This window comes from Sulfoacidibacillus thermotolerans (assembly GCF_003144315.1).
GTDB lineage: Bacteria > Bacillota > Bacilli > Alicyclobacillales > SLC66 > Sulfoacidibacillus > Sulfoacidibacillus thermotolerans.
Map to the genome: position 1 here is coordinate 1 of NZ_MPDK01000013.1, position 57,671 is coordinate 57,671.

At 47.0% G+C, this 57,671-nt stretch carries 57 protein-coding genes and 2 tRNA genes (1 of these 59 running past the window's edge); 18 read left to right on the plus strand and 41 right to left on the minus strand.

The features are described from left to right. From eno to rpoN, 7 genes are all read right to left on the minus strand, one after another. Nucleotides 1-1,156, minus strand: a 1,156-nt coding sequence (eno, locus tag BM613_RS08635; RefSeq protein WP_109430779.1) for a phosphopyruvate hydratase, incomplete at its 3' end; no start/stop codon positions are given. A gap of 11 nt (nt 1,157-1,167) precedes the next feature. Continuing rightward, a complete protein-coding gene (gene gpmI, locus BM613_RS08640) occupies nt 1,168-2,715 on the minus strand; it encodes a 2,3-bisphosphoglycerate-independent phosphoglycerate mutase (RefSeq protein ID WP_109430780.1) in 1,548 nt (515 codons plus the stop codon). A gap of 33 nt (nt 2,716-2,748) precedes the next feature. Then, nucleotides 2,749-3,537: a triose-phosphate isomerase gene (tpiA, locus tag BM613_RS08645; protein WP_109430781.1), complete on the minus strand. Its 789-nt coding sequence runs from the start codon at nt 3,535-3,537 to the stop codon at nt 2,749-2,751. Between the two features lie 21 nt (nt 3,538-3,558). Continuing rightward, nucleotides 3,559-4,740 (minus strand): phosphoglycerate kinase, encoded by a 1,182-nt coding sequence (locus BM613_RS08650; protein ID WP_109430782.1) that lies wholly within the window; start codon nt 4,738-4,740, stop codon nt 3,559-3,561. Nucleotide 4,741: 1 nt separating this feature from the next. Further along, nucleotides 4,742-5,755, minus strand: a complete 1,014-nt coding sequence (gene gap / locus BM613_RS08655; RefSeq protein WP_109430783.1) for a type I glyceraldehyde-3-phosphate dehydrogenase — start codon at nt 5,753-5,755, stop codon at nt 4,742-4,744. 77 nt (nt 5,756-5,832) lie between these two features. Beyond that, entirely contained in the window at nt 5,833-6,879 is a 1,047-nt protein-coding gene (locus tag BM613_RS08660) for a sugar-binding transcriptional regulator (protein WP_109430843.1), read from the minus strand. A gap of 144 nt (nt 6,880-7,023) precedes the next feature. Then, complete coding sequence (gene rpoN, locus BM613_RS08665) at nt 7,024-8,376, minus strand: RNA polymerase factor sigma-54 (protein WP_181362994.1); 1,353 nt, start codon at nt 8,374-8,376, stop codon at nt 7,024-7,026. Between the two features lie 210 nt (nt 8,377-8,586). Here rpoN and BM613_RS08670 point away from each other — a divergent pair, with 210 nt between their 5' ends. Then, the gene (locus BM613_RS08670; protein ID WP_109430785.1) at nt 8,587-9,423 is read left to right on the plus strand and encodes a pyrroline-5-carboxylate reductase dimerization domain-containing protein; all 837 of its coding nucleotides are present in this window, start codon (nt 8,587-8,589) and stop codon (nt 9,421-9,423) included. A 52-nt stretch (nt 9,424-9,475) separates the two neighbouring features. Here the strand turns inward: BM613_RS08670 and BM613_RS08675 are convergent, their stop codons facing one another. Continuing rightward, nucleotides 9,476-10,288: a L,D-transpeptidase gene (locus BM613_RS08675; protein ID WP_109430786.1), complete on the minus strand. Its 813-nt coding sequence runs from the start codon at nt 10,286-10,288 to the stop codon at nt 9,476-9,478. 60 nt (nt 10,289-10,348) lie between these two features. Further along, complete coding sequence (gene thiD / locus BM613_RS08680) at nt 10,349-11,167, minus strand: bifunctional hydroxymethylpyrimidine kinase/phosphomethylpyrimidine kinase (RefSeq protein WP_109430844.1); 819 nt, start codon at nt 11,165-11,167, stop codon at nt 10,349-10,351. A gap of 205 nt (nt 11,168-11,372) precedes the next feature. Between thiD and BM613_RS08685 the strand changes: the two genes are divergently transcribed. From BM613_RS08685 to BM613_RS08695, 3 genes are all read left to right on the plus strand, one after another. Beyond that, a tRNA-Arg gene (locus BM613_RS08685) sits at nt 11,373-11,447 on the plus strand. A gap of 205 nt (nt 11,448-11,652) precedes the next feature. Beyond that, nucleotides 11,653-12,132 (plus strand): hypothetical protein, encoded by a 480-nt coding sequence (locus BM613_RS08690; RefSeq protein WP_109430787.1) that lies wholly within the window; start codon nt 11,653-11,655, stop codon nt 12,130-12,132. Nucleotides 12,133-12,248: 116 nt separating this feature from the next. After that, nucleotides 12,249-12,320 (plus strand) — tRNA-Lys (locus BM613_RS08695). A 480-nt stretch (nt 12,321-12,800) separates the two neighbouring features. Here BM613_RS08695 and BM613_RS08700 read toward each other — a convergent pair. From BM613_RS08700 to BM613_RS08710, 3 genes are all read right to left on the minus strand, one after another. After that, nucleotides 12,801-13,247, minus strand: a complete 447-nt coding sequence (locus BM613_RS08700) for an MgtC/SapB family protein (protein WP_109430788.1) — start codon at nt 13,245-13,247, stop codon at nt 12,801-12,803. Nucleotides 13,248-13,290: 43 nt separating this feature from the next. Continuing rightward, nucleotides 13,291-13,977, minus strand: a complete 687-nt coding sequence (locus tag BM613_RS08705) for a FadR/GntR family transcriptional regulator (protein WP_109430789.1) — start codon at nt 13,975-13,977, stop codon at nt 13,291-13,293. 279 nt (nt 13,978-14,256) lie between these two features. Next, on the minus strand, nt 14,257-14,727 hold the full coding sequence (locus tag BM613_RS08710; protein ID WP_109430790.1) for an HAD family hydrolase: 471 nt from the start codon (nt 14,725-14,727) through the stop codon (nt 14,257-14,259). A gap of 249 nt (nt 14,728-14,976) precedes the next feature. On the opposite strand from BM613_RS08710, the gene BM613_RS08715 reads away from it, so the two are divergent. The 4 genes from BM613_RS08715 (at nt 14,977) to bshB2 (ending at nt 18,360) form a co-directional block, all read left to right on the plus strand. Continuing rightward, a complete protein-coding gene (locus tag BM613_RS08715) occupies nt 14,977-16,086 on the plus strand; it encodes a substrate-binding domain-containing protein (protein WP_109430791.1) in 1,110 nt (369 codons plus the stop codon). Between the two features lie 20 nt (nt 16,087-16,106). Then, nucleotides 16,107-17,141, plus strand: coding sequence for an extracellular solute-binding protein (locus BM613_RS08720; protein WP_109430792.1), 1,035 nt, complete (start codon nt 16,107-16,109; stop codon nt 17,139-17,141). 114 nt (nt 17,142-17,255) lie between these two features. Next, the gene (locus BM613_RS08725; RefSeq protein WP_109430793.1) at nt 17,256-17,606 is read left to right on the plus strand and encodes a YojF family protein; all 351 of its coding nucleotides are present in this window, start codon (nt 17,256-17,258) and stop codon (nt 17,604-17,606) included. Nucleotides 17,607-17,697: 91 nt separating this feature from the next. Further along, entirely contained in the window at nt 17,698-18,360 is a 663-nt protein-coding gene (gene bshB2 / locus BM613_RS08730) for a bacillithiol biosynthesis deacetylase BshB2 (protein WP_109430794.1), read from the plus strand. A 104-nt stretch (nt 18,361-18,464) separates the two neighbouring features. Here bshB2 and BM613_RS08735 read toward each other — a convergent pair whose 3' ends face one another. From BM613_RS08735 to BM613_RS08745, 3 genes are all read right to left on the minus strand, one after another. Next, a complete protein-coding gene (locus BM613_RS08735) occupies nt 18,465-18,869 on the minus strand; it encodes a DUF5684 domain-containing protein (RefSeq protein WP_109430795.1) in 405 nt (134 codons plus the stop codon). 65 nt (nt 18,870-18,934) lie between these two features. Continuing rightward, a complete protein-coding gene (locus BM613_RS08740; protein ID WP_109430796.1) occupies nt 18,935-19,681 on the minus strand; it encodes an NAD-dependent protein deacylase in 747 nt (248 codons plus the stop codon). A gap of 47 nt (nt 19,682-19,728) precedes the next feature. Beyond that, entirely contained in the window at nt 19,729-22,137 is a 2,409-nt protein-coding gene (locus BM613_RS08745) for a GNAT family N-acetyltransferase (RefSeq protein WP_109430797.1), read from the minus strand. A gap of 133 nt (nt 22,138-22,270) precedes the next feature. Here BM613_RS08745 and BM613_RS08750 point away from each other — a divergent pair, with 133 nt between their 5' ends. The 7 genes from BM613_RS08750 to BM613_RS08780 all read left to right on the plus strand — a co-directional run bounded on the left by BM613_RS08750 (nt 22,271) and on the right by BM613_RS08780 (nt 28,993). Beyond that, nucleotides 22,271-22,807, plus strand: a complete 537-nt coding sequence (locus tag BM613_RS08750; protein ID WP_109430798.1) for a phosphatidylglycerophosphatase A family protein — start codon at nt 22,271-22,273, stop codon at nt 22,805-22,807. 148 nt (nt 22,808-22,955) lie between these two features. Beyond that, the gene (locus tag BM613_RS08755; RefSeq protein WP_181362995.1) at nt 22,956-23,759 is read left to right on the plus strand and encodes a G1 family glutamic endopeptidase; all 804 of its coding nucleotides are present in this window, start codon (nt 22,956-22,958) and stop codon (nt 23,757-23,759) included. Between the two features lie 183 nt (nt 23,760-23,942). After that, the gene (locus tag BM613_RS08760) at nt 23,943-24,320 is read left to right on the plus strand and encodes a hypothetical protein (RefSeq protein ID WP_181362996.1); all 378 of its coding nucleotides are present in this window, start codon (nt 23,943-23,945) and stop codon (nt 24,318-24,320) included. Nucleotides 24,321-24,365: 45 nt separating this feature from the next. Beyond that, nucleotides 24,366-24,905, plus strand: a complete 540-nt coding sequence (locus BM613_RS08765; RefSeq protein WP_109430801.1) for a hypothetical protein — start codon at nt 24,366-24,368, stop codon at nt 24,903-24,905. A gap of 68 nt (nt 24,906-24,973) precedes the next feature. Then, nucleotides 24,974-25,705: a sulfite exporter TauE/SafE family protein gene (locus BM613_RS08770; protein WP_245926321.1), complete on the plus strand. Its 732-nt coding sequence runs from the start codon at nt 24,974-24,976 to the stop codon at nt 25,703-25,705. 80 nt (nt 25,706-25,785) lie between these two features. After that, on the plus strand, nt 25,786-28,134 hold the full coding sequence (locus BM613_RS08775; RefSeq protein WP_181362997.1) for a heavy metal translocating P-type ATPase: 2,349 nt from the start codon (nt 25,786-25,788) through the stop codon (nt 28,132-28,134). Nucleotides 28,135-28,186: 52 nt separating this feature from the next. Next, complete coding sequence (locus BM613_RS08780; protein WP_109430803.1) at nt 28,187-28,993, plus strand: cytochrome c oxidase assembly protein; 807 nt, start codon at nt 28,187-28,189, stop codon at nt 28,991-28,993. Here the strand turns inward: BM613_RS08780 and BM613_RS08785 are convergent. From BM613_RS08785 to sor, 12 genes are all read right to left on the minus strand, one after another. Next, complete coding sequence (locus BM613_RS08785) at nt 28,990-30,789, minus strand: redoxin domain-containing protein (RefSeq protein ID WP_181362998.1); 1,800 nt, start codon at nt 30,787-30,789, stop codon at nt 28,990-28,992. The two genes, BM613_RS08780 and BM613_RS08785, sit on opposite strands and share 4 nt — an antisense overlap. Continuing rightward, nucleotides 30,773-31,873: a hypothetical protein gene (locus tag BM613_RS08790; protein WP_109430805.1), complete on the minus strand. Its 1,101-nt coding sequence runs from the start codon at nt 31,871-31,873 to the stop codon at nt 30,773-30,775. Before BM613_RS08790 ends, BM613_RS08785 begins: the two co-directional genes overlap by 17 nt. Nucleotides 31,874-31,943: 70 nt before the next feature. Then, entirely contained in the window at nt 31,944-32,744 is an 801-nt protein-coding gene (locus tag BM613_RS08795; RefSeq protein ID WP_109430806.1) for a cytochrome c oxidase assembly protein, read from the minus strand. After that, the gene (locus BM613_RS08800) at nt 32,741-33,364 is read right to left on the minus strand and encodes a hypothetical protein (protein ID WP_109430807.1); all 624 of its coding nucleotides are present in this window, start codon (nt 33,362-33,364) and stop codon (nt 32,741-32,743) included. The genes BM613_RS08795 and BM613_RS08800 overlap by 4 nt, the downstream gene beginning before the upstream one ends. Then, on the minus strand, nt 33,348-33,743 hold the full coding sequence (locus tag BM613_RS08805; RefSeq protein WP_109430808.1) for a hypothetical protein: 396 nt from the start codon (nt 33,741-33,743) through the stop codon (nt 33,348-33,350). Before BM613_RS08805 ends, BM613_RS08800 begins: the two co-directional genes overlap by 17 nt. A 100-nt stretch (nt 33,744-33,843) precedes the next feature. Beyond that, nucleotides 33,844-34,044, minus strand: coding sequence for a hypothetical protein (locus BM613_RS08810; protein WP_109430809.1), 201 nt, complete (start codon nt 34,042-34,044; stop codon nt 33,844-33,846). Nucleotides 34,045-34,068: 24 nt separating this feature from the next. Continuing rightward, on the minus strand, nt 34,069-34,647 hold the full coding sequence (locus BM613_RS08815) for a cytochrome c oxidase subunit 3 (protein WP_109430810.1): 579 nt from the start codon (nt 34,645-34,647) through the stop codon (nt 34,069-34,071). A 23-nt stretch (nt 34,648-34,670) separates the two neighbouring features. Further along, the gene (locus tag BM613_RS08820) at nt 34,671-36,542 is read right to left on the minus strand and encodes a cytochrome c oxidase subunit I (RefSeq protein WP_219930664.1); all 1,872 of its coding nucleotides are present in this window, start codon (nt 36,540-36,542) and stop codon (nt 34,671-34,673) included. A gap of 15 nt (nt 36,543-36,557) precedes the next feature. Then, nucleotides 36,558-37,361 carry a cytochrome c oxidase subunit II gene (locus BM613_RS08825; RefSeq protein WP_109430812.1) on the minus strand — a complete coding sequence of 268 codons (804 nt, stop codon included), beginning with the start codon at nt 37,359-37,361 and terminating at the stop codon, nt 36,558-36,560. Nucleotides 37,362-37,422: 61 nt separating this feature from the next. Then, nucleotides 37,423-38,073 carry a cupredoxin domain-containing protein gene (locus tag BM613_RS08830; RefSeq protein ID WP_109430813.1) on the minus strand — a complete coding sequence of 217 codons (651 nt, stop codon included), beginning with the start codon at nt 38,071-38,073 and terminating at the stop codon, nt 37,423-37,425. Nucleotides 38,074-38,113: 40 nt separating this feature from the next. After that, nucleotides 38,114-38,644: a sulfocyanin-like copper-binding protein gene (locus tag BM613_RS08835; protein WP_109430814.1), complete on the minus strand. Its 531-nt coding sequence runs from the start codon at nt 38,642-38,644 to the stop codon at nt 38,114-38,116. Between the two features lie 339 nt (nt 38,645-38,983). Then, nucleotides 38,984-39,943, minus strand: a complete 960-nt coding sequence (sor, locus tag BM613_RS08840; protein ID WP_109430815.1) for a sulfur oxygenase/reductase — start codon at nt 39,941-39,943, stop codon at nt 38,984-38,986. 297 nt (nt 39,944-40,240) lie between these two features. Here sor and BM613_RS08845 point away from each other — a divergent pair, with 297 nt between their 5' ends. Further along, nucleotides 40,241-41,047: an enoyl-CoA hydratase/isomerase family protein gene (locus BM613_RS08845; RefSeq protein ID WP_181362999.1), complete on the plus strand. Its 807-nt coding sequence runs from the start codon at nt 40,241-40,243 to the stop codon at nt 41,045-41,047. A gap of 27 nt (nt 41,048-41,074) precedes the next feature. On the opposite strand, the gene BM613_RS08850 is transcribed toward BM613_RS08845, so the two are convergent. After that, nucleotides 41,075-41,977, minus strand: coding sequence for a DMT family transporter (locus BM613_RS08850; RefSeq protein ID WP_109430817.1), 903 nt, complete (start codon nt 41,975-41,977; stop codon nt 41,075-41,077). Nucleotides 41,978-42,093: 116 nt separating this feature from the next. On the opposite strand from BM613_RS08850, the gene BM613_RS08855 reads away from it, so the two are divergent. Further along, on the plus strand, nt 42,094-42,384 hold the full coding sequence (locus BM613_RS08855; protein ID WP_109430818.1) for a hypothetical protein: 291 nt from the start codon (nt 42,094-42,096) through the stop codon (nt 42,382-42,384). Here BM613_RS08855 and menC read toward each other — a convergent pair whose 3' ends face one another. After that, nucleotides 42,385-43,494 carry an o-succinylbenzoate synthase gene (gene menC, locus BM613_RS08860; RefSeq protein WP_109430819.1) on the minus strand — a complete coding sequence of 370 codons (1,110 nt, stop codon included), beginning with the start codon at nt 43,492-43,494 and terminating at the stop codon, nt 42,385-42,387. It abuts the gene before it with no gap. Then, nucleotides 43,491-44,294 (minus strand): hypothetical protein, encoded by an 804-nt coding sequence (locus BM613_RS08865; protein ID WP_109430820.1) that lies wholly within the window; start codon nt 44,292-44,294, stop codon nt 43,491-43,493. The genes menC and BM613_RS08865 overlap by 4 nt, the downstream gene beginning before the upstream one ends. A 112-nt stretch (nt 44,295-44,406) precedes the next feature. Between BM613_RS08865 and BM613_RS08870 the strand changes: the two genes are divergently transcribed. Continuing rightward, a complete protein-coding gene (locus BM613_RS08870; protein ID WP_109430821.1) occupies nt 44,407-44,865 on the plus strand; it encodes a YgaP-like transmembrane domain in 459 nt (152 codons plus the stop codon). A 64-nt stretch (nt 44,866-44,929) separates the two neighbouring features. Here BM613_RS08870 and BM613_RS08875 read toward each other — a convergent pair whose 3' ends face one another. From BM613_RS08875 to BM613_RS08920, 11 genes are all read right to left on the minus strand, one after another. Further along, entirely contained in the window at nt 44,930-45,307 is a 378-nt protein-coding gene (locus BM613_RS08875; protein ID WP_109430822.1) for an ArsR/SmtB family transcription factor, read from the minus strand. Beyond that, nucleotides 45,297-45,869: an NADH-quinone oxidoreductase subunit B family protein gene (locus tag BM613_RS08880; protein ID WP_109430823.1), complete on the minus strand. Its 573-nt coding sequence runs from the start codon at nt 45,867-45,869 to the stop codon at nt 45,297-45,299. Before BM613_RS08880 ends, BM613_RS08875 begins: the two co-directional genes overlap by 11 nt. 13 nt (nt 45,870-45,882) lie before the next feature. Further along, entirely contained in the window at nt 45,883-47,409 is a 1,527-nt protein-coding gene (locus BM613_RS08885; RefSeq protein ID WP_109430824.1) for a hydrogenase large subunit, read from the minus strand. Next, entirely contained in the window at nt 47,409-48,881 is a 1,473-nt protein-coding gene (locus BM613_RS08890) for a proton-conducting transporter transmembrane domain-containing protein (RefSeq protein ID WP_109430825.1), read from the minus strand. The genes BM613_RS08885 and BM613_RS08890 overlap by 1 nt, the downstream gene beginning before the upstream one ends. 6 nt (nt 48,882-48,887) lie before the next feature. Next, the gene (locus BM613_RS08895; protein WP_109430826.1) at nt 48,888-49,526 is read right to left on the minus strand and encodes a hydrogenase; all 639 of its coding nucleotides are present in this window, start codon (nt 49,524-49,526) and stop codon (nt 48,888-48,890) included. A 49-nt stretch (nt 49,527-49,575) separates the two neighbouring features. Then, nucleotides 49,576-50,505 carry a respiratory chain complex I subunit 1 family protein gene (locus tag BM613_RS08900; protein ID WP_181363000.1) on the minus strand — a complete coding sequence of 310 codons (930 nt, stop codon included), beginning with the start codon at nt 50,503-50,505 and terminating at the stop codon, nt 49,576-49,578. A gap of 11 nt (nt 50,506-50,516) precedes the next feature. Beyond that, on the minus strand, nt 50,517-52,376 hold the full coding sequence (locus BM613_RS08905; protein ID WP_181363001.1) for a proton-conducting transporter transmembrane domain-containing protein: 1,860 nt from the start codon (nt 52,374-52,376) through the stop codon (nt 50,517-50,519). A 152-nt stretch (nt 52,377-52,528) separates the two neighbouring features. Beyond that, entirely contained in the window at nt 52,529-53,953 is a 1,425-nt protein-coding gene (locus BM613_RS08910) for an amidase (RefSeq protein ID WP_109430829.1), read from the minus strand. A gap of 25 nt (nt 53,954-53,978) precedes the next feature. Further along, a complete protein-coding gene (locus BM613_RS15050) occupies nt 53,979-54,209 on the minus strand; it encodes a hypothetical protein (protein ID WP_181363002.1) in 231 nt (76 codons plus the stop codon). A 29-nt stretch (nt 54,210-54,238) separates the two neighbouring features. Further along, a complete protein-coding gene (locus BM613_RS08915) occupies nt 54,239-56,035 on the minus strand; it encodes an ABC transporter ATP-binding protein (RefSeq protein ID WP_109430846.1) in 1,797 nt (598 codons plus the stop codon). Further along, nucleotides 56,035-57,671 carry the 3' portion of an ABC transporter transmembrane domain-containing protein gene (locus tag BM613_RS08920; protein WP_109430830.1) on the minus strand. Its footprint extends 121 nt past the window's final position, so only the last 1,637 of its 1,758 coding nucleotides appear in the window; its start codon lies beyond the right edge, outside the window; it ends in the stop codon at nt 56,035-56,037. Before BM613_RS08920 ends, BM613_RS08915 begins: the two co-directional genes overlap by 1 nt.

The window sequence follows — 57,671 nt, forward strand, 5'->3', positions numbered from 1 at the left end:
GTCCGGCGTTCGTCGCGACTGCTAGATCAGCAATCGTCGAGTCTTCTGTCTCGCCCGAACGATGTGAAATAATCGCTGTATAACCTGCGCGTTTTGCCATTTCAATGGCGTCAAACGTCTCGGTCAATGTGCCAATTTGATTGACTTTCACAAGAATCGAATTTCCTATTCCCTGCTCGATCCCGCGCGCTAAGCGCTTGGTATTGGTCACAAACAAATCATCCCCGACAAGTTGCACTTTTTGACCCAGAACTTGCGTCAACTTCGCCCAATGATCCCAGTCGTCTTCTGCCAATCCATCCTCAATCGAGATGATCGGATAATTTGCAACTAAATGCTCATAGTAAGCAATCAATTCATCTGCCGTGCGGACGACTTGCTCCCCAGAAAAATAGTAAGCTCCTTCTTTGTACATTTCAGTAGAGGCCACATCAATCGCGAGACGCACATCCTTCCCAGGTTGATAGCCCGCCTTAGACACAGCTTCTAAAATCACTTGCAAAGCCTCTTCATTGGAACGCAAATTGGGTGCAAATCCACCCTCATCACCAACTGAGGTCGCTAATCCTTGTTTGCTAAGAACACTCTTTAACTGATGGAAGATCTCTGCGCCCATGCGTAGTCCTTCATGAAAGTTTGCTGCACCAACTGGCATAATCATGAATTCTTGAATGTCAACATTGTTGTCCGCGTGTTTTCCGCCATTTAAAATATTCATCATAGGAACGGGCAACTGTTTTGCATTCATTCCACCCAAATATTGATAGAGTGGCAACTGCAGTGCAGCGGCGGCCGCACGCGCCACAGCGAGTGAAACGCCAAGAATCGCATTTGCACCTAAATTCCCTTTGTTTTCTGTCCCATCAAGTTCAATCATGAGTTGATCAATGCTAAGTTGATCACAAGCATCAAGTCCAATTAATTCGGGGCCGATCACTTCTTCGACATTGGCGACGGCCTTTGTCACACCTTTTCCAAGATATCGAGTTCCGTCTCCATCGCGCAACTCAACAGCCTCGTGCGCACCTGTAGAAGCGCCCGAGGGCACAATTGCACGGCCTACATGTCCACTCTCTACTACCACTTCGACTTCTACTGTTGGATTACCGCGTGAATCTAAAACCTCTAACGCCCGAATATCGTCAATTTCCGTCATGCGAAAACCTCCTATTCCAAATTCGAGGAGATGATGGATGTCCCCGTCATCTCTTGGGGTTTGGGTATCCCGAGCAGATGCAGCATAGTCGGTGCCACGTCTGCAAGAATCCCGTTTGTCCGAAGACTTACATCAGGGAGGGTCACAATGCAGGGCACAGGATTCGTGGTATGTGTCGTACATGGCAGACCGGACGCTTCATCGATCATCACCTCGGCATTGCCATGATCTGCAATGATGATGGCCGCCCCTCCCACAGCAATGAGCGTATCAACCACCTTACCAAGACACTCATCTACAGCCTCACACGCCTTGATTGCCGCTTCCATGACCCCTGTATGCCCCACCATGTCAGGATTGGCAAAATTTAAAATCATTACATCGAGCCCACCCTTGGCAATGCGTTGCACAGCGGCATCCGCCACTTCGTATGCACTCATCTCCGGCTTCAAATCATATGTGGCGACTTTGGGCGAGGGAATCAAGATGCGCTCCTCTCCATCGAATTGCGCTTCTCGTCCACCACTAAAAAATGACGTCACATGAGGAAACTTCTCTGTTTCCGCAATCCGCAGCTGCGTCATATGCTGTTGTGCAAGCACTTCACCGAGCGTGTTGTCAAGATTGGTCGGCTTATATGCGACATAGCCATTTACCGATTCACTAAAAAAAGTCATGCAGACATAATAGGGATGTGGCCAGTGAGACCCGCGATCAAACCCCCGAAAATCTTCATTCGTGAACGCTTGCGAGATTTGCACAGCGCGATCCGGACGAAAATTGAACATCACAACCGCATCATGTTCCTCAATCAATCCTACAGGATGATCCTGATCATCTACTACGACAAGGGGAAGAACGAATTCATCCGTCACAGACTGTTGATAACTCGCTTCAAGTCCTTGCAATGGATCACGCACAGGTTGTCCTTCTCCATAAACCATTGCCCGATATGCTTTTTCTGTCCGCTCCCACCGTCGATCGCGATCCATCGCATAATAGCGTCCGATTAACGTGGCGATTTGTCCAATTCCTGTCGCATGGCATTTGTCGATTAGATCTTTGACATACTGCACAGCCGTATAAGGCAGCACATCGCGTCCGTCGAGAACGGCGTGGATATACACCTTTTCGATATTCGCTGCACGCGCCATATCAAGGAGCGCATACAGATGTTCAATGTGACTGTGTACTCCGCCATCCGACAACAAGCCGTAAAAATGTAACTTTGATCCGTGCCTGCGCACATGTTCAACGGCACCTTGTAACACAGGATTCTTTGCGAATTCACCCTCGCGAATGGACTTACTGATGCGCGTCAAATCTTGATAAACAATTCGCCCTGCCCCGAGGTTCAAATGCCCCACTTCAGAATTGCCCATCTGCCCATCCGGTAACCCTACCGATTCACCACTCGCACCAAGTGTAGTAAAAGGAAAAATCGTGCGATAACGATCAAAATTTGGCGTGCGCGCAGCCAGCACAGCATTCCCTTTAGTTTGTGGAATCCATCCAAAGCCATCCAAAATAATCAGTGCGAGCGGTTTTGGCGTTTTCATTGCATTCATCTCCTCTTCCATTCAAAAACGGCATCACGAAGTGATCGTCGCCACTTGCTGCACTAATGCAGCAAATGAGGCAGGCTGTAGACTCGCACCCCCGACAAGTGCCCCGTCGATATTTGGTTGCTCCACATAGCTCACGATATTTTCCGGTTTTACGCTCCCGCCATAAAGGACGCGCACTTGCGAAGCTGCATCAGAGCCAAGCGAAGCGGTCACCAAACTGCGAATCCATGCAGCTACTTCTTCAGCGTCTTTGGCTTCGGAGGATCTTCCTGAGCCAATCGCCCAGATAGGTTCATACGCAATCACGAGAGCTGTGGCATCGAGTTCCTTTGCACTCTGCGACTTCAAAGCTTGTAATACCGGGCCTAATTGCCGACTCACCACAGACCGCGTAGCACCCGCCTCACGTTCTTCGAGCGTTTCTCCCACACAGACAATCGGAGTAAGCATTTGATCCAGTGCAGTCATCGCCTTTCTTGCTACTGCATCATCTGATTCAGCAAAATATTGGCGACGCTCAGAATGTCCAAGAATCACATATTCACACTGCAACTCTTTTAACATCGGTGCAGAGACTTCTCCTGTAAATGCACCTTCAGCCATTTCATGCATATTCTGTGCACCAAGCTTCACATGCATTTGCGCCAATTGATCGTGCAAACCAAATAGCGCAGTAAAAGGCGCACAAATGAGCGACTCATGACGTGTATTCAAAAGAAGATCGGCAAATTCTGTAAGTTGCTCTGAAAACGACCGCGCTTCCCGCAATGTTTTATACATTTTCCAATTGCCTGCAACTAACTTGGTCCGCATCTACATGCGCCCCGCCTTTCTCTATCGAGATTGCAACGCGGCAACCCCAGGGAGTGTTTTACCTTCTAGAAACTCCAGCGAAGCTCCACCACCTGTGGAAATATGCGTCATCCGCTCGGCGAGCCCTGCCTTTTCTACCGCAGCAACTGAATCTCCGCCGCCTATGATCGTCGTCCCTTGTACTTCTGCCATCGCTTGTGCAACCGCATTCGTCCCCGCCGCAAAACGTTCCATTTCAAATACACCCATAGGCCCGTTCCAAATGACTGTTTTTGCAGTAATCACCGCTTTTGCATACAACTGACTAGTCTTGGGACCGATATCAAGCGCCATCTCGTCCGCTTTTACATCGTCAATCTCCCCGATGCGTGCAGGCGCGTCAGGAGCAAATGCCGTGGCGAGTACGAGATCAACAGGCAACAAAAGCTCCTTGCCCATCGTCCGTGCCTGATCAATCAGTTCCCGTGCAACCTGGATTCGATCAGATTCTACCAAAGACTTGCCAAGTGCATATCCTTGTGCCGCAAGAAATGTGTTCGCCATCCCTCCGCCAATCAACAAACGATCAACCTTAGCGAGCAGATTTTCAATCACAGCGATTTTATCACTCACTTTTGCACCGCCGATAATCGCCGCAAACGGCCGCTCTGGATGTGCAAGTGCCGCACCCATCACCGAAAGTTCACGCTCCATCAAGAGCCCTGCGACGCCAGGTAAAAAATGCGCGATCCCCTCCGTTGTCGCATGCGCACGATGCGCAGCTCCAAATGCGTCATTCACATAGAGATCAGCGAGTTTCGCAAATTCCGCTGCGAGCTCACGATCATTCTTTTCTTCTCCTGAATGAAAACGTACATTTTCCAACAAAAGTACGTCGCCTTCACGCAGTTTCATCACATTTGCAAGAGCCCCTGCACCAACACTATCCTCGCTAAAAAACACTGGTCCACCCAACAATTCTTCTAAACGTTTTGCAATAGGGCGCAAAGATAAACCGGGAACGACCTGACCTTTTGGTCGCCCCAAGTGACTTGCCAAAATAATGCGCGCACCTTTTTGGCGCAGTTCTTGAATGGTGGGTAAGGCAGCACGAATGCGCGTGTCATCCGTAATCTTTTCCCCATCAAGCGGAACGTTAAAATCTACACGCACAAAAACGCGTTTACCTCGGACCTCGATATCGCGTAATGTTTTTTTCTCCATCCTACAACCCGCGCTCCGCTACATATGCCGCAAGGTCGACGACACGATTTGAATAACCCCACTCATTGTCATACCAAGAAACAACTTTCACCATTGTCCCTTCAATAACCATCGTAGATAAACCATCGACGATTGACGAATACGCATTGCCATTAAAATCACGTGAAACGAGCGGTTCATCCGTATAATCAAGGAATCCTTTAAGTGGGCCTTCTTTTGCAGCTGCACGCAGTGCCTGATTTACTTCCTCCACCGTAACAGACTTTTGCAGTTCCGCGTTCAAATCGACGACAGAGACGTTTGGTGTTGGAACACGCATGGAAAATCCGTTTAGCTTGCCCTTTAATTCCGGTAAGACGAGCGAAACTGCTTTTGCCGCCCCTGTAGTGGTCGGGATAATCGACAGTGCTGCGGCGCGTGCCCGTCGCAGATCACTATGTGGCAAATCGAGAATGCGCTGGTCATTCGTATACGAATGGACAGTAGTCATAAGCCCATGAATAATGCCGAATTGCTCATGCAAAACTTTTGCAATCGGCGCCAGACAGTTTGTTGTGCAAGAAGCGTTTGAGATCACATGATGACTCGCTGCGTCGTACTTTTCGTGATTGACCCCCATGACAATGGTGATATCCTCATTTTTCGCAGGCGCTGAGATGATTACCTTCTTAGCTCCTCCTTGCGCGATGTGTGCCAGCGCCTTTTCTTTATCTGTAAACAGGCCTGTCGACTCTACAACAATCTCTACCCCTGCATCTGCCCATTTCAAATCCCCCGGATTGCGCTCAGCAAATACTTTAACACGGCGCCCATCGACAAGAAGATCAGAACCATCTGCACTTACATCATGCGGGAAGATCCCATGCACTGAATCGTATTTCAATAACATCGCGAGTGTTTCGGCGTTTGTCAGATCATTGACCGCCACAACCTCTACATCATTACGCGAAAACGCCGCACGAAACACATTGCGCCCAATTCGCCCAAATCCATTAATACCCACTTTCACTGCCATTCCAATCGCTCCTTAGATTTTGTATTGTTTCACAGAAAGTATAAAGCGAATAAAACGTGCGCCTTCTCACATGCACCTTAGGACAACTGTGTCTGTTCAAGAATCGCCCGCGCAGCCCCCTCATCAGTGACCAGCGCATCCATCGCATACGCTCTTGCCGCCGCCCGAATCGCCGCTCCCTTAGCACGACCGCCAGCCACCGCAATGACAGTCCCAATATCCGCAAGATCATCAAGCCTCATGCCGACAGTGTTCATCATATATACGCTGTGGCCATGCGCATCAAAATAATAGCCAAACGCTTCAGCGACAGCGCCGCTTGCCTGCAATTTTGCAATCGTGTCGTCATCCAACTGGCGTCTGAGTGCCATCGTAAGCGCATCACCAATGCCATGAACCACAATATCTGCAGTTCGTATGCGCTCTGCCATCTCTGAAATTGCAGGCTCCTTTGACAATCGCTCCACTGTGGGCTTACTCAAAGACTCTGGTACATGAAACATGCGATATGTACCGCCGAGTTTTTCAGCAAGTTGCGAGGCGATCGTATTTGCTAATAGCTCTACGCGCTCGCCAAGCCCACCACGTGCCGGGAGAAACTCTACATTTTGTGGAGTCATCGATTTTGGCATCATATCTGCCAAGGCAGCCATGGTCGATCCTCCAGTAACGGCCACAGTACACGGCGGATGAATATACCCTTGCAAAATTTGCGCCGCGGCATGACCAATGTCACGCATTACCGCTTCATCTTGTTCACTGTCCCCAAGAACAACTGTCACCCGTGGAATGCCAAGCGCGTTTGATAGACGCTGTTCTAGTTCGCGACGGCCATCCAGCTTCCGGATCACTTTATCAAGATCAGCCAACAACGCCTCCCCCACATCTGTGACGGACATTCCCATAGGCCCCACGTCGATGAGCCCTTGCTCTTTAAACAATTCCACATCTGCGCGCAAGATTCGCTCAGTGGTGCCAAGCACTTGCGCTAAACTGCGACGCCCAATCGGCTGATGCAAAAAAATTCGCTGCAAAACGCGATAGCGAGAGCGCAGCTTAAGAGCTAACTCGGGCACGAGGCGCTGACTTGCTTGCAGTAAATCCAAGTGAATCGCTCCCCACATGTGTTCCAGCAAGCATGCACCTGCATATAAGAGACTTGCAGGCCTCTATCTGTCCCGCATAGATCAAAAATCGTCCCGCGATATATTGTACTATATTTCGCAAGCAAGGGAAACAAGAGAAAAACGCAGCAATGGAAGTTTACCTCAACTTCCCGCCGCCATATCCGACTCCACTTGGCGCCGTTGTGCAGAGTTTGGGATGTTCAATTCCTCCCGATATTTTGCAATGGTGCGGCGCGAAACTCGAATGCCACTTTGCTTCAACTGATCTGCAAGTTGTTGATCCGTAAACGGTTCGCTACGATTTTCACGGTCGATGAGAAATTTCAGTTGCGCCTTTACACTCGCCGCCGACACCCCCTCTTCCTGTCCACTAGAAATGAGACGCGCTGAAAAAAAGTGCTTTAGTTCAAAGATGCCACGTGGTGTCTGTGCGTATTTTCCGGAAACCGCGCGACTCACAGTCGATTCGTGCAGACCGAGTTCATCTGCTACCATTTTTAAAGTAAGCGGTTTCAACATTGCATCCCCGAATTCAAAATAATCGCGTTGATAGTGTACGATCATTTCAGCGACACGCTGCACTGTGCGCTTGCGCGCCTCAATGCCACGGACAAACGCTTGAGCAAGCCCCGTCTGACGCGCCACATAATCCCGCAGTTCACTTCCACGCTTCTGGTTTAGAAATTCTGTATATTCTTCGCTTAGGCGCAACTGAGGAAGCGCTAAATCATTTGCTGTCACGACATAGTCTGTTCCAAGCTTGGTCACAATGACATCTGGATAAATATACTGCACATCATCCGCCGCATACTGCCAACCTGGACGCGGATCGAGCGATTGAATCAGACGGATTGCTTGTTGACATTGCGTCTCTGAACAGTGATACTTTTGCGCGAGCTTGACATGTGAACCTGTGGCGCGCAATTGCGTTAAGTCATCTGTCAGCATCCGCTTCGCTAATTCAAACAATGGTCGCTGTGCCCGTTCACATTGTCCCATGCGTGCGTTTAATTGCAAGAGCAAGCATTCCTGTAAACTACGCGCCCCTACCCCGTGGGGTTCAAACCCTTGCAAAATCCACAGTGCATACAGCACCTCGCTTTTTGGAACACGCAAATGTGCCGCTATTTCTTCCTCGGAAATGCTTAAATATCCTCGTTCATCGAGACAATCGATCAAATAATCGACGAGTCTACGCTGGCGTTCACAGATGTGTTGCATCGCCAACTGCTCACGCAGCACTGCATCAAGTTTTGAACGATGCGCGACCGCGTACACCGCCGCATCACTTTGCCGACCAAGTCCCCGCAAACGCGCTCGCTCTTGTCGCTCTCGCTTTGGCCATTCGAGCAGCGGATTATCCGTGATCGCTTGCGTTGCCAGTTCCCAGAGTTCATGCGTCGACATCTGCAAAATCGCTATCGCTTGTTGGAGCGTCTGCGTGAGTGCCAGACGCTGTACTTGCTGTTGTACCAATCGATACCCCTGTTGCACTTGCATCGCCTCCACAAGAATCTCGGATCGCCGCAAATTTCCATAAGCAAGTTTTAGGCCAACTACTCTATGATTTATTATATTTCACACGATGTTTTAAAAACAGGGATGTTCAGAAGTTTTTTCATGCAAATTGCAAGAAGTCAAACTCGGCATACGATCTCTGCCTACCTAAATACGCATTTCTGTGCATAGGATAGAAGTACAGGAATGTCAGAAAACGAAAAAGGGGGCGTCATCGTGCACATTGGCATCATCGGAACAGGTCACATGGGGGGAATGCTTGCAACTGCATTTTGTGAAGCAGGAACTGCGCATCTGTTCATCCACAATCGAACCAAAAGGAAAGCACAACGCCTAGAAGATCAATTCCCTATGAGCATCACACTGTGCGATGATTCAGAAAGCGTGGTTGAACAAGCGGATGTCACTTTCCTTTGCACCAATGCAAAGGATTTGCCAAGCGTTCTCACCTCAATTCGCACCAAGGTACAACCACATCAATACATCATTTCAATCAATAGTCACTACACGCTGCGCGACCTAGAAGCACAGTTGCCTTGCAAAGTAGCCAAAGTCATTCCAAGCATCACCCAAACTGTACGGTCAGGTATTCTTCTTTTTATGCCAGGAAACCGATTAACTCACGAGGATGAAGAACAACTACTTGCACTACTTCGTCGCATCGGTGAACCTCATCTGATCGAAGAGACGCAAACACGCGTCTACTCCGACCTGACAAGTTGCGGCCCAGCCTTCATAGCCTATTGGCTTTTACAATTTACTGACGCCGCCAAACAGCATGGAGTTCCCGAACCCATTGCACAGCACTTGCTCGCAGCGATGGCAGAAGGGGTAGGGCGTCTTATCACAGAAAAGCAAATGACACTACAAGAGATTATCACTCGAGTCGCTGTCCCAGGTGGAATCACAGAAGCTGGCCTCCATGTACTTGAAGCGACAGAGAAAAACCTTTTTATACGCGTTCTTGAAGCCACCCAAAGAAAACAAGAAAACTTAACACACAGTGCAGATGACACACGCTAAACCACTTTACAATTCGCCGATTCACCCCTAAGTCCTTTTGCTTCTCATCGAACTACCTCGCCGTTGTCTCTGTCACGGCGTTTTTCATGGTCGCTTGTTCAGCTAAGCGCTGTACAGAACTGGGATTATAAAGCGTGCGCCCGAGCAATTGCACGGGTCCTTGTTCGACGACGACCTCTGTATGATAGGGAATGTGTTCATAAAACCATTTGGCATCAGGAATCGTCAAATGGAAGCAACCTTCTGAAGCGGGATGACCCAATTTTGCAGCGACATGGAGAAGAACTTGCTGGTCTTGATTCATCGGTACACTGTGAAATAAAAAGATGCCATGTCCATGCCAAGAAACCCAGTATTTTGCACCCATTTGGTACTGATCTGCATAAAACCAGGTGCCCCTCTCCGCTTGGATATGATACACACCAAGTGGTGTACTTGAATCAGGCGCTTTATCAATCCCTGAGGAGGTAATCATTGTATAGAGCAGATGATTTCCATGGAAAATATATACCAGTTGCTGATCAATGCTTACATCAATCCAAACACGCTCATTGGGTGAGAGTACAGGATATGCACCATCTGAAGGACGATAAGGATTGTAGCGTAAATAGACACCGTCCATTACGATGGGATCTGGCTTGGGTGCGTTGTCCGTCGTAGGTTTTAACTGCTCCTTACCTCGCGTTTTCTGTTCGTGAGTAGACTGTAAAGCAGATGAACTTTGCGCGAAAACCAAATGTCCGCCTAGCTTGTCCACGATTGTGGTATACCCATTTTGTAAAGTAGTAAATGCGCTCGTTTGATGCGTGAGCAAGACCCCTGCGCCAAGCAACACGACAACACCGCCAAAAATTCTCTTCCACATCAAATGAAAACCCCCTGCACACGCAAAAGTCTCTTATTTAAATCTCATGGTCTGCGGTTCTTACGGCCGCACATGTCCAAAAAATGTCGCTGAATCGCTGATTTTTTGCTCCATATAGGCCCAGTGATTTGTCGGCCCATGCCCTTCCCCTAGCGGAATTGCACCTGCAATCGCTGCACTGATAAACTGCTTGGCACTGTGCACCGCAGCAAAAAAGTCTTGTCCTCGCGCCAGCCATGCAGTCAGCGCAGAAGAAAACGTACATCCTGTCCCATGTGTATTTTTAGTCTCTACTCGAACACTGTGTAATTCCTCAAACTCGATCCCATCATAAATCACATCAATTGACTCTGGTCCGGGCATATGGCCTCCTTTAATCACCACACGCTGCGCCCCCAGATCACAAATGCGCTTCGCAGCTTCCCGCATCTCCTCAATCGACAGAATCCGCCGCCCCGTCAACACTTCTGCTTCTGGAATATTGGGCGTTACCACATAAGCGATGGGCAATAGCTGTTCACGCAAAGCTGACTCCGCATTTGGCGCAAGCAAACGCGCGCCACCCTTTGCGATCATTACAGGATCAACAATTAGTTTTTCAATCCGATAGTGTTTGACTGCCATGACCACCGTTTCAATGATCTCTGGCTGTGATAACATTCCTGTCTTTACCGCATCCACGCCAATATCCGTCACAATCGAATCGATTTGCTGACGCACAAAGTCTGGAGGCAAGTTATAAATCCCTTGCACGCCAAGCGTGTTTTGCGCCGTTACAGCTGTCAGTGCACTAACTCCAAAAACCCCTAGCATCTGAAATGTTTTCAAATCCGCTTGGATTCCTGCACCACCGCCTGAATCTGATCCAGCGATAGTCATCGCACGCGGCAATTGCTGTATATAAGCACACACGTTTCATCACACCCATTCAATTCAGGTCACATAACCAGAGAACGAACAACTGCTAAAAGCACCGTACCACGCGATGCGCTGTCGCACAAGTACTATTCCACATAACAGAGACACGACAACGAAATGCCTTGCATGAAGCCTTTTCAGCATGTATAATATGAAAGTCTCTTATGCGCCCGTGGTCCAATGGATAGGACGTAGGCCTCCGGAGCCTGAGGTAGGGGTTCGATTCCCTTCGGGCGCACCATAAATACCGATTTGATTGCAACACAAATGACCGATTAAAGTTGCGGTTGCAATGCAAGCCTTTCCTCTTCGTTAAGTCTCGATTAGAAACCTCTAATCATTTGACTCCATTCTACTTGGTACGAAACTCCTTAAATGACTCCCAATCGTTTTGAACAATGCAAATAGAATATGCACAATTGATACAATGCTTTTGGAGGGACATGATGAGTGAACTTTTCCATTTTTTTCGTTTATCCATAAATCGTATAGGTCAAGTGACAAGAGGTATGAACGATTGGCTCGCTGACCACATGTCCCTATGGTTATCCTCAATGTGGTTGTTTTGGGGACTCACTGTCCTTATTTTATTTGCACTTGCATTACAGCGGCCAATCGGGGCTCAAGGCTGGATTTTATTTATCGTCTCTGTTTTCTTTCAAGGAGTAGCCCTCCCTGTTCTGGCGTTCGTATCCACAAAACAAGGAGATCGCATGGAGAGTGTTTTACAACAGACGCACGACGCTACGCTTGCTGAACTCGAGGAACTAAAGGCCATGCACAAAGAACGAGATGAGGAAATCGCAATGCTTCAGCAACAACTGAAAGACAATGCGCAGACTCTCTCCTTGATTTCCGCATTACAGGAACAATTGACAGCAACAATCAGTCCGATTGTTGCTGTGGTTAAGCCAGCAGATGAATAAGCGTCAAATAATGATCGATTTTCTCCACGGGTACAATGGTGTTTGTGAGTGTGCCTATCAATCGAAAACTTGATTTCATAGTGACAGCAAGCTATACTTTGAGACATGCACAATGTGGGTCATTAGCTCAATGGTAGAGCATCCGACTCTTAATCGGCAGGTTGAAGGTTCGAGTCCTTCATGGCCCATTTTTCATACTCACGATTCACCGCAAAACCATCCGATATCTGGATGGTTTTGTTGTTGGACGCATCTAGTACTTCGCACAAGTAATTTTAGTCCGAACGGACCATGTGTAGTTACGCTTCATCATTTACAATCAAATTGCTGAGCGATCGTGCATTGTCTGCCTTTCCTCATTCCATTGTCAAAAGAGGCCATCCTGCAGGCCTCTTTTGTTACTTCCCCCTTGTTGTCTGAATGCACACATTAAAATTGCTTACATAAATATTTAGATAAAAAGAGTGTGCCCAAGCGACTCGATCTACGCTCTGGCACACGGCTGGTTTAGTCAATGAATTGGGGTACACTTGACTCCGCAACAGCTATCAGGATATTAACACAAATAGATTTTTCTATCAATATAAAAAATACTGACGGAGCATGCGCGTGAACACGATATCCCTCTCTTTACTCACGACAGATCAAACAAGCTCAGTGGCTACTTGTCACTCCCCTTCATCATCCTGATTGACTGGGGAAGGGAGTAACCCTAGTTTAAATGCAATGCCCTGAGAATGCATGGCAATAAACACAAGAATCCCTGTCACAAGCGTAATACGATACAAACCATAGCCTAGTGCCAGTCCTGCAGCAGCAGTCACCCATAAATTTGCCGCCGTTGTCAATCCACGCTTGACATTTTTGCGATCAACCCAGATGACACCCGCCCCGAGGAATCCAATGCCACTCACTACTTGCGCGGCAAGGCGCATCATGTCTTTATTTTCCCCATTAGGTGGCATGGTGGAAATAATCATGACAAGACATGAGCCAATAGCAACCAATGAATGCGTTCTAATTCCTGCTGCCTTCCCTTTGCGCGCACGTTCGAGGCCTACAAGGAAACCAAATCCGAGTGAGGCAACGAGGCGAAGATATAAGTCCCACTGCAAATTGACATCTCCCCTAAGTCGGCGCACTCACGCCCTACTCTGCTTATCCACGCGCCGTATAACGTAATACGCTATCCAAGTGACGCAGCATGCTTTCGGCAGCAAGTTCGCCATTTTGTGTATAGATCGACTGATAGATCGTTTCATGTTCTTGTACTAAATCCCAATCCGTACTGCGTAAAATCTGCGATTGCACCATAGATTGCTGCATAATTGGTGCCATCGTTTGCAACAGCGCATAGAGCACTTGATTTTTTGCAGCTCTAGCAATCGCCAAATGGAACTGCGCATCCGCGCGCACTACTTCTTCTGTGTCTTCATGACGCATCGCTTGCAGAAGCTCTTCTAGTAAAAGCAGATCCTCTGACGTGCGATGTAAAGCGGCTAAACGGCAGGCGCCAACTTCTAAAATACGCCGAACCTCGGTCAATTGTCTCAAATCATCGGCAAGCAACATGACGCCGCTCATCGCTCGTTGAAAAGGATCCATATCGACTTGTGAAACATAGTAGCCCTCTCCGTGACGAACAATAATGAGACCATTTGCCTGCAAGGCAGACAACGCCTCGCGCACAGTAGCTTTACTCACATTCAACTGCTCAGAAATCTGAACCAGTGTTGGAAGCTTGTCTCCTGGCTTATACGTCCCATTGTAGATGAGATTTCGCAGTGACTCAGCAACTTGCTCATATGTTTTTTTGGGTCGTATCTCTTTCAGTTCTTTTAACATCCACAAGCACCTCGACTCATTCGTTGCAAAAACATCGCCGATACCTTCACTACACCTGCACAACACAGAGGCATGATCCCGGCTTTTCACCTCATCCAAATTTATACTTTCCAAAAAACAAAAAACCGCAGCTATCCTGTCGGTCGGTCGATGGTGTGACTTTCTTGCTGTCGCTGCATCTACATAAAGAAGAATGGATCACAAAGGAGAGAAACTTTCACCTTTTCATCCTACAAAACGAGGTCAAAACTTGTCAACGTAGGATCGCAAAGTCTCGTACTAGCTACGAAGACTGGCAATTAAACGATTGGGATGTTCCAATACGCTAAAGGCATCATGAATCGATTGTACAACGAGATCTGCCGCCAACAAAGTCTGCACCGCACATCCCTCATTCCCCATTACAGCAATGCCTAATTGTGCAGTTTGTAGCATCGCCGCATCATTTCTACCATTGCCTATCGCTACGACGCGCTTTGGATCAAACTGCAGCAAATAATCCGCCTTTTCCTTTGTATGGTCTACAGATGTCAAACGATGAATATGAACAGGTAAATCTGCGCACATCTTCGCTACAGATCCAAACGTATCCGCCGTTACAATGTAGATAGCAAATGTGGTCGACAGTTTTAAAATCGAGTGTTCAACTCCAGGGAGTAACTTTCCATCGCAAGCGATGGTTCCATTGTAATCCAATAAAAGTACATCGAGTCGCCATACTTCTCGTCCAGGAATGTTTACCTCAAGCATGTTTTTCCCTCCAAACCCTCTCGAACAGTTACATCTAGTGGAAATTAAGTGTATCATAGGCGCAATTCCTTGTGAGTCCCTCTCCTCGAATCGTACATCTATTGTCACAAGAGAGACATGGATTCGCCATAGCTCACTCAAGGTCTACCCCTACGAGAGATTTAAAACAACTGACAAATTTATTTGCTATTTATGCTATTATATTTGCGCCGATCCATGTAAGACGTATTGCGTCTCGAGGTGACTTCTATGCTCATCAACCACATCCGTTCCTTCCGTTCAAAGTTTGGATTTTCTCAAGCGGATTTAGCCGAGCAAGCTGGCGTGACACGCCAAGCCATCAGCAGTATTGAAAGCAACCAAGTGGTTCCTAGCACAGCGATTGCCCTGCGTCTCGCACGCATCTTTGGCGTCTCTGTCGAAGAATTATTTGAGGAAACCACAAACAAGTTAGAAGTAATCGCCACCGTGGATAACTCAGAAAATGAATGGCGCCCAGGAGACCGTGTCATCGTCACAAAGATTGGAAAGACGCGCACTGCACATCTCGCAACCGTCTTGCAAGGCCAGCGCCTTCAATCCCACCCCGCTTCCGGAGTAATCCGAGAGCGTTTAGACACACGCCATGTACGCGTTGAACTGATCCCTGTGCAGTCGTCTGCACAGTCAATCGTACTTGCGGGCTGCGACATTGCTCTTGGCCTACTTGCCGAGTACGTCGAGTGCCAACATCAAGGAACACAAGCCGTGTGGTATAACGCAGATAATCGACAAGCTCTGCACAAGCTTACTCAAGGATTCGCTCACGTTGCTGCCCTCCATTTTCCGAGTGGATCCCCTGTACAATCTGCGCTTACAGACTTTTCTTTTGCTCACCGCCGCATTCGGTTTGCCAGCTGGCGAATCGGTTGGGTCGTAGCTGCGGGCAATCCTCATGGCTTTCGCGATGTGCAAGATCTCACCCACAAACGTTTGCGACTGGTCAATCGCCCTAAAGGCGCAGGTGTTCGCACAACACTTGATCGCTTACTGACCACACACGGGATCGCAGGATCTACTCTCCCTGGTTACCGTTATGAGGTAGCAGGTCATTTACAAGTTGTCGACGCGATCACTTCTGGCGCAGCCGATGTAGGGATCGCCATGGAGAGTGCAGCAACACTTGCGAAACTTGACTTTCTCCCAATCCATGAAGAGGTCTGCGATTTGCTCATCCCAGACGTTGCAGTGGATGCAAATGTCGAACGAACACTCTCACTTCTCTATTCCGATCCTTTTCGTTGGGATCTCAGTCGCTTTGGACCTTATGACATCTGCCAAACGGGCATGATGATCGAAACTGGAAACTCTACGTGTTAAATAAAGGAGAATTGATATTCATGAAACGTAACAAATCCATGACAAAAACCATCACTCACACCTTTTCAGCTTTTGTACTGTCGCTTGTTCTCACGGGATGTGGATCACAAACTGCGGCACCTCAGTCCGCATCAAACCCTACAAATAGCAGGCAAACCAACCCCTTAGGAACCGCAAACGTCGCATACGCTGGGTCTTTGCAACTAGTCAATGACACAAAAGTCGGTCCTGCATTTACTCGTTTTACTGGCATCGCATATGAAGGACGAGGCGGTGGTTCCTTTGGCATCGCTCACCTCATTACAAGTGGACAAATTACACCGAATGTCTTCGAAAGCGTAGGCACAGCGCCTATTCGCTTACTGCAACCACACTTTACTTCTTATGCGATTGGCTTTGCCAGTTCCCCTCTTGTCATTGCCTATTCACCAGTAAGTCCTTTTGCAAAGACACTCAACGCGATCGCGACAGGACAACAGCCGCTCACTCGTTTATTCTCACTCATGGAGAATAAAAATTTCCACTTGGGACGCACGAATCCCAATACCGATCCGCAAGGACAAGCATTCGTCATGATGATGCAATTGGCTGAGAAATATGAGCATCTGCCCGCAGGAACAGCGCACAAAGTTCTCGGCAGTCTCGAGAATCCAACACAAATCTTCTCTGAAGAATCCATTTTGTCTCGCCTGCAGGCAGGTCAATTAGACGCATCCAGTGCCTTTTTATCCGAAGCTATACAGCGTCATCTCCCTTACATCACACTCCCAGCCACCATTAATTTTGGCGATCCGTCAGATCAGGCAATCTATGCAACTGCACATCTGCAGTTAAGCAATGGCAAAACCATCACAGGAGCACCACTTGAAATCTATGTGACTCCCGTTCGCAACACTCCATATCCAAAAGCTGGTCTCGCCTTTATGACTTATTTATTATCGAAACAAGGGTTAGCTCTCTATCAACAAAACGGGTACCAACTCACAAAGCCCATGATCTACGGCAATAAAAATGCAATTCCACCATCACTTATGCACGAACTTTCTTTGCAATAACTTCTCCCAAACCGTGTGCTTTACAACAGCAGTATAATAATAAGTAGTTAGGGTGAGAGCTGTGGAAACGCAGCTCTCACATCGCTTACAGAATAACCTACGGAGGATTCATATATGGAAGCAATCCAACGCGAAGCGATTCAGACTGTCCTTGACAAGTGGCAGGGTCAACCCCTTTACTTGCACTTGGAAACGACCAATGGCGCCTATGCCGCCCTGCGCTCTGAGTCTCCGATGGCTGTGTGCGCGTACATTCGAAACGGGAAGATACGTTATGAACGGGGAACCATCGCTGGCACAGGGCCATATCGCATTGGCCTTAAAATGGAAGATGGGTGGGTCTATGCGGAGGGCTTGACGGATTGGGAGATGGACTCGCAAGGTCGTCTGCTTGTCGCAGGCCATGACAGTGAAGGGAGATTGGCAATTGCCTTTGAATTGAGCGAAACTCCTTTTCCTATGTAACTGATTGCGATTTATACACGGATACCATGGAGGGCAGTTCAATCTTGCAATCTCTTGCCTTCAGATCTTTACTTCAGAAAGGAAGACGCAGATGGAACACGTGTTAGCTGTCTTCCCGCATCCGGATGATGAAACGTTCGGAAAGGCGGGAACGATCGCTCTTTATACAAAAGCGGGAATCCCTGTTACACTGATTTGTGGCACGTTAGGACAGTTGGGAAGAAATATGGGGAAACCTTTTTTTGCGACTCGCGAAACGCTTCCAACGATTCGCGAGAAGGAACTCCGCGACGCCTGCGCAATCTTAGGAATCAAAGACTTGCGACTACTGGGATTGCGTGATAAAACCGTGGAGTTTGAAGATCCAGAAGCACTCGCCGACCGCATTGAAACCGTACTGCGTGAACTCTCCCCTTCAGTTGTCATGACCTACTACCCTGAGCATGGCGTTCATCCTGACCACGATGGACTTTCTCGAGCAACCGTACACGCGGTCAAACGTCTGCCACAAGCACAGCGACCTGTGATATACGGTTCTGCCGTGACCAAGAATGCTGTTGAAGCACTGGGCTCTCCAGATATCGTAAATGACGTCTCCGAAGTTTTAGAGATTAAGCTCGCCGCGATGCGTGCTCATCGTTCACAGTCAGAAGCCATGATGGAGAAAATCGAAAGAGACTTACAGGATCCTAAGAAGAAAGAAAAAGTTGAACAGACCTTAAAAATGGAGCGATTTTGGATCTATCGCACTTGACCGCTTTACGGCGCATGTGGTAAATCTTCTTGCGATCAACGGACGCTTCGGATCTCATCTCACATACAGTCCGAAGCGCCCGCTGACATTTTCCGCGACGATTGTCACATGACTGTCGGCCATGTAATTCTGCGTGGATCGTAAAAGTATGCTGGAGAAAAGGCCATGATCGATAAAATCACGAGTAAAAGCAATGGACCGATCCAAGGGATAAAAAATAAGATCAACACCCACCGACTCATGCCAAACACATGAAAAAAGCGGGCAGCCCAAATGAGCAAGAAAATCACATTGGCAATCGGCACAAATACCCATAAAACATTCCATGCACTTTTTCGTATCGTCCATAGTAAAGGAAATAACGACAAGAAAGGAATGTACGCGAACCACGCAAGATCCACACGCGCCTTGCGATATAAGATATAATTTACAGTCCCTGCATAGAGATAGAGTAGCCAATACACACCACTTGGAACTACCGAATGGTAATACATATGAGTAATATTCATTTGGCAGAGCACCCCCGTTCTTTCCACTGTGCACATCCTATGCTTAAAACACGCCAACTCTTCTGTTATATGCGAAGCGCTGCCGCGAGTGTCTCGCCAACTTTTGCGCGAATGATCAAATCCGCCTTGTCATCAATATACGTCTCCTCTAGATTAATCACCACAAGATGATGATGCCCTTTAATTAAGTACTGTGGCAAACTCGCAACGGGATCCACTGTAAGTGACGTTCCCAAAACAAGAAGCAATTCTGAACGCAAAACACCATAAAAGGCCTCTTCAAATCCTTTGACCATCTGTCCAAAGAGAACGACGTCTGGTTCGAGAACTGCGTTACATGGCTGTCCGTCTGCCTCGCGAAAAGAACAACGCGGCACCTCTTGCTCGAGTAGATAATCTGCATCGTAGCGGCCATGACCGCGTGGACATTCCGCATAGTAGATACTGCCATGCAATTCATGCACATCTGTACTCCCTGCAGCTTGATGCAAACCATCCACATTTTGAGTAAAAATCTGAACTTGTTTTCCCATTTGTTCGAGTTGTGCCAAAGCAAGATGCCCGGCATTCGGCTTTGCGTGTCGATACTCTTCATTCATGAACACGCGCTTAAATTCCCGCCAAAAGTTATCAGGATGCGCATGCAGATACCTCTCCGTCATCATAGATACAACGCGAGGATCTTGCCACAACCCCTGTTCCGAGCGAAAATCAGGGATCCCCGATTCTGTGCTCATTCCTGCACCTGACAACACCGCGATTCGCTGATTACGCGAAAAGAGTCCACGAAGCTGTTGGATCACATCTGGCATGCATTTTTCTCCTTCATTTACGTGTCCGCAGTTGCCCTAGTTATCACCTATCGCGCAGGAACTGCCTGTACCCCGATCTCAAACTCCACCGCAAAAGCTTTTTCCTCACTCAGTTCAATCCGGCGACATGTCACTTGCGCAACTTCTGGCGCCGCTTCAATCAACACGGAGAACCTCATCAACATGCTCATGAGTCCACGCGCACTGCCTGACTGCAATTGCCAAGGATTCAGGACAGCCTCGACCATTTCTCTGGCATCGAGATCTGTCAGTGGCATAATGCGTGTCACAGATTTAATTTGCCATACTTCGTCACTTGTCGCACCAAAATCATGGAATGCATGCAAAGTAATTAACGGGCCAAACAGCGCATCTACTTTAATCTCTAACCAAAGGGTACGCGCATCAGGCTGTTTTGCAGGCGCAGTCACGATTCCTAGTAAGGACAGCAACTGCAAAGCCTGCTCAGGAGGCAAAAAAGACAACTCCTCACGCAAGTTACGCCGGATAAACGCGCGTACCTGATCCGTGTCAATTGCCTCAAAAACCGGCAAAACGCCAGGTTCTGTTCGGCAAAATTCCGCATAAATTGTAACTTTCGCAAGTGCGCGTACTGCGTGTTCTGGAAACGGATAGACGGGAATTCGCATGGATCCTGCACAGATATAGTGGACAAAGTCATTGCCTGGCGTCAAAAAGTTCGCAACTATCGGCTTTAGTTCATTCGTTTGCCCCAGTTGTTCATATTCTTGGCGTACTTCTTGCACCGCTTCAGCAATTGCTTTAATGACACCTTCTTGATCCGTAGCACTCACGGGTGTGAAGATCACCATTACGGCATCGACACTAGGATCGCGCAATACTTGCGGCAACACTTCGCGATAACTTTCTGCCAAAGCTTCAAAACCCAAATTGATTACAGGGCTTACAAATTCGAGACCTTCCCGCAGAATCGTATCCACAGTAAGCACCGCTCCACCCGCAGTATTGGTTACCACTGCCACCCGCCTGCCACGCGGCAGTGGTGCATAGCTAAGTAAAGCGGCCGCATCAAACAGTTCAAGCAGCGTATTGACACGAATGATCCCTGCTTGGCGAAAGAGGGCATCAACCGCCGCATCGGGTGCAGCCAGCGTACTTTGCCTTGTTTTTGACAAGGAAAACGCGCTTGCCGTACGAGCGCTTTTCACCACAATAATCGGTTTCTTGCGCGCAATACGTCGCGTAATACGCCAGAACTTGCGCGGGTTGCCAAAGGATTCGAGATATAGCACAATGATTTTACTGTCTGGATCATCTTCCCAATACTGCAAGAGGTCATTGCCTGAAACGTCAACGCGATTGCCAAGACTTACAAAGCTAGATACCCCAACGCCGATGCGGTTGGCATACTCAAGGACAGCGATGCCAAGTGCCCCCGAGTGACTCGCAATGGCAAGGCTTCCCCCGACTGGGAGAATAGGAGAGAAACTCGCATTCATGTGAATCGCTTCTGTTAAATTTAACACGCCTAAACTGCTAGGGCCAATCATTCTTCGCCCAGCTCCCCGAATCTTGCGCGCAATTTCTTGTTCGAGTGCTGCCCCTTCCGGACCGCGATCGGAAAAACCGGACGCCACAATGATAATCGCCCGTACCTCTGCACTCAAGCAGTCGTCCACAACCGCACTTACTTGTGCTGCAGGAACTGCAATCATTGCTAGATCAATCGTCTCAGGCACAGATAAGACGCTTTTGTAAGCGCGCACGGCAGAAACCGACGACGCCGTTTGGTGAATCGGATAGACCGTTCCTGTATAATCACTTTGCAAAATATTTTTCAGTAAAATATGTCCGAGATGTGTTGGATCTTTTGACGCACCGACCACCGCGATACTGCTTGGTTCAAAGAATGGCTTTAGAGAGGCAACTGTCGCACGCTTTTCACGCATCTCACGCAACCTGCGAAATTTTTCTGTGTGCGACAGCGATAGATAGAGGTGCACCGTATCAGATTCGATTTTGCTGACAAGTTCATAGCCACTTGCGCGAAACACACTTAACATCGGTGTATTATCGCGCAGCACATAGGCTTCAAAACGCACAATTCCGTGGTTCCAAGCCGTCTCTGCCAGATACTCGAGCAATAATGTGCCAATCCCTTTTTGTTGGATCTTATCGTCAACAAGAAAGGCGACTTCAGCAGTCTCGCCTGAACCTAAACGCACATAATTGCCAATGGCAATCAACTCATCCCCAGCCATGCAAAGCAGGCCAAGCGCATTAGGCCCGCCATCGCCAATCATTGCGGTGATGAGATCCTCGCGCACTTCTTTGACCACATGCATAAATCGAAAATAAAGACTTTCTGCGGAGACACGCGCTGCGAGATCGCGAATCAATGCCCGATCATGCGCGTCATCCTTAGCTACGCGCAGTTCTGCAACACGCCCATCACGAAGTATTATTTGCTGCATGTGAAATCCCCCCGACACTTGACACCTAACTTCAAGTATGAATGATTTTTCAGGTAAAATGCAAACATTTCCTTCAAAACTACGGTAAAATGAAACTCGATGAATGATGCATCTAGAGAGGCGGAACGTAAATATGGAATCTTTTGTCCCCAGTCAGACGATCTACGAAGCCACCCTTGCCATACTGGCACAACGCAATGTATCGATTCGCTCCATCGCTGAAATTACAAAACACTTACAAGACCCTTACATCCCAAATTTAACAATCGAAATGTGCGAAGAGAGTATCCAACATGTTTTGAGTAAAAGGGAAGTACAAAATGCCATCCTCACGGGTGCCGAACTTGATATGTTGGCAGAAAAGAAATTGTTATCCGAACCCATTCAATCCATTATCGAATCCGATGAGAGCCTATATGGCGTTGACGAAATTCTTGCCCTCTCGATTTTGAATATCTACGGCAGTATCGGATACACCAATTATGGTTACATCGATAAAATCAAATATGGTGTACTCGCTGAATTAAACAATCACTCCTCTAAGCACGTCCATACCTTCATGGATGATTTAGTAGGTGCAGTTGCAGCCGCAGCCGCAAGTCGCTTGGCTCATCGCCATCGCACACAATTGGAGGAAGCTGCTTCACTCGCAAATCCCCCTACGCCATAGCCACAACCCGCATAGATTTTTTCATCCAGCAGCACGAAATGTGCGATTGGCGATGGACATGCGCCAAAACTCTTCGTCCCTTGTCTCCATACCATAGAGTGTCTTCACTTTATTCCAAGAGTGAGCACCTATGAGAGGAGACACAGTGATGAGTAGCTGCCATTGTCGCACACCACTTGCTGATCATCCAGTCGTAAATGCCTCAAACACCACCTATGGCTGGAGTTCAGAAAACTGGTCTGGTTATGCCATAAGTACAAATACACAGGGAATTTACACAAGCATCTCTGCAACTTGGTGTGTACCTCAAGTGACACCGCAAAACAGTAGCACCCCCCAAATCACAGATTTTTGGACATGGTTGGCTGACTTCCTTGGTTTCCGCAATACATGCAGTTCATCCAACACCTATTCAGCAACATGGATCGGCATTGATGGATTTACCAATCATCAACTCATTCAGGTAGGTACCGCGCAAAACAATGTCAACGGACAACCACAATATTTCGCCTGGTGGGAAGTTCTCCCTGCCCCCGAAGTGCCACTAGACACTACCCAATATCCAGTTGTTGCAGGTGATCAGATCGAAGCGAAAATTGCAAAACAAGCAAATGGCTCTTGGACAATCACACTCAACAACCAGACACAAAGGTGGTCGTTCGAGCAAAAAGAAATTGACTACTTAGGCCCACAAACTTCAGTTGAATGGATCGAAGAAGCGCCTACTTTAAACGGAGAACTCACGACTTTGGCGGATTATGGAATGGTAACCTTCCATTCTCTTCTTGTAAACGATCAAAATCCTCACCTCACTCCATCTGAAGCTGGAGTATTGATCCAAAGTGGACAATGGGTTTCTACTCCTTCAACACCCAGCACACGAGGGGACGCTTTCTCTGTCCATTATGGAGACACGCCTCCAAGCCCCCCTGAAAATCCTAAAAATATGTAATCGTAAGCAATGGGGCGTGAAAAACAGTGCAATACGCCCCACATGACATCTAATCGAAACTTCGCTACAATATACATAGTAAAATGACACAAAAAAATTAAATCCGCGTCACAGTTTCTGCAGAGAGGATGCACATGCCTTATGATACGAAAGTGGGCCTTGCTCCTGTTCTTTTTTTTCAGTATGAGCAGCATCACTGGGTGCGCACCAAAAATCGCGAGTCCACAGCAACAAGATACTACGATGAGTGCTCGCCAAGGAGCAGCCACGCTACTTGTTACATTGTCGCCCTCTCACTTGCTGGCTCTACATCCGATTTCTATCCGTGTACTCCTGCATTCGAACACGGATACAGCATCTCTTCTAAGCTCTGTTCAAATTAAAGAAAGCATGCCTGACATGAGCATGCCTGTACCCATTGTTCGGTTAACACAACGAGAGTCAGGAGTATTTACCGGAACACTCGTGTTTGTCATGGCAGGTCCATGGACGCTCACGATCACAGGTATGACGACAACCGGCCAGTTCTCCCAGCCATTTCACGTTCAAGTACAGTCTTAGAAACAGTGCGTCCAACACTGAAATCGATTTGAGGAATGTTGACTTATGGAGCAACGTATGACCCATCATCTCACAAGTAAAAGGAAGCATTTGCGCCAGTTGCTGTCATTTGCGATTTTTTTTGCTGTTGTTTCTTATCCTGTTAAGCACATCATTGAAGTAAATGTCGCGAATCATCTCAGCACTTGGCAGGCTGTTGCGTACCTCATGATCACGATCGCAGGCATGTTATTGGGATTTTCCTTACAAGAACGACTCCAGCGATTTGCTGACGAGTTTAGTAGAGCACTGTTGCAAAACTTCTCAGAAGAACGCCGAATCGCATACTTGCGACATACAGCCATCATCATTTTATTTCTTAGCTTACTCACGAGTCTACTCTGGACAAATGCTGCACTCAATCAATTTGTAGACCTTCATCGCGGTCTCTATGTGGAAGCAAATCTGCTCGTTTATCTCATGGGCTTTGTGATTGCACTAGCCTGGATCTTGTTGTTAGGACGCTTTGCGCTCTATGGTTTACTGTTTAGCTCAACACTTACTTTCATGATGATCGCGAATCTTCTTGCCCGTCATAGTCTGTAAAGTAGACTTTGCATGGATCGACTTATCTTATAGATTGACCTTTGAGGAGCGAAGAACGTTTGAATAGTGTGGCGCTCTTGATGACTGCATTTAGTGTTGGCCTACTGCAAGGATTTGTCCACTGCGCAGGAATGTGTGGCCCATTTGTCCTTGCGTACAGTCTTGCTCTCGGTGGTGACAGTGGAGCCAGATCACCAGTGTCCTTGCGAATGATTCTGCTCAAGGCACATTTGCCACATAATCTTGGTCGTATTCTCTCCTTCACCATTCTTGGCGCCCTGTTTGGAGCGATCGGATCGTTTGTCAATGTCGCCTCCAAAACAACAGGAATCCAAGCGACGGCAGCTTTTGTCGGAGGTACCCTCATGGTACTATGGGCTCTTGATGAATGGCGAACAGGACACGGCGCCAGTTTTTTAGAGCGATACTCACTATTGCGAAATAAAGGTATACAGGAAAATCTGCGCAAATGGATGAATCGCCGCGATCCTCTTGGCGCGTTTTTTGCTGGCATGTTACTAGGACTGCATCCTTGTGGCTTACTTTTTGCCATGCTCATTTCAGCAGCAGCAGCTGGTTCCGCGTTGAAGGGAGGTCTCTTGCTGTTCGCTTTTGGCATTGGCACGATTCCTTCTTTACTGGCAGTTGCCACGGCTGGATTTTACGGTCGAAAACGACTTCAGGGCCGTCTTTTTTCAAATCTCGCAGCAACTCTTATTGCACTAAGTGGAATTTTGTTCATCTTACGGGGAATGGTGATCAATAATTGGATACCGAGCGTCAACCCATGGTTATTTTGACTTGTCACCTGTGCGAGCAACCAGTCTCAACCCCTATTTATGAAGCAGACTATACCTTCTGTTGTCACGGATGCAAAGAATTGTGGCACGTACTTGGTGAAGAGGAATTACAAAAACTGAAATCCCAACCTGGGATCAATTGGTTAGCAGCACGAACAAAAGGACTTGCACTCCTTACACCAGAATCTGATAAGCCAACGGATGCACAGACGATCACCCTGGCACTTGATGGGATCTGGTGTGCCTCATGCACCTTGCTGATTGAACATGTCGTTGCACAAACACCTGGCGTTTTTGCTGCCAAGGTGGATTTTTCGACGAGTACAGCAGAGATTGCATATGATCGCGAATCCGTTACGAAGGAAACTTTATGTGAATCGATTGCAAAGCTTGGGTATCAAGCGATCCCTAAAGAAGATGCATCATCCATGGAGCAACGAGCGGATGTAATCTTACTGCGTCGTTTTAGTGTAGCAGCACTGCTTAGCTTGCTCATGATGATGCTAAGCGTCCCGATTTGGACAGGTTATTTACCACTATTGCCATCAGGCGTTCGCATCGCTCTCACTTATTCGCTGTGGTTCTTAACAACACCCGTGATCTTTTGGAGTGGATGGCCCTTTTTGCGCGGCGCGTGGTCTTCACTTCGTCATCTAGTTCCTACAATGGATTTATTAATCGCGATCGGAAGTTTATCTGCTTATTTTTATAGTGTCATAAACGTTCTACAAAAGGGCCAATTTGTTTATTTTGACACGGCAAGCTTACTTGTAAGTTTTTTGCTTTTTAGCCGTACACTTGAAGCGCAAACAAAACGTAAAGCAAGTCGCGTTGTTTCCCTACTCGGGCAACTCGCACCCAAAGAAGCACGCGTTTTACTGGGAGATCAACCTACTTTAACAGAAATCGCAAACGTTCGGGTTGGAGACTTCGTTCGTGTCGAGATTGGAGAGACGTTTCCTGTCGATGGGACTGTCATTGCTGGACACTCTTCCGTTGATGAATCTATGCTTACAGGTGAATCAATGTGGGTCGATAAGCAAATCAAAGACACTGTCTATGCCGGCACAAAAAATTTAACAGGAACTCTGACTGTACAGGCCACACGAATCGTAGATACACTGCTCAACCAAACAACCCATTTTGTTCAAAGTACTGAGATGAACTCTTTGCACTATAAACGGCTCGCCGACCGCATTTTACAAATCTTTGTTCCACTTGTTATTCTTGTCGCTACTTTGACCATTGTAGGCTCATTATGGCTTGCTCATTTAAGTTTAGGCATAGCCTTACTGCGAGGAGTCGCTGTATTAGTCATCGGTTGCCCGTGCGCACTTAGCGTTGCGACACCACTCGCGGTACTTGGCGGAGTAAGGCGACTTCATGAATATGGCATCTTGCTGCGCAAACACGAAGCATTCGAACACGCCGCGAATATTGATACGCTCATTTTAGACAAGACAGGCACAGTAACACTTGGCTCAGTAACTGTAAAAGAGACAGTTTTTGTGATGGAAGAATCCCTTGCACTAAAACTTGCGCTTTCTGCAGAGTTCCCGTCTGATCACCCTATAAGTAAGGCTATCGTTCAGTATGCTGTTCAGATGGGATTAAGTCCTTTCCCCGCAAAAGACTTTGAATTGGTTCCAGGCTTTGGGGTAAGGGCAAAAGTGTTGCATTATACAGTGAGCGTTGGTGCGGACACAAGTGAAGTTCGCTCGCCATTAATCGAAGCTAAGGTGGAGAAGTGGAGAAATCTAGGGTATTCTATTGCCTACTTATACATTGACGGTCAGCCCATGGGTGCTTTCGCATTTGCAGATGCCGTGCGCAAAGAAGCGTATGATGCGATTTCCAGACTCAAACAAGCACAGGTTCGCGTGGTAATCGCAAGTGGTGATCATGCACAAGCCGTTGCTGCAGTCGCTCATGCTGTAGGCATCGAAGAATGGCACGCAAATTTGCGCCCTACAGAAAAAGCTGAACTTGTAGCACAACTACAATCCTCTGGCCAGCATGTCGCTTTTCTTGGAGATGGAGTCAATGACGCTCCAGCACTCATAAAAGCTGATCTCGGGATGGCGATGGGGAATGGATCCGATCTTGCCATTCAAGCAGGCCATTTTGTTTTGGCAAAACCTGATCTGCGCGGAATTCCGGACTTATTTGAGCTGGGGAAAAAAGTGATGGGGACAATCCGTTTCAATCTTGGTTGGGCCATCATCTACAATGGAATTGCACTGATCATCGCTGCGTTTGGATTTGCTAGCCCAGCGATTGCCGCACTGGCGATGCTTTTATCTAGCGCCTTTGTTCTTGGTAACTCATTACGCGTATTTGGATTTTCTCCCCAAAGGTATGTGGCGGGGGGATTTGCCGTCGTCGGGACACTCGCTGTCCTTGGCGTCCTTTCATGGTTTGCCCTGTAACTGATACTGAGGAATTGCACTATCCTCACTGAGACTGGAGTGTAACGTAAAGATGGCATACATGATGAATTCCTTTCCTTTTCTCCCTGCTTGGCGCCCAGAAGTCTTTGCGTTTGCCGCTTTACTCGCCATATCTTATCAACTGATCAGTGGCCGTCTTGGCAGAGAATGGGCTGGTGAGCAGTATACGCTGCCCTCTCGTCGTGAGCACCTTGCCTTTATTGGACTGCTCACCGTTTTTGTATTTGCTGTCGGTTCTCCGCTAGACTTGCTCGCACAAACCAGTTCTTTCCCTGCATATATCTTACAAATGTTACTCATGACGATGGTCATGCCTTGGTTGTTATTGCTTAGCCTTCCAAGATGGATCATTCAATTCGCCTTATCCCTTAGCAGGGTACAAAAAATCTTGTCTTCACTTACAAAACCATGGAAGGCGAGCCTACTTTATAATTTAACCGCTACACTGTCTCTCTCGCCATTTTTCCTAGATTTAAACTTATCAAGCAATTGGATTCATCTGTTAACCTCTGCTTTTCTCATGATAGCTGCTCTGCTCTTTTGGTGGCCACTCGTCGGAACTAGGAAAATTGGCTTGCACCGCGATGGGTTCTATGAGTTTCGCTATATTGCCTACTCCATTATTTTCATGCTCCCCATTATCCTCGCGCTTCTTTTAACAAAAACAGCCTGGTATAAAGTTTATCTTACCAGGCATTTGACCGATCTCTCCCTTTTGCAAATGCAACAGGAGGGAGCAAAACTCATGTTATTAGGTATGCTTTTTGTCTTTGGTACACTCGGTTTGCGTGTATTGCGGCACTTGGATCACTCTTTTTGGTACAACACTCCATCTTAAGAAAGCAACTGTTTGACATAGTGACTTATGAGGGCTGCATAGGACCCCATGAGCGTCGGTGCAGAGTCCCCTGTTCCTCCGACAAACCACACTTCTTTTAAGTTCTTAGATAGAAAATAAATTCCGTCCGTATGCTGTACCATGCCAACTTTCGGCAACCCAACGTAGAAATAATATGCATTCCAAACTCTTTGCAAAGAAGCTAAGGAATTCGAGGTGAGGAATAAGAAGTTTTTCATATGAGTCAAACCATGTTCCTCATCAAATGCCTGCACATCAGCCAGCGAATGAAACGTTGGATTTGCTGCTACAGCCACAAACTCAACATCTTTTTGCAAGCTCCCTAGTGTGCGGTCGGCTCCTTGCATTTCCGCAGCAATCACTGGACAGTCATCATAACAAACAGGGTCTAAAAACGTCAAAACGACCACTTTCCCTGCCAATTGTGAAAGAGATACTTTTTTCCCATATTGATCTACTAAGGTAAAATTCGGTGCAGGTCGATTCCCTACAGGTGTAACTCCCCCATTTATCATTGCTGCTTGATCTGCTGGCGCATTCGCCGCCTCGGTTTGTGCGGAGACATGAGATAGATGCACGACAACTACTGCGCTAATCGCTAGGGAAAAAATCGTTGCCGCGGCAGTAGTAAAAAGTCGCAGATTCACTGTCTCATGAAACGTTTTTTTCCATTTGCTTACCCATAAGATCAAGCTTGGCAGCAGTTCCTCTGCTTTTTCCACCCTTGCAGCGCCAGCAACAACCAGTAGTGCCACGACCGGGCTCGAATTTGGATCGGTTCCAAGTCCACCTAAAACACCGAAATCCTGCCCGATGACCCAGGTAAGTAACACCCAGACAAGAGTGAGTGGCACAACAATGCGCAGTCTTGCTTGCCATAGCCATAAAAAACCAAGTGTTGCCATCCAGATGACAAATGTCGCATTAAAAAATACGGGATACGCATTTAATATGTGGGCGACCCCGTAGAGCAAAGAGGCAAGAAAGGACGGTTGCGGCATTTCTGCCATACTGAGGGTTGTACTGCTAAGCCCTTGGCCAGTCCAAAATCCTGAAGCAGGAAGCGCTTGTGCAAAAGCAGCCCAAAGCCATAAGACAACCATGGTAAAACGCAAATATGTTGCCACTCTCCCAGCTTTCCACGCCTGTTCGGAGAGCAGTAAAAACGCAGCTCCTACCATATAAAACAGCACTGAACCGGGCGCCCCAGCCAACCATGTGGCCCCACCAGAAAAAACACCGCCAAATCCTTCTCCGACTATCCAAACTGCAAGACCCCATCCCAACGATAGCCATAAACCAATTCTCGTTAGAAGACTATTCCCTCCAAAAATCAACAACATACCAATGCCTACTTGAATCCAGATCGCCAATAAATCGTATTGAATTGGACTTTGGCTCCACAATACAACGAGCGGCTCTAATAAATGATTGAGAAATGGTGGTTGCGCAGATACCATCGGATTCACAATGTTTGGTATAAATTCACTGCTCATATCCGGTTGAGCTTGTAAGAGTCCATCAATGATCCATAACGCGCCAAGCCCAATCCGTAAGAGACGGCGCCTTTGAAAGACCTCTCTTGTAGCTTGATCGATCGATCCAGTAGGAGACCTCAACCCTTCTTGGATCCATTCGATCAATGAGACATGACGAACACTTTTCGTAAACCAGAAAAGCACTAACAATATGAAAAGAAATAGCGGGAATTGCCATAACATACTCGTATAAAATAAATGCAAAATCAGCGGACTTGGATTATTTGTCATATCCATCTGCGGTGACTCCTTTCTTGTATTTATTTGCATGCTGCTTCGTCCGGTGAAACGCCCATAGCACAATCACAAATCCAGGAACCATTCCGATATTCAGAAGATAATGCGGCGCAACTCCAAAAGATTCAATCATCCACCATACAAAAAGTAGGAATACAATAAGAAAATAGACGAGAACACGTCGCTCCAAAGCCCGAACACTCACATATGCACCCAGTGCAAAGATGAGGAAAAGTGCAACAGAAATCCACTCGCTATGATACTCGAAAGTTCTTATCAACCAGATATGACTTAAAAAAATGAATTCAGGGGTAAGAGATGAGCTTACAACTTGCCCTGTTAGATGCATGGAAGAGGATCTGCCTCCCATGTGCACAAGTTGCGAAAGCGCAACCAACAGGAATAGACCACCTAATACACGTGAACCGAAACGTAAGGCCCTTCCCTTTTCCCACCATTTTCTGGGCAATAACAACAAGATACTAAGAAACATAACGAGTAATGCAGCTCCAGGAAAGCCACTCACCGAATCATGTGAAATTGCAAATAGGCGACCAAAGCTCTCTCCTACTACCCAATCCAAAAATGCCAATCCCATTGATACCCACAATCCAATCTTACCGACAAAATGCTCTCTCCCCAAGTAGAGTAAAAGCGCTAAAGAAAATTGCACAAGCACAGAGAGAATATTGGCCGCAGTCGGATCAAAAAACCAATAATTACTAAACCATTGAATACATGTCGTTACGAATCCTGGATCATACGAGATCACTGAATTTACATAACGATCTTTTGCGACAACAACCATCATGGGAAGAATTTGTATAACTCCGCTGTATAACCAGATTCCTGCAAGACCCACCCACAGTGTATGTCTACCAAAATTTTGTAAATCTTGAGCTGAAGCTGCCACTCTTTGTTCAGGTTTGTTCTCACGGTTGTCTGCTTGTGCTGGCTCATCGCGCAAAATCTTCAAAACGGCACTCATTACATAGCCGAAAACAACTTTGATCCCAACCAAAAAACCAAATGCAAACATCACCTCTCCGAGCGACAGATAGTAATTATCGATCAGTTGACTCATGGAAAGCTCCCCTTCGCCTATAAAGCAAACTGCTTGCCTCTGCTAAGCGCTCAATAAACTCAAAAAATAGTCATCGATAGAGTAGCGCGTTGTCATACCGTGAATATGCATAGACTCCGAGACTAAAAAATGGAACTAACATCCCAACTAGCATGATAATCAATCCCAGCTGTTGATCTGCTAAAATGGGGATAGAAAAGACTCTTGGTACTTGCAAATAAAAGCGATAAAACGGTTCTTGTGTAAAGAGTAAAAGAATAATTAGAGGCATCAATAAATTCCCAGCAAAAAAAATATATACAACTTGTGCTGCTGGTCTTAACCTCGCAATGAGTGCAGTTGGGCTGAGAATAGGCATCCATAAAAAGATTGCGAGCAAGAAAAAAACAAAATGTTCCACCACGTGCAGCCACGGGTGCAACAATGTTTGATTAAACACAGGTGGAAGATGAAACGCCACAAAGACCACATTAAATGCTAATGCACGTACAAACGGTTTAGAGACCTTTTGATAAAAAGGCTTATTCACAACACGCGCTGCAACAGGCTCGATTACCCATGCAGGAATACTCGATAAGAACAAAGGGGTCATCACAATCATTTCTAAAATATTTTGCAGCATATACGCACTAAAAAGTAGATGATTAGCTAAATAGTCAATCGGGCTTCCAAATGCCAGATAAAAAACCCCAATACCAGCAAGGAAACTCAGCCACTGTTGTTTCGTCACCGGTTGACTGTGTGCGAAGTAATGTCTTCCAGATCCCACTACAAGCCAAAAATAAACTGTCGCAAGAATGAGTGATTCAATCAATACAAGAGGATGCCATAATAAATTTATACCTAACATCCAAAATTGCTGTGCAGTCATGCACTCGCACCTCCCCCACTCAGAGCCTGATGCGTTATCGTAAGAAGTTCGTTAGGAACTGCACCTGGCGCACACTGAACGAGTGTATTGTCATCAGGAAGAGTATCAATATGCAAAACCCCATCTTTTAACATAGAATAAGGAACACTTCCAGGTGGTATGTCAGGTCCACCAAACTGGTCTGGATTGATGTGTTTTATCGCCAATTCCTTTAGCAATGCGGTGGAATATGACACTGGGTAGTGAGGGAAAATATTAGTGATTGACTCGATATTCCCATATGTCCCCATAATCCCTTGCACTAGATGTGGATGTACCTTATACAAAGCAGATAAAACAGACACACTGTCGATTGATGTCTCCGCCAACGTCCGCGAAACGGGAATGTGAAACCATTTATGAGGAACGTTTTGTAAAGGCAAATCAAGTACAGGTTCTCCCTGATATACAAATTCGATCTGAGTTTGTCCTGAATCTAAATGATCAATCCCGCGCCATGAAACCAAATCACGTTCGTGAATCCCTTGCCCTAAACTTGTTGTCAAGGGTACAAATAAGCATAAAACAAATAACACACTTGCTACACCAATTTGCGCTGGAAGACTACTTAAGCGCTTCATCTGGAACGCCCTCCGATGTGCTTACTTGTATACTTAAAATAAACTCATCATCATGTAACCCCACCTGCGAAATAAAAAGAAGGATGAGTCCAGTAAATAAAAAGGCGCCAGGTAACTCCCACACCGTCAGAGCCCCTGCAATCCCCCCTACAATCGAAAGAGCGAGCAACCCCATCGCTGCACGTGGCCATTTCCACGAAATAATCGCCGCTAGCAACGCGACCGCAGAGAAGAAGAACGTCAACCAATCCATCCATGTATTGGTCTTGATTTGTGGAAAATAGAAATACATCCCGAGTCGGATTCCCTTTTCCGCAATGGCAACCAAAAAACCTAGCATTGCCCCCGTGAGCGAAATCACCATAGCCCCCACACGCACCGCGAACCTCTCCTTTTTCGTGAAATGGGAGCAGGCGGTCACAGCTCGCATCAAATGCCTGACTGTGACCGCCACATAGGAACAGGCTCTCCCATTCCAATTACACTTTTTTTACCTCTACGCTTTGGCTATTTGTTTCTTCTTCACGTAGTCGGTCAATTCTCGTTGCCCAGCGGATCAACAACAGAATCAGTGTTGTCATGATCACAGCTTGAAAGAGCCAAAATACGATGTCCCACCACAGTGGGATCCCCTCACTATAAGGGATCTGAATCGGTAATGTCGGCCAAAAATTCCCCATTTGGGCACCTCCTCCTCTTACAGATTACAAGAGATAGAGTTCAACATAGAGCGCAACCCAAGTAATCACAGTAAAGACCCAGTACCAGGAGGAAAGCTCATACCCCAGTTGTCTCTCAGGAGTTACACCTATGCGCTTGACTCGTTCTCTTCCTGCTGCGAGGACTAATAAACCGACAAGTCCCATGACAACCGACAATCCAACTGTCGCAAGAAAAGTCTCCCCATAATGAGACATTGGATTTAACGGATGGTACCACAGTTCATATCCCTGCATCAGCGTTCCAACGCCACCTAAGAATAGCGTCACATCAGTCATGCGTTTGTAACCTCTGCCATCCCCTTGTTGCACGCGGCGCACTGCGGCGACCGCAGTCAACAAACTAATCACAAGGAGTACAGTTTGAATCGCTCCCGTTGTTTGATCAAGTGCTGGTGGAATAAAGCCTCCACTCATGATGTACCGCACGTTGATCATCATAAAATAAGGGACACTCATGCTAAACAAGAAAATAGCAAAGGCAGATCGCATTTTGCGCTGTTCAATGCGACTCTCAACGTCACTCCTTGTCTGCGCTGATCCCATTGCAGTTCTTGCCGCCATAAAATCACCTCCACCTCGTTGTGTCACATGGAAACAGGACCAGGGGTCGTTGGGATGCTAAACGATTCATCATCGTCTTCATAGTCATAAAAAGATCCTGTGACCACCGGCGCCGCAGCAAAAGATTCTTCAGCAGGCGGTGAAGTAGTTTGCCATTCCAACGTCTTAGACTGCCATGGGTTTTCCTGAACTTTTTTACCTGATTTCATTGCCCAGGCAATATGAATCAAGTTAAACAGGAAGCCAAGGCCTAGAATAAATGCAAAGATTGAAATGACAATATTAATTCCTTGCAAATAGGGCGGGTACACTGGTACCCAGCGATTCATGCCGCGTAACCCTTGGATAAACATGAGGCTAAATGCTCCGTCAAATCCAATAAATACCCAGATCGCACCGAGTACACCCATCTTGCTGTTGTACATGCGCCCTGAAAACTTAGGCAACCAATAGTACATAGCAGCAAGCCAGGTAAAGACCATCCCGCCGATAATTGTAAAATGGAAGTGGGCGACGACAAAGAACGTGTCATGCAACTGCAAATTGATCACGGGGTCAGCAAGAAAAACGCCTGTCATCCCACCAATTAAAAAGTTGAACATACTCATTAAAACAAAGAGTGAAGGGACAGTCATGCGAAAGCGCGAACGCCAAAGAGTCCCAATTACAACCATGTACGCAAATCCGGTAGGAATCGAAATCATCTCTGTAAAGAAAGAGAACGGCAACATCTCAGTCAAGCGCATATTCGTGAACATGTGGTGAGCCCAAACAAATCCACTAAGCATCATGACGAAAATGAGACCGATAATTCCCCACTCTCGTGCAAACAAGGGCTTGCGAGCCATAACCGGCATAATTTCCATCCAAATCGCGAACGCAGGGACGACGATGATATACACTTCTGGATGTCCAAATAACCAGAACAATTCCAGATAAGTAATCGGACTCCCTACCGCGGTGAAAAACGGCAATGGAACCACACGGTCTAACACGGCCAAAATAAAGGTGATCTCGATTTCTGGAAGCCAGATGATATTCAGCAGGCTAACTGCGAGAATCCCCCATGCATACATAGGCAAACGGTTCCAAGTTAATCCTTTTGCCCGCTTAAACAGGATCGTCGTCGTTAAATTGAGTGAAACCATCAAAGACGATAACGTGAGCGCAAGTACGCCAAGATAATAAAACAAAATTCCATTTGGATCGTTTTGCGCGAGGGGTTCATACCCACGCCAACCAGTGGTCCATTCCCCTAATAGCGGGCTTAGAATCACTGTCATGATCCCTGCAGGAACAAGCCATACACTAAGCGCCGACATTCTCGGAAAAGCGGAAGAATTCGATCCGATCATCATCGGAATCAAATAATTGCCCAGGCCACCAACGAGCGCCACGGTTCCGACAGAAAACATCATGATCGTTCCGTGAATTCCAACTGTCTCAATGTACTGACCGGCATACGGGAAAAACCACATATGGTCTCCCATCAACTGAATCCGCATCAACATTGCGGCCAAACCAGCGATGAAAAATCCGCCAGTAGAAGAAACGAGATACTGAATGCCAATCACTTTGTGATTTGTACTATACGCAAAATACCTGCGCCAACCAGTTGCTTCAGGATACGTAACTGTGATCCCAAACGATGGCAGCAATACGTTTTCCAATCCGCCTATTCCAAGCAGCCATCCTGCTGTTGCCGCAATCCATCCAAAAACTACTGAAGGTTGTGTGATAAAAGGATCCCCATACTGCGGGTCTAACAGATAGGCAACCAGGCAATTGACCACCAGAAAACCTATACCAGCCCACAGCAAGCCTCGGATAACGGGCGGCATTATCTGCTTTTTGCGAAGTGGTAGGGGCGCATCGCCAATCCTTGCCACACTCATGCGCATCTTCCTCCCTTAGTTGCCAGCCTTGAGCTGCTGTTTAACCCACTGTTTAAATGCTGCGTCACTGACGATATGCACGGTCGCATACATGTATGGATGCCCTGGCCCACAAACTTCGGCGCACTGTACACGCACCTCTGGATTTGTCTCCGTTGAAGCGATCTTCGTCGGCGTCGCGACCATATATCGCGTTTCCCCAGGGATGACATCCATTTTCTCGCCAAACGCCGGAATCCAAAACGAGTGAATCACGTCAAGTCCCACAGCATAAGGGTGGTTTGGATCATAAGAACGCAAAACGAATTCGACTGGGCGATTCACGGGCAAATACAACACGTTATTTCCATTTGCGTTTAAAGCATTTTGAATTCCATATTGCGGATAAGAGAAAAACCACTGCCACTGACGTGCCACTACGTCGACAACCAGATCGTGTTGTTCGGCTTGTGGGCTCATCTCTTTAAACATTTGCTCTGCTGCGGATGTCGTTGGATGGACGAAAAAGAGCAGATTTACAGCTAACGACAATGTAACCCAGATTGTTACATACGTCGCATTGAAACGTGCTCCTTTGCCCCGCACTACGCTGTCACGGGAACGTCGCCGTGCGCGAAGTGGAATAAAGATAAGCATCAGCACGACAAACACAAAAATTGGAGTTAAAAAGCGAAATAAAAATACACTTGCACTCAACCCATCTAACGCTTGTGTGGATGCCGTATAGTAATAGAAATTATGCCCCCAAGCGCTGACTCCGAGTTCTCCGAGCACAGAAAACACTACCCACAACACACCAAAAATCAGCAGATCGGCCACTGCTGGAGACCCCCTTTAGCTCTGCGCTCCTTGCGAATGATCTCACATTCACGCCTAAGCGCTACGCCGGCAAAATATTGATTGTCCCTTTCATTCCGTCCGCATAATGAATAAAGCCTTGTACAAAGCAACCATATTCCCATATGCCCGGTTTGTTTGGAACTGTGAATGTAAGTGAAATACTTCCACCCGGACGAAGTGTTGGACTGAAATTCCCATTTCCCGGCGCCGTAATCAGCCATGGACCCGGCTTAGGAATCGAGGTGACAATTGCTTTATTGGTTACCAAATTGTCCACCGCATGTTCTTCTTTAATCGTCACAGGAACTCCATCCCAAAAATCTTCGTTAAACTGAATCCGCAAATCCGTATAGTAATTGGGATCCCGTTGAAATCCACCGCGCCCAATTTGCATTTCATGGAAATGAGTCGGACTTAAATTGTGAATATGCAACGTCATGGGAGTTCCCACACGCCAAGTCATTTGGTTTGGAATATAGTAGTAGTCTTGTTGATAAACCTTGGTGAGCCCAGAATCCACCTGCAGTCCATTAAGCGCCGAAAACGCTTTTGCAATATTTGAAGACTCAAATAAAGCAATCGCACTCGCTGCCAGCACACTGCTCGTGCCAATCAGAAAACTGCGACGACTCCAATCGACCTCTACTGCGTCTGAGCCCACAGTTTCTTTGCTGCGATCCTCTCCATCCATAGTGCAAACTCCCTCCCGCGTCGTTTCATTGTATCCTTGACTAGGAGTTCGACACCACGACTTGCGGTGTGCCTCCATTCGTGACGTCAAACCAATCCCACATTCCAAAATTCTCTGGACGTGTTTGATCGTCAATTCGCAAAAGCAAATTCTCCATGCGATAATCCCCTACTTGTGAAGCAACAAATTTGAAGTTACTCGATTGCCCTGGAAAAACGCCTGCGCCCGAATCATTGACCATCGATGAGACGGATGCGCCTGCGCCCGGAAATGCAAGCTTGTTAACGGAATTATAAATGCCAAAATCAAACGGAATGCCCCCATCATTGACGAAGTGCACCTGTACGGTATAGCCGACCGGAATATCCACCGTCATCTGTCCATTGGCATAGCCATTAAAGTTGGCAAAACCATTTGTCGAGTTGGTTCCCGCAGCGATCGTCAAATCGACCGTCTGATTCGCGTTATTGACGGAAAACCAAGGTGGATTCACTGCTTCCGTCGTTCCACAGCCCGTTAAAATAATACTTGAAAGCGCAACCGCGCCCAGCACAATGTGTCGAAATCTCACCGCTCTGCAACCCCCCTTGCAAAATGATGCAGGTTATCTAAAATTCAAATTCTCGCTGTGCATCACCCTCCTTTAGGATTATTCGTTTTCTACTTCACCACTTGCATGTAGTTAAGATGATAGTCTGATAGAATAGTCATGTCAAGAATTCGCCATAATTCAGTCTCTTTTTCGTCATCACAAGTGCATAAATCACATCACTTATTCAAACTTTATGCTGTTAATTCTATTTTTCATTCCTCTTTTGTGCTTAATTAGTCAAAAATGAGTCAAGCGCAGCTCGACTCATTTTTGTGTCTTTGTCCTCTGCGGTGCGAGCCGCAGCCCGATGTATAGGGGCTAATTTTCGCTGACACTCTCGCTGGCTTTGACAGTTCCATCGTCATTTAGGTATTCACGCCATGAGGTGTCCTCCATCAACGGATTCCAAAGAGTGATATAAGGTCCTTGCACCAGTGTAGCGAGCGCTTTATCATGAATTGCTTTCACTTTATGATTCACTACGACGCGTGAGATCCCAAACATTGCAGATTTCATGTCTGCCCATTCCATGTGAACGATATAGGCAGTTGGTTTTTTCTCTGCTTGCATCAGTTGGAAGTTTCCGGCACGCGAACTTGGTGGATTGTCCCCAAGCGTTTGCAACGCCTGATGAATACCGTCTGGTTCTAATTGAAAACTCCCTACGGCTGACGCGCCAATCTGGCGCATGATCATATATCCCAGAAAACCAGGTGCTTTCTTAAATTGCTTCATAACCTGCCCGACAGCTTGTTCAAACTCTTCTTCTTTGCCGGGAATCACCGCGTGCTCACCAGCTGCGATGACGCGTTGTCCATATGGGAGAGAGACGGGAGGCATCTCTTCGCCGGCCATAAAACTCGCGCCAAGAACCGCTGGAACGTCGGTCATCCCCACATTTTCTGGCATGTCATGAGCGACAATTTCGTACACATCTTCCCATGGACCTTCCACGACCATGCCGAGGCATCGCGAACACAACCGGAAAATGCTATCAAACTGTTCCATATGCATCTCTTCGTGATCTTCCCACCGCTTCCACATCGTATACTGTGCGATACCGATCGGATTGAGTTCATGATGCATGTCCATTTTGGCACCGCCAAAGCGCCCACCCATCGGAAAGACCCCAACTTGCACATGATTCTGAAATCCGAGAAAACCATTGTGATTTGCGGTGACCATACAAACTTTTGGCCCGACACTTTCAAAAGCTGCAAAACTTTCTGGTGCATTAACCACTTTTGCCTTGCTAATTGCAATGTATGGATTTGGCATGAACAAACCCCTCCCAGGTAGTGTGGCAGATGCGAACCCCGCAAACAAAGCGAGATAAGAAAGCCCTTTCATCATATACCCCGATAGGTATTGTGTCAATATTGTGTAAATCACGCGATTTATTCGATAAATATTACTTTTTCTCGTCTAATCTATGAATTTTAATCGATAATCTCCTGATTTCATTTGTCCTGAATATTTTTCGACTCGAAAGGAACGTTTTTGCCTTTGTTCCCCCAAGTGTATTTAAATCTCATCGTGTATAATGAAAAAATCACCAAAAAGGAGGACCACAGTGTGTCTCGTGTACAGCTGAAACAGCACCCACACTTTGCTTCCGTGCGTTTCATTGTGTTAAATCGTCCAGATAAGCACAATGCTTTAACACTAACTATGTGGGAGCAATTACTGGAATTCTTAGAAGCGTGTGAGGATAATCCGGATGTGCGTGTGGTCGTGCTTCGAGGAATTGACGAACATGCCTTTTGTGCTGGAGCTGATATTGCTGAGTTTCCCAAGTTGCGGGCAAACCGCGAGAGCGCAAAAAAACATAAAACAGTCACTGATCTTGTCACCAAACGCTTAGCGAACTTACGACCAATCACAGTGGCAGCCATCTCTGGGATCTGTTACGGCGGAGGTCTGCAACTCGCAAGTGCATGCGACTTGCGAGTTGCAGACGATTCAGCACGCTTTGCCATTACGCCCGTTAAACTGGGATTTGTCTACGGTCCTTATGAGACCCGCTTACTCATGCGAATTGTCGGTGAGCCAAAGGCAAAAGAACTGTTATATACAGGAAAGGCGATTACAGCACAAGAAGCAGAAAAAATCGGACTCATTACAGCGCGAAATCCTTCATCGCATAACTTTGATCAGTTTGTCGATGACTATCTGTTCTCCTTGCTGCAAGCAGCTCCACATGCGCAACAGCTTACAAAACAAATTTTCCATGGGCTGCAGGAAGCAGGCACCTCCTTGCTGGACGAGCAGCTCGAAAACCTATCCACTCAAGCGCTTGACGGCAGTGAGTACGTCGAGGGAATTCAAGCATTCCTGGAAAAACGCAGGCCTTTCTATGCCGAAGGTCTCACAAAAATGTAACTTTGCGTATGCATTTTATTCCGTCAATCACGCAAAAGGACCGGTCGGAAGTGTCGGCTGTGTTTTTCGCTCACTGATATAAAGCGCCAGCAAGATGAAACTGGCTCCGATAAAAAAAGTCGATTCTGGACGTGTTCGAACGATGAGGAAAGACAAGACCACGCCGAGTATGGGCTGGATATAAAGAAACAACGACACTTTTGCTGCAGAAAACATGGTGAGCGCAAATAGCCACAAAAAATAGGCCCCCGCTGTGGCGAGAATTGCCAAATAGATAACAGCGAGCAAGACAGGAAGAGCTAAGCCATGAGGTAGCGGAGCGCCTTTTGCCAGCCACATCGGGATTGCCCCAAGAAAACCGCCTAACAGCGTCATGGAAGTTGCTGACATTGCAGATACTCGCACAATTAGTTGCTTCGAGTAGGCATTGTATAATGCGTAACAAAAAACGGCAAACACCAAGAGCAGATCGCCGTTCAAATATCCGAGATTGCCTGGTCGCGGAAAGCCTGCAATCGCCCAAGCACCGATAAATGCGATCAATAGAGCAGCTTTTCTCCTGAGTGTTAGCGTTTCTCGAAGCAGGATAGCTGCTACCAGCGCCGTAAAAATGGGTTCTAGCGCCATCATGACAGAAGCGATCGCAGGGGTTGAAAGACCAAGACCTTTGGTTTCAAAATAAACTGGCAATGAAAAGCCCACACAACCTAAAACAAGCGCGATGAACAACGTTTGTACCGTAAAATTTTCACTCTTGCGTTCCCTAAGCAAGGCGGGTGCCAATAGCAAGGCACCTGCACCTAGGCGAACTAACGTGAGAAAACTGGGTGGAACTTGTACCAACGCGATGGCTGTTGCAGGAAAGCTGCCAGCCCATATAAAATTCGCAAGCACCACTCCAAGCAATCCGCCCAACGGTTTGTTTCGCATTCTATACCTTCTTTTTTGCAAATTGAATGCAACCTTCCGATCCAATTTAACGTCATCTTAAGAGGGGCAGGTTTACAATGTTGCCCTAACAAACAAAGGAGGCCATGCATCCTTATATGATCAAAGGAAAATGGAGTGCACACCCAATCACCGCAGCAAGTGAGCAAGAACAAGAACCCACAATGAACGTATACGCAGTACGACTCTTACGTGATCTTCAAAATGGGTTTGTATGCGAAATTTCTGATCTGGCTGAGTACATGAACAGATACCAATTACAGGACGAAACGATTGCGTTAGAACGATTGCAACGAGATTTGCGGCATCGTGAAAAGTCAAATCGCATCTTCGTTGTAAAAGCCTCATCGGCAGCGCATGCTGTACTTGCTGCAAGCCAAAAAGCTTAGTCACGAGGACAATTCAACCCGGTCAACTGTGAACTTTTCTACGCGATCTTCTCGTACATAGGCACCGATTCCAGCACCTTCTGGGACGGAGATGATCCCTGGCTTAACAAAACACACAGGTGGGTCAATGATGTCTTCATCAAAATAGCGCGCGCTTGGCGCAGTATCCCCTGGAAGCACAAATCCTGGTAGAGAAGTGACAGCCAAATTCGTCAGGCGTCCTACCCCAGCTTCTAGCATGCCGCCACACCAGACCGGAGTGTTTTGTTGTGCACATAGCGCCTGTAATTCACGCGCTTCCGTCAAACCACCTAGGCGCCCTACTTTTACATTGATTACTTGACATGCGCCAACTGCAATCGCCTTTTTAGCATCTTCTGTCGAATGTATACTTTCGTCAAGGCAAATCGGTGTTTGAAGTTTTGCTTGCAAAGCCGCGTGATCGATGATGTCATCATGGGCAAGCGGTTGCTCAATCATTGTCAAACCGAACTCATCTAACCGAATCAGATGATCGAGGTCTTGCAGCCGATATGCACTGTTTGCATCTGCCATAAGCGCGATCTCAGGAAATTGTTTGCGGATTGCGCGCAAAATTTCAAGGTCCCAGCCAGGTCTAATTTTAACTTTTATGCGCTTATAGCCTTGTAGTAAATATCCCTCAATTTTTTCGAGCAGCTGAAGTGTCGTAGACTGGATGCCTACGCTAATCCCTACTTGCACTTCTGCTTTATTTCCACCCAGCGCTTTTGCTAAAGATAATCCTTGCTCTTTAGCAAAAGCATCCCAAATAGCTGTTTCAAGTGCAGCTTTTGCCATCTGATTGCGCCGAAAAGGACGTAGACGCTGACGAACTTCATCAGGATGCGCAATCTCTTGGCCGAGTAGTGCAGGGACAAACCATGTCGTTAACATCTGTTGTGCGGTCGCTGTCGTCTCCTCGCTGTATAGCGGTGCGAGCGACGCAGTACACTCTCCATACCCTTCACTATGTCCGGTGTCCACGCGAACTAAAAGAAAGTCCTTCTCTTCTTCACGACCAAAACTCGTCTCAAAAGGTTCTTTCATGCGCATTTGTAATCGCCGTATGATTACCCGTTTAATTTTCATCGCACACGCTCCCAAATGTATTTCCCTACGTCACGAGATCCTTCATAGCTGTAGCTCACAACGACAAACCCTCTTGCTTGCAATTCCATAACGGCTGCTCGCATGGCTTGTACCCACTGTGCTCGCAGGGAACTTGTACTAATCTTTTTCAAATTTCCAGGAATTTCGGTGATGACTCGCGAAGGGGAGTCCAAAAGAGGAATTGCTTCAGCGTCTCCGCGTTCTGTGCAACGCAGCCGCACGACTTCACTGGACACGTTTCCATTTGCATATGTAATAGCCCCCACTTGACCCAAAGACTCTTCAGGTAAGAGTTCCAATCGTGCGACAAAGCGATCTGATTCTACCCCTGCATTCAGTGGATCTCCTTCCATCATCCCATAACAATTTGGAAGAAAATCAACTACCTTTGCCCCCAATTTATTGAGATTAAAATGTGCATTGCGACTGACGAGAGGATCAAACGTCCACATGATCACTTTGTACCCGCGCTGCACAGCCAAACGGCGCTGATACTGCTTAAGTGCAAAGCCAATTCCACGATGCAATGCATGGTCTAACACCGCTGTTTCATGTGACCATAATACCCATTCCCCATGCCATAAAGCTGGGAAACTGAGTGTAAACCCAATGGCTTCATCGCCATCCAGTGCCAATAAAACTACTCCACCATAACGCGCATGAACACTCATTTGTGCTGTCGAACAACTGCTATCTTGCCCCCATACCGCGGTAGCGAGCCGTTTGCACTGCTCTAAATCAGAACGTGATACAGCTTCCCGAATCGCCCACTGTTCCATGACTTCCTCCTCACTCCATATCTAAGCAATCGCTCTTACTGTACCATGAACCTTACATCATCGCATCATTCGAATGTTGATGGGGAATTGTAAAGGCTAGGGAGGGGTGCACATGGAAGAAGACCGTAAAAAGTGGCCACCAACAACAAGACGTGTTGCGCTTCATACCAGTCGAGCGATCATTCGCGAGATCGAGGCTCGCACAATTGCAAATGTCGCTCGTTATAGCCTGCGCAGCGGCGAAGCAGTGAGTCACAGACTATCTCAGTTGGAACGAGAGTGGGATACAGATCGAATCATCGAAGCCATGGCAGGGACTTTTGTCGTAATGGGGACGCTACTAGGCGTTACCATCAACCGCCGCTGGTTCTTCGTATCTGCGCTCGCTGGAGGCTTTCTCGTTTCACACGCATTTTCTGGATGGTGTCCTTCACTTCCAGTTTTGCGTAAATTAGGCGCGCGCACAGCAGAAGAGATTGCTGAAGAGCGAATGGCTCTTAAGGTCTTGCGAGGAGATTTCAAGCCCACTACCCATGTGCATGAGGCGCTTGCACAAACGCGAATGGTCTAGATCGCTGCAACTGAGATGCGCCGCAGACCCTCTCTAGACCGTCGCATGAGCGGCGGTCTTCATCCTATTTGAGGGGAGCATTTTTGTCTTCGGTTATCTCTTTTTCGATCCCACTGTCTTCTTTTTCAATCTTTTGCAACATCGAGATGGCGTCTGTTAAATTATTATTAAAGATACGTCGCGCGACATCCAATAATTCAAAAATCAATGGATCTTTTACCGAGTAAGTAACTTTTGTCCCATCTTTTTTCCCGATTACGATATTTTTATTGCGTAAAAGTGCCAATTGCTGAGAGACAACAGAACTATCAACACCTAATTCAGCTTGCAATTCATTTACAAATTTATCTCCCTCACGAAGCAACTCTAAAATCCGGATTCGAATGGGATGTGACAATGTCTTGAAAAATTCTGCTTTAAACTGCTGTAATTTAAGATCCACTCTGCTCCACCCCATGAGTCAAACATTCCATTGCGTGTAAAAAACCGGCCAAGATTTCTTGCGGACGTGGTGGACATCCTGGAACTTTTACATGAATGGGAACAAACGGCGCAATTCCCCCCTCTTGCGCATACGTTTTTCCAATCAATCCATCACCAATCGCACAACCGCCAATCGCCACGACTGCTTTTGGCCATGCGGTCGCTTCATATGTCATCCGTAAGGCTTCAAGTAAATTGCGCGTCACTCCACCAGTGACCGCCAATACATCCGCATGTCGTGGCGATGCAACAAACTCGATACGCATTCGTGAAACATCGTACACTGGATTTAATAGTGCATTCAACTCCCATTCACACGCATTACAAGATCCTGTATCTACATGTCGAACGTGCAGCGATCCGCCAAAAACGGTCGCTGCCAAATGATTGAAACGCACAAGCAGATCGTCCTCACACGAAAGACGCCCTTGCTCAATTCGCGGCGGTTGTGAAGTTAACACCTCCTCGATTGGACGAGTCGAGACCGCCGTTTGCAGTCGTTTTTTGATTAATTTCCACATTCATATCCACCTCCTAACGATCACAACAGGCATAACATAGCTCGAAACTCTTGTTGATCAACGGAAAATCCGGAATGATATTTCCAGGCACCGCATAGGGTACAGCCGGCCAATTCGCGTAAGAAGCAGAACGAATACGCAACCGATAGATCGTTTGATTCTCCCCCACCATCACAAAATGCACATTCTCTCCACGGGCCGACTCCGATATGCCAATTGCAAAACTTCCAGGCACTAGAGACGGCAGTGGTGTAAGGAGTGGCGTGCCATCTCCTGTTTGAACAAGCTCTAGCAAGCGTCGAATAATTTGATCAATGAGTTTTCCTGATTCGTAAATTTCCGCAATACGTTGCTGAAAACGCGCCATAACGTCACCCGTCTGAAAAGTCGGTACAGAGAATTCCAATTCCCCGTACCCCGCATAAGGAAAATTCATCCTCACATCGCGAACTACACCTGATGCGCGAGCCGCCGGGCCAACCACACTCCACTGCTCAACCACCTGGGCATCAAGCACCCCTGTGCGATTAAAACGATCACAAACAATCTCGTCACTCAAAATCGCATCCGTGATTTCTCCAATTTCTTGTAAGATCTGCATGGTAGTCACTCGTATTCGCTCGATTTCAGCGAAACTGAACGTTTTTGCTACACCGCCCACAACGATTACTCCACGCAGATAGCGATGCCCAGTCACATCGTCATTTAACTGCTGCAACTGTTCTTTTAGTCGTGCCCCTTGCATCGTTCCAAAACTAAAACCGATCCCCGCGCAGAGATTCCCTACATCCCCCACGTGATTGTAAAGACGTTCTAGCTCTGCAAGTAAAGTGCGAATCCAAATCGCTTGCGGTGCAAGTTGTATTTGGGCCACCGCCTCAACAGCTTGCGCATAAGACAGTGCATGCGACACACTGCACACACCACACGTTTGTTCTACAAGCGCCATTGCCTCCGCGACATGCATTCCTTCGGCGCGTTTTTCCAACCCACGATGCGTATAAAACAGTTGCGCATCGAGCGATTCGACATTTTCTCCAGCAACCAGAAATCGGAAGTGTCCAGGCTCAATCACTCCTGCATGAATTGGTCCTACTGGCACAATGAACTGACCTTCATCCAAAGCGGGTTCTTGCAGCTCTCGCCTCACTTCTGGAAGTGACTGCAAAAGCGGATAATCGCGACGCAAAGGATAAGCATTCACCCGCTGACCATGCAAAACAAGTGGACGCAAATCGGGATGCCCTATCGGCTGAATGCCTAGTAAATCATAAACTTCGCGCTCATACCAGGAAGCAGCTGGAATGATCGTTGCCACCGAAGGATAGGTTGGATCCGTCGCGGGAATTCGCACCGTGACGAGAGCAATTTGCGACGTGCGATCCGCTGCAAAATAGTATCGCAATATGAAATGACCTGTTCGCTCGCGCTCATCTGTTCCGATCATTGTCAACAAACGAAATCCTGTTTGCATCAAACGCTGACACGCTTTTACAAGTTCAGCACGCAAAACCACTGTTTCCGTTCCCGTATATTCCATTACTGCGCCCTCCCTTCAAGAATCAGCGCTGCATGCTGTAATAATCCTTGAACTTCACGGGGAATGAACAGCCCAAATGCAAACACAAACAAGAGCGGTAAGAAAAGCGGGGCTACCCTCCAGCCAAAGCGCTCCTGAATCTCTGAACGCGATGGCGCCACACCTAGGACCACACGACCAGATTGATAGACCATCACGCCAAAAATCGCTGCAATGATAAGCAGGAAGAGAGCAGAGACAAACCAATGCCCTTGTACAAATGCGGTAGCCGTAAGTGCAAATTCACTCGTGAAAAGGGAGAATGGAGGAGCACCTGACACTGCGAAAGCCGCCAACAAAAAAATGGGGCCGCTATACGGCATGGATCGCAACGCCCCGCGCATTCTGCTCATGTTTTTTGTCTGATAGTGTTGAGTCATATTGCCCGCTGTCAGAAATAACGTCGATTTCGCCATCGCATGGTTAAACATCTGCAACAAGGCAGCTGCTAAGCCCGTTTCTCCCCCAATGCCGATGCCAAACGCAATAATCCCCATTTGTTCTACACTGGAGAAAGCAAGCATGCGTTTGATATCTTGCTGTAAAAGAATAAAAGGAAACGCCACAAACAGCGACAACAACCCAAACAACAAGACAAGATGAGAAACAAACGCTACGCCTTCCATACGCATCACGATCGCGAACATCCGCAAAATCGCGAGAAATGCGGTGTTTAGCAATGCGCCTGAGAGCATTGCTGAAGCCGGCGACGGCGCTTGACTGTGTGCGTCAGGCAGCCAAAAATGCATAGGTGCCAAACCCACTTTCGTCCCGTAGCCAACGAGCAAAAGAACAAAAGACAACAACAACAAATGTGCTGGGAGCGGTTGTGCAGCATGAATAAGAAAAGTCCAGTTCAAGCGATCTTCAGCAGCCCCATAAACTTGTACAGACGAGCTATAAAGAACAACGAGTCCAAGCAAAGCAAACGCGATGCCCACACTACAAAGAATCAAATATTTCCATGCGGCTTCTAGCGATTCTGCTTTCCGGTAGATCGCGACAAGAAAAGCCGACACCACAGTGGTTGCTTCGATTCCCACCCACATCATCCCAAGATTGTTCACGATGGGCACAAACAGCATCGTCGCAATAAATAAATGCAACCATAAGTAATAATTGCGCAACTGCACATCGTTGAGATGTCCATCTGCAACCTCTTGACGCATATACCCAATTGAATGTAATGAAGCAGTAAAACTCACGATTCCAATAATTGCAAGCACTAGCGCGCTGAGCGAATCTGCGTAAAAAAACTGATTAGCGGCCATGACCACGCTCTTTTGTGCGATCTCATAAACAACTCCAATCACCAGTACAAAAGTGATCACACTGCCAATCCCGTGCACGATTTCGCGAATCTTTGGGTGCCCGATTAACCCGCACGCAACCCCCGTAACAATCGGTGACATCAACATAACCCACAGAAACATCTCATTTCACCCCTTCAACCGCCGCAATTTTTCGATGCTCATACTCGAGAGTAGTTCATCCATGCGAAAAGAAAGAGCTGCAATCAATACGACAACGACAAGGACGTCTAGGAATATTCCGATATCCACGAGAAACGGCATGCCAAAACTTGTCGACAAAGCCGCGAGAAACAAGCTGTTCTCAATCACAATCAAGCCTACTCCTTGCATCAAGGCTTTATTGTGCGTAATCATGATCAGCACACCACTCAACAACATTCCGATAGAAATTGAAAGATAGAGATTGTGCCCACTTCCTAGACCTAAGTCAGGGGTAACATAATACCCAATTGCCCACATAGCAAGTACAGCGATGATCAGCCGATCCCGCCCAAAAGACTTTTCGGCTTGGCGATCAATACCAACGGCTTTCAGCGTGCGATATAAAATATAAGGAATGGCTATAGCTTTCACAGCGAGCGTGATTGCGGCGATCACAAACAAATCTGTTCGCCCAGTTTCGATCGCTAGAACCGCTGTTAACAGAGAGAGCATGAAGGATTGAAACGACAGCCATTTAATCCCTGAAAGAATATAGCGAATCGCAATAATCCAACTCGTACTTACCATGAGTGCCATCGCCGTTACGTCCAGCCAAAAATCCATCGAAGTCCCTCCTTTGCTAAACTCCACACTGATCACGGGGCATCGGAACTTATGCACCAACGTAATTGCTAAGTAACGCGAAAAGCGAAAGTGACAACGCCAATGTGAGAAACCGCGGAACTGTAAATAAGCGCATTTTTGCTGTCACACTTTCAATGAACGCGAGCACCACACCAAATAACAGTACTTTGCCAACCCAAATGATCACACCGTATAAAACGTCGTTAGGTGCTGTATCAGTCGCCATCCCATAGGGCAAACATGTGTCAAAGAACACACTGATCCAAAGTAACTGCTTCATCCACGCGCCAAGCGACATCAAACCGAGAGCACGACCCGAAAGATCAAGAATCGCACCTTCATGGATCATCGTAAGTTCCAAGTGCGTATCAGGATTGTCGATCGGTAAGCGTCCTGTTTCTGTGATCACGATCATCAAAAGCGCGGCAGCAGCAAGCAGGGTGGTAAGGGTAAGCCCTTGGCCGGGATGTGAAAGCAAATGTAAGGTGATCCCTGCAAAACTAAATCCTTTACTTAGCAGCCCAGCAGACAAAATCGCTAAAAAGACTGTCGGCTCAACTAATAGTGCTACAAACAAATCCCTGCTAACTCCCATCCCACCGAACGCGCTTCCCGAATCCATACCTAAAAGCGCCGTCAATAATCGTGCAAAACCAAGCAAGTAAATGAATAAAAAGAGGTTTCCAGACGCGAGAAGGGTCTGCCTGTCAACTGTGAATAAAGGAAGGGTCAGAGCGGCTGAAAAAATCAAGGCAAATTGTCCATAGGGTACTAGGCGTGTCACGATCGAAGCTTGATCAGACACTACTGCTCCTTTGTGAAAGTACTTACGCAATTCACGATATGGCTGCCAAATTGAAGGCCCTGTGCGTCCTTGCATTCGCGCTTTTAGACGTTTAATGACGCCTTGCAAAAATGGTGCAAACAGTACGATAAAACAAGCTTGAAGAAGACTCATCATTTCACCCCTTAACGGACCACAATCAACAAGACAATCACGGTGACAAATAAATACACAAGATAAGAACGCACACTGCCATTTTGAATTCGACGAAAGTATTGCGCCGTTTTTAATACGAAATCCCAAGCAGGGCGGTACATATATCCTCTTGCCACGGGAATCATCAACGAGCGAAAAGTACGTGCGACAGGTTGTGAAAATCCTGTCGCACTATAAGACATAAACGCCATCCGTTCCCCTCCACACGTCCAAGTGGGTGCAATATGGCGCTGTTCCTTTCCGATAAACAAGCGAAGCAAAAGAAAGACGAAAAATCCACCACCAACAAGCAGAAAAAGCAAAATAAAAGGCAGTTTGGATATTGCAAACAGATTTCCCGTATACCATAAATGCACAGGAGAAAAGCGCAGAGGTTCAGGAAGCGTCAACTGTAGAGCATTCACGATAAACGCCGGAAAAAGTCCTAAAAGCAAGGCGTAGAGTGCACCCATCAAGAGACTTAGACGCATCGCAAAAGGTGCCTCGTGCGCAGCGCGCGCACCCGGAGAGCGTCCCTCCCCTTGAAACCCGACACCAAAAATCCGAGCGGCCATCAATGCGACAAGCGCACCAGTAAAGAGGAGCGCGAACAATGCAATAGCCGCAAACAAACCTACTACATTGTGAAGATTGGTTCGAGCGAGATCAGCACTTGCCAAAAACACCAACCATTCACTCATAAATCCATTAAACGGCGGTACAGCAGCAACGCTGAGTAAACCAACGGCCATTGCTATACTTGTATAAGGCATGCGCCGAAGCAATCCGCCCAAAAAATTCAAAGAACGCTCATGCGTCCCATGGATCATTGACCCTGCTGCATGAAAGAGTAAACTTTTAAAAGCCGCGTGGTTCATTGCCTGATAAATGGTTGCACACAAGGCAACCCCTGCGATCGTCCACTCACGCAAAGCAAAGGCAGCAATCGAAATGCCGACAACCATGAATAAAAGCCCCATATTTTCGATGCTACTATAGGCGAGAATTCTCTTTATATCCGTTTCTTGTGTCGCGTGAAAAGCACCTAAAACCGCGCTGCTCCCGCCTAACACAATGAACAATACACCCCACCAAACTGTAGGTGAAAGCCAATACAGATTGACTAAAAGCAGACCATACAATGCGGTTTTTAACATGATGCCCGACATCAGTGCAGACACATGGCTAGGAGCCGCGGGATGTGCACGCGGAAGCCAGATATGAAGTGGCATAATACCTGCTTTAAGAGCGAACCCGACGAACGTAAAAAGAAAAATTACGCTCTGAAGTACGGGTGAAAGTGTCCTTGCCAAATGTACAAAGACCGCAAAATCATAGCTCCCTGTAAATTGGTGCAACAGATAAAATGCCAGAATGAGAAAAACCGTGCCAATTTGTGTCATTGCTAGATAAAGCACACCCGCCATGTTGACCTCTGGACGCTCCGACTCATACACGACGAGCAGATACGAAACAAAAGACATCATTTCCCAACCAAAAAGAAAAGTGAATGCGTTGCCTGCTAAAAACACGACAGCCATTGCCGCGATGAATAAGAAAACCCCGACATCAAGCCATGCGCCCTCAAACCGCGCGCGGTACACTTCCCCATAGCCAATCCCATAGATCGCTGACAATACACCTAAAACACCAAGCGTCATGAGAAATACACTGGATAAGGGAACCGTTGCTAAATTCAGAGTAAAAAAGGAAGTCGAAAAAATATCACTGAATAGCGGATGTGCAAACAAAAGAGTTGGATGTTCAAGTCCAGACCATCCAAGAAATAAGATCCCAACCGAAAAAGCAACTGTTGCTAAATTGATCGACACATGGACGATACGTTGCACATCAGCCATCTCCAAATCGTTATATATTATAATGTTATAAGATATATACATTAAAACATAGTGGTTGCGCAGCGTCAATCCAGATAAAAAGTAGATGGGGTGTATGGTGCTCACGTGTGCGAGCACCATACACCCCTAATTTGCCGTTTACACTAAATAAATTTTGCAATTTCCTCAATTGCTTTTGCTACCGCGAAGACAACTTGTTCTTGCCCAGCTCCACCAACAACCTGTATCCCAAAGGGGAATCCGGCTTTCGTACGTCCAATAGGGACAGCAATACCAGGGTAGCCTAAGACGTTAACAAATACGAGATAAGGAAGTACACGAGACCCCATGTTATTGTATACATAATGTGCCACCTTTCCGTGCCGCGGAGATGCTGTCGGATAAAGGGGCGTCAAAAGTACACCGCGATCTTCTGTAATCTCTCGAAACTTCTCCCGCAAGCGCTCAATCTGCCTCGGAAACGAACGAATTGCCTGCTCACTAGGTGGAAATAAGCGTGCACCCAGTAATAAGCGCAAAATCCATTTATGGTATACACTTGTTCCGCGTTTTGATTTCATTAATTCAGAAAATAAGTGAAAAGAAGATCCTTCTTGAATTTCCGTGATCGTCTCCTGTCCGCGATCCTGCAGGATCACATTTTGCCATAAAGCAGTTGCAGACGCCAAAAATCTCCCCTCTACAGATTCTATCGCAAGCCCTGAATCGCGCATCGCACGAATCAATTGCTCCATCCCAAGCGCCAATTCCTCATCAATTGGCGCTTTATCCGTTTGAGCTAACCATTTGATCGGAATCTCACGAGGAACCAAAGGAGAAATGTGATGATCACTTAAAACTTCGTATAATACTTGCGTATCCTGCACATTTCGTGCGAGTACGCCAACTGAATTCATATGCAGATGGTGAGAATACGCTGGATATTCGCCAACACTCGAAATTCTCCCATAGGTAGGACGAATTCCAACAATGCCACAAAAATGGGCCGGGAGACGCGTTGACCCCCCCAGATCACTGCCTATTCCCCATGGAGAAGCAAAGGTAGAAATTAGTGCTGCCTCCCCTCCGCTTGAGCCCCCTGGAGTATGCAAAGGGTTCAATGGATGATTGGTTCGGCCAAATAGCACGTTATCCGTCTCATGTGCCATCGTCAACGTCGACATATTCGTCTTAGCTAAAACAATGGCACCAGCTGCCTTTATACGTGAAACGACAGCCGCATCCTCAGTCGCAAGTCGGTTGCGATGCTTATGCACACCTCCTGTGATCGGTAAACCTTCGATTCGATACATTTCTTTGACCGTAATGGGCATTCCGAGCAGTCGCGGAAGTGTGGAAGGATCAGTCTTTGAAAGAAGACGCAAGTGATCTGCAGCCTCTGCTTCCTTTAAGGCGTGTTCATAGCGCCTATAGGCCACTGCGTTTAACTTAGGATTCACTTCTTCTATGCGCAAGAGATGGGCTTTCACAAGTTCTGTCGAGCTAAATAACCGATTTGCTAACCCTCGCATCATCTCTGTCGCCGATAAACGCGTCAGATCGTTGGTCACGTCCTTCTCAACCCTCATGATTCTACACCCCTGTGCCCGCACTCTATCTTATGAGATTCATAGCCATTCCCACAGTACCAATGACAAACATCACGACGGCTGACGCAAGCGCCCAACGACGGTTTGGAGCCGCAACATAAACAATTAAAAATACCATCGCCAATGCGACAAGCAAAGCAAAAAAAGACACATACACAACTGTATATCCAGTGGTCATTTCGCAATCCTCCCAGGCAGTCTCACTTGCATTTTGACTGACGTAAGCTGTCTCCATCTTACATGAATCCAATTCATCTTGCAGAACTATGCTTCTAAACAATCCTTTAAAACAACTCGTCCACCTTGTTGCAATAGAAACATTTTGTGATATAGCCCCTCTTTAGCCAACAGTTCTTGGTGTGTCCCACGCTCTATCACTTCTCCGTGGTGTAAGACCAAGATCAAATCAGCATCTTGAATCGTAGATAACCGATGCGCAATTGCAATCGTCGTTCGTCCCTGACGCATGCGCATGAGCGTCTCTTGAATTGCTTCCTCCGTTTCCGTATCAACGCTTGCAGTAGCCTCGTCAAGAACAAGAATTTGCGGATTATGTGCCATCGTGCGCGCAAACGCGAGCAGTTGGCGCTGTCCTGCCGACAAGGTGGCGCCTCGTTCGCCTAGCGGTTCACTATACCCATGTGCAAGCTTCTGAATAAAGGCGTCCGCCTGAACAAATTGCGCAGCTGCCACCACCTCTTGATCTGTGATCTTCTCTGTTCCAAGGCGAATATTCGAACGAATGTCACCAACAAAAATAAACGCATCTTGCAAAACGAGCCCAACTTTTTTACGCAAATGTGCATTTGCAAATGTGCGTAAATCAATCCCGTCGATTGTGATCCGACCGCGCTCGACAGAGTAAAATCGCAGCAACAAGTTTGCAATTGAACTTTTCCCACTCCCTGTATGCCCAACAAGTGCCACCGTTTGTCCCGGTTTTGCAACAAAAGAGATGTTCTTTAAAACGTCTGTCTTCCCATCATACGAAAACGATACATCTTCAAAGCGAACTTCGCCACGTGTAATTTGCGGATCCCCCTCCCCTGCTTGTCGGGGAGCTAGATCATCTTCATCGAGCAGGTGAAACACACGATGAGAAGACACCATCGCCTGTTGAAATGAATTTAGTCGAAGCATCATCTGATTGACAGGTTCAAAGAATTGTTCAAGATAACTCACAAACGCATACAAAACACCTAGATCAATGCGCTCCACCATCGATTGAAGGCCAAAAAATCCAAGAACGAGAATCAAGGTACATAAGTATAATCCGTCGATCAGCGGCCGCAAGAGGAGGCTATTGAATTTGATGTTGCGCAAACGTGCGCTGCGATACGCATAGTTGATCCTTGCAAACTCTGCACGCAGGCGATGTTCTTGACGCATTGCTTGAACGATATACATTCCCTGCAGGGATTCACTCAATTTCGCATTGAGCAAACTGAGGCGATGTCTTGCCAAATGAAAGATACGCGAACTAAAATGGCGGTATACTGCCATAATCGCGACAATGATCGGAGCGAGAGCCAAACAAAACAACGCGAGACGCACGTCTAAAATGAACATAGACACATAAATACCAAGAAGTAATACGATGTTTTGTACAAAAGTTGATAAAACACTGACATACATGTCCTTGATCGACTCTGTATCATTGGTAATTCGCGAAACAAGTAGCCCACTTGGCGTGCGGTCAAAAAAAGAAAGTCCAAGCATCTGCACTTTGCCAAAAACATCGACACGCAACTGTTGAATGATGAATAAGGCGACTTTCTGAAATATCAATAGCTGTGTAAAGTTAAAAAATGCTGCCATGAGTTGCAAAGAGAGATACGTAGTAGCAAGTAAAACCAACGGCCATATAGGAAAATTGTGCACAACCAGGTAATGGTCAATAAAAATCTTGATGAGGATAGGACCTAAAACGTTAGAACCTGTTGCCAATACCAATACGAAAAAAGCGAATGTCAAAGTTTTCACGTGCGGCTTGGTATAACTGAGCATCCGTAGCAACAAGGAGCCCGAAAGTGGCGCAACAGCTACGTCATCAACATCCATCACGCGCGAATCCCTCCTTGTTCCACATATTCCTCTAACTGCTGACTGCGATACATAGAGGCGTAGAAGCCACCTTGTTGCATCAATTGCTCATGGTTTCCTACCCCCACAACACGCCCTTCTTCTAGAACGATGATGAGATCAGCATGTTCTACTGCACTTAAGCGATGTGCAGAAATGATCGTGGTGCGCCCTTGCCGCTTCTGTTTAAGTTCCGTTAAAATATGCGCTTCTGTGCGAGCATCTACGGCAGACAAAGAGTCATCAAGAATCAGCACCTCCGCATCTAGCAGGAGCGCGCGCGCAATGGACAAACGCTGCTTTTGTCCACCTGAAAGTGTGACACCGCGTTCCCCAACCATCGTGTTATAACCGTCAGGAAAGCGCATGATGTCATCATGAATCGCTGCGATGCGCGCAGCCTCAGAAATCTCCGCCTGCGTAGCCTGTGGTTTTGCAAACGCAATGTTTTCTGCAATTGTCGCAGAAAACAGAAAATGATCTTGAGGTACATAAGCGATCGCTTTGCGCAAAGAAACTTTTTGCACCGCGTAAATCGAATACCCCCCCATAGAGATATCCCCGTGTACCACGTCAAACTCACGCATAAACAATCGCAATAATGTCGTTTTCCCACTACCTGTTTTCCCTACGACACCGAGCGTAGAACCGCGCTGCAATTCAAAAAAAACACCTTGAAGACTAGGGGTAGACGCTTGGGGATATGTAAATTGCGAAATGCCAACTACAAGGTCACCTGTAAGTTCAACAGCTAAGGCGCCCCTGCGATCTGCTACGTCCTCTTTCATTGCGAGCAATGTCTGAATTCTTTCATAGGAGGCATGACCGCGTTCGACAATATTAAATAGCCAGCCAAACGCGAGCATCGGCCAGATCAATTGACCAAGATACATTGTAAAAGTAGTTAAACTGCCGATCGAAAGCCGTCCATGCGCAACATCATATCCTCCAACAACAAGGCTCAGAAAATAGGAAATTCCTACAATGAGTTGGATCGTTGGATCAAATAATGCGTCAATCTGTGCAACTGCAAAATTTTTAGCCACTACATCGTTCGATAATGTTGTGAAGTTTGCAATCTCTACTTGTTCTTGCCCAAAAGCTTTGACTACCCGCATCCCTGAGATATTTTCTTGAACGCGATCATTCAAATCTGAAAAAGCGGCTTGCGCTTTATCAAAGCGGCGATGCAAGATCTTCCCATACCGACTCGTCGCATAAGCCAAAATCGGCAACGGCAACAGCGCAACGAGTGTCAACTTCAAACTGATCACAGAGACCATGGTAATCATGACTACCGTACCTGTGACGAGTGAATCGACAAGGGTGAGAATTCCTTCCATCGCAGTTTGCTCAACCGCCTGAATATCATTGGTCGCATGCGCCATCAAATCTCCGACGCGTTTTGTTTGATAGAACTGAGGGGACATCCTCGTAAAATGATCGAATAATTGCTCACGCAGCGTAGTCGAAAGCTCAATTGCTGCTCCAAACAACAACCACCGCCAGACATACCGTAAAAAATACGTTAAGAGCGCGACAAAAAGAATCCAACCTAACCACATTCTTAAGTTCCCATCTGTTAACTCCCTGTGTTGCAACGCATCGATAACCA

Coding starts and splice junctions, on each gene's coding strand:
- gpmI (WP_109430780.1), bottom strand. CDS start 2,715: ATGAAAACGCCAAAACCGCTCGCACTGATTATTTTGGATGGCTTTGGA.
- tpiA (WP_109430781.1), bottom strand. CDS start 3,537: ATGCGGACCAAGTTAGTTGCAGGCAATTGGAAAATGTATAAAACATTG.
- BM613_RS08650 (WP_109430782.1), bottom strand. CDS start 4,740: ATGGAGAAAAAAACATTACGCGATATCGAGGTCCGAGGTAAACGCGTT.
- gap (WP_109430783.1), bottom strand. CDS start 5,755: ATGGCAGTGAAAGTGGGTATTAATGGATTTGGGCGAATTGGGCGCAAT.
- BM613_RS08660 (WP_109430843.1), bottom strand. CDS start 6,879: ATGTGGGGAGCGATTCACTTGGATTTACTGCAAGCAAGTCAGCGCCTC.
- BM613_RS08670 (WP_109430785.1), top strand. CDS start 8,587: ATGTCAGAAAACGAAAAAGGGGGCGTCATCGTGCACATTGGCATCATC.
- BM613_RS08675 (WP_109430786.1), bottom strand. CDS start 10,288: ATGTGGAAGAGAATTTTTGGCGGTGTTGTCGTGTTGCTTGGCGCAGGG.
- thiD (WP_109430844.1), bottom strand. CDS start 11,167: ATGACTATCGCTGGATCAGATTCAGGCGGTGGTGCAGGAATCCAAGCG.
- BM613_RS08690 (WP_109430787.1), top strand. CDS start 11,653: ATGAGTGAACTTTTCCATTTTTTTCGTTTATCCATAAATCGTATAGGT.
- BM613_RS08705 (WP_109430789.1), bottom strand. CDS start 13,977: ATGTTAAAAGAACTGAAAGAGATACGACCCAAAAAAACATATGAGCAA.
- BM613_RS08710 (WP_109430790.1), bottom strand. CDS start 14,727: ATGCTTGAGGTAAACATTCCTGGACGAGAAGTATGGCGACTCGATGTA.
- BM613_RS08715 (WP_109430791.1), top strand. CDS start 14,977: ATGCTCATCAACCACATCCGTTCCTTCCGTTCAAAGTTTGGATTTTCT.
- BM613_RS08720 (WP_109430792.1), top strand. CDS start 16,107: ATGAAACGTAACAAATCCATGACAAAAACCATCACTCACACCTTTTCA.
- BM613_RS08725 (WP_109430793.1), top strand. CDS start 17,256: ATGGAAGCAATCCAACGCGAAGCGATTCAGACTGTCCTTGACAAGTGG.
- bshB2 (WP_109430794.1), top strand. CDS start 17,698: ATGGAACACGTGTTAGCTGTCTTCCCGCATCCGGATGATGAAACGTTC.
- BM613_RS08735 (WP_109430795.1), bottom strand. CDS start 18,869: ATGAATATTACTCATATGTATTACCATTCGGTAGTTCCAAGTGGTGTG.
- BM613_RS08740 (WP_109430796.1), bottom strand. CDS start 19,681: ATGCCAGATGTGATCCAACAGCTTCGTGGACTCTTTTCGCGTAATCAG.
- BM613_RS08745 (WP_109430797.1), bottom strand. CDS start 22,137: ATGCAGCAAATAATACTTCGTGATGGGCGTGTTGCAGAACTGCGCGTA.
- BM613_RS08750 (WP_109430798.1), top strand. CDS start 22,271: ATGGAATCTTTTGTCCCCAGTCAGACGATCTACGAAGCCACCCTTGCC.
- BM613_RS08755 (WP_181362995.1), top strand. CDS start 22,956: ATGAGTAGCTGCCATTGTCGCACACCACTTGCTGATCATCCAGTCGTA.
- BM613_RS08760 (WP_181362996.1), top strand. CDS start 23,943: ATGAGCAGCATCACTGGGTGCGCACCAAAAATCGCGAGTCCACAGCAA.
- BM613_RS08765 (WP_109430801.1), top strand. CDS start 24,366: ATGGAGCAACGTATGACCCATCATCTCACAAGTAAAAGGAAGCATTTG.
- BM613_RS08780 (WP_109430803.1), top strand. CDS start 28,187: ATGGCATACATGATGAATTCCTTTCCTTTTCTCCCTGCTTGGCGCCCA.
- BM613_RS08785 (WP_181362998.1), bottom strand. CDS start 30,789: ATGGATATGACAAATAATCCAAGTCCGCTGATTTTGCATTTATTTTAT.
- BM613_RS08790 (WP_109430805.1), bottom strand. CDS start 31,873: ATGAGTCAACTGATCGATAATTACTATCTGTCGCTCGGAGAGGTGATG.
- BM613_RS08795 (WP_109430806.1), bottom strand. CDS start 32,744: ATGACTGCACAGCAATTTTGGATGTTAGGTATAAATTTATTATGGCAT.
- BM613_RS08800 (WP_109430807.1), bottom strand. CDS start 33,364: ATGAAGCGCTTAAGTAGTCTTCCAGCGCAAATTGGTGTAGCAAGTGTG.
- BM613_RS08810 (WP_109430809.1), bottom strand. CDS start 34,044: ATGGGGAATTTTTGGCCGACATTACCGATTCAGATCCCTTATAGTGAG.
- BM613_RS08815 (WP_109430810.1), bottom strand. CDS start 34,647: ATGGCGGCAAGAACTGCAATGGGATCAGCGCAGACAAGGAGTGACGTT.
- BM613_RS08820 (WP_219930664.1), bottom strand. CDS start 36,542: ATGAGTGTGGCAAGGATTGGCGATGCGCCCCTACCACTTCGCAAAAAG.
- BM613_RS08830 (WP_109430813.1), bottom strand. CDS start 38,073: ATGGATGGAGAGGATCGCAGCAAAGAAACTGTGGGCTCAGACGCAGTA.
- sor (WP_109430815.1), bottom strand. CDS start 39,943: ATGCCAAATCCATACATTGCAATTAGCAAGGCAAAAGTGGTTAATGCA.
- BM613_RS08850 (WP_109430817.1), bottom strand. CDS start 41,977: ATGCGAAACAAACCGTTGGGCGGATTGCTTGGAGTGGTGCTTGCGAAT.
- BM613_RS08855 (WP_109430818.1), top strand. CDS start 42,094: ATGATCAAAGGAAAATGGAGTGCACACCCAATCACCGCAGCAAGTGAG.
- menC (WP_109430819.1), bottom strand. CDS start 43,494: ATGAAAATTAAACGGGTAATCATACGGCGATTACAAATGCGCATGAAA.
- BM613_RS08865 (WP_109430820.1), bottom strand. CDS start 44,294: ATGGAACAGTGGGCGATTCGGGAAGCTGTATCACGTTCTGATTTAGAG.
- BM613_RS08870 (WP_109430821.1), top strand. CDS start 44,407: ATGGAAGAAGACCGTAAAAAGTGGCCACCAACAACAAGACGTGTTGCG.
- BM613_RS08880 (WP_109430823.1), bottom strand. CDS start 45,869: ATGTGGAAATTAATCAAAAAACGACTGCAAACGGCGGTCTCGACTCGT.
- BM613_RS08885 (WP_109430824.1), bottom strand. CDS start 47,409: ATGGAATATACGGGAACGGAAACAGTGGTTTTGCGTGCTGAACTTGTA.
- BM613_RS08890 (WP_109430825.1), bottom strand. CDS start 48,881: ATGTTTCTGTGGGTTATGTTGATGTCACCGATTGTTACGGGGGTTGCG.
- BM613_RS08895 (WP_109430826.1), bottom strand. CDS start 49,526: ATGGATTTTTGGCTGGACGTAACGGCGATGGCACTCATGGTAAGTACG.
- BM613_RS08900 (WP_181363000.1), bottom strand. CDS start 50,505: ATGAGTCTTCTTCAAGCTTGTTTTATCGTACTGTTTGCACCATTTTTG.
- BM613_RS08910 (WP_109430829.1), bottom strand. CDS start 53,953: ATGAGGGTTGAGAAGGACGTGACCAACGATCTGACGCGTTTATCGGCG.
- BM613_RS15050 (WP_181363002.1), bottom strand. CDS start 54,209: ATGGAGACAGCTTACGTCAGTCAAAATGCAAGTGAGACTGCCTGGGAG.
- BM613_RS08915 (WP_109430846.1), bottom strand. CDS start 56,035: ATGGATGTTGATGACGTAGCTGTTGCGCCACTTTCGGGCTCCTTGTTG.